Source organism: Humibacter sp. (assembly GCF_051954055.1).
Lineage (GTDB): Bacteria > Actinomycetota > Actinomycetes > Actinomycetales > Microbacteriaceae > Humibacter.
The window spans coordinates 1-43375 of sequence record NZ_JBQCIE010000113.1 but is presented as its reverse complement, the minus strand read 5'-3'; the positions used below and the strand labels follow the sequence as shown (position 1 = coordinate 43375).

Here is a 43375-nt window from a genome sequence, read left to right as displayed (position 1 = left end):
CTGACCGTGCTCGAGTCGATCGCGCTCGCCGTCGTCGGCGCGCTCGGCGGTGTCGTGCTCTACCTGGCGTTGACGCCGCTGGTCGGTCTGATCTCGTTCCGCGGGCATCCGATCGGGGCGGGCGCGCTCCTGCTCAACCCGCTCATCGTCGCGGCGGTCGTGGCGGGCGTCGGCCTGCTCGCCGGCGCCAGCGCCGCCATCGGGCTGCGCGGCGTCATCGTGTCGCCGCTCGGCGTGCGCACCAAGCAGTCGGCGCCTCGTTCGCACTGGATCCGCGTCGTCGTGGGCGTCGCGATCGTCGCGGCCGTCGTGTTCTGCGTCGCGAACCCGAGCCTGCTCGGCGGGGCAGTGACCGTGATCGTCGTGCTGGCCGCAGCGTTCGCGGCGGCGAACGCGGTGCTCGGTCTCGTCGGCCCGTTCGTGATCAAGAGGTTCGCGATGTCGGGACTGCGCAAGGCGAATACTCCGCAACGCCTCATCGCGGCGCGATCCGTGCTCGAGTCGCCGAAGGCAGCCTGGCGTCAGGTGAGCGGAGTGTCGATGACCAGCTTCATCGCGGTCTTCGCGGGCACGGCACTCGCCATGATCGGCGCGGTGAGCGGCGATCGCGCCGACCACGGGCAGGTCGTGCTGCTCGGCGACATCCGCACCGGCGTCTTCATCACGCTCACCATCTCATTCGTCATGGTGGCGTGCTCCGTCGGGGTGAGTCAGGCATCCGCGATCCTCGACCGCCGCGAGCTCTACGTCAGCCTCGACCGACTCGGGATGCCTGTGAAGACGATGAACGCGGCCCGCGTACGCGCCGTGCTCTCCCCGTTGCGCATCGTCACGGTCGGCTCGGCCGTCACCGCGGCGATCATCGTGCTGCCGATGGCCGGCGCGGCGCTCGTGCTGGCGCCGTTGTCACTCCTGACGATCGCGGCGAGCATCGCCGGCGGCATCCTGGTCGTCTGGCTCGGCCTGCTGGCGACGCGGCCGGTTCTGCGGCGGGCGCTCAGCGAACCGATCGCGATGATGGAGTGATCGCAAAGCCTGATGCGCCGATGAGCGGCTACCCTCGACACATGCCCGAGAACGATCAGCAGGATGACCGCACGCGCGCTCTGGAGCAGCTCTACGGCATCCGGGAGAGCATCGACAACATCGATGCAGCGCTGATCCACTTGCTCGCCGAGCGGTTCAAGTTCACGAAGCAGGTCGGATACCTCAAGGCGGAGCACGGCCTGCCCGCCGAGGATCCTGTGCGCGAGCGCGACCACATCAAGCACCTGCGCGAGCTCGCCGTGGAGAGTCACCTCGACCCGGAGTTCGCCGAGAAGTGGTTCAACTTCGTGGTGGCCGAGGTGATCCACCACCACGTTCGGGCCGGCGCGCAGCACCCGGGCGAGTGAGCGACGATCGCAGCGCAGTGGACGACCTGACCGGCCGCACGGCCGTCGTCACGGGCGCCAACAAGGGGATCGGATTCTTCACAGCGGCCGCACTCGCCGGGGCTGGAGCTCACGTCGTGCTCGCGTGTCGGGACGTGGAGCGGGCGGATGCCGCCGCGCGCGCCATCCGCGCACGGTGCGAGCGTGACGGGGTGCGGGCATCCGTCGAGGTGCTCCAACTCGACACGTCGAGCCTCGACAGCGTCGCCGCCGCGGCGAGGGCGCTGGTCGACCGGGAGCGGATCGACCTCGTCGTCGCGAACGCCGGCGTCGTGCATCCGCCGCAAACGCGCCAGACCACGGTCGACGGCAACGAACTCGTGCTCGGCACGAACTTTCTCGGCCACTTCGCGCTGCTGGCCGGTCTGATGCCGGCGCTGCGCCGCTCGTCCGGCGCTCGCGTGGTCAGCCTCGGCAGCATGGCCACGCGTCTGAGCTCGTTGCTGCTCGACGACCTGCAACTCGAGCGGAGCTATGCGCCGTGGCGCGCCTATGCGCAGTCGAAGATCGCGGTCGAATCGTTCGGGTTCGAGCTGGATCGCAGGATGCGCGCGGCCGAACTCGACGCGACCAGCGTCGTCGCGCATCCCGGCTACTCGATCAGTGGTCGCACACCGCGGGTGCCTGGCGTGAACGAGCCGTCGCGGATGACCGTGTTCGCCGACTCGCTGCAGGCTCCGTTCACGCAGGGCAAAGATCGCGGTGCGCGGTCCGTGCTGGCGGCGGCCACGCATCCGCATGCCGTCGGGGGCTCGTACTGGGGGCCGCGATGGCGTGTGAAGGGCGCGCCGGTGAAGCAGGAGCCGGCGTGGGTGTGCGCGGATCCGGCGGTCGCCCAGCGGGTCTGGGAGTTCGCGGAGCAGGCGACCGGCCTGCGCTTCGAGGTGTGATCGACCCGCCGAGGTGATCCGTGCCTCCCTCGTTCGTAACTCCTGCAGAAACGGTGCACGCCCAGCTGGGATCGCCCAAAGCCGCAGGCGGGCAGCGAGCACGTGGGCGGCCAGCAGGAGTTACGAACGGGCGGGCTAGGCGCGCGCCGACCTGCGGCCGTGCCTTGCTGGTCGTAGGCCGTCCGTCACGTACTCGGCGAGCGAGGCGAGCTCCGACCGCGCGGCTTCCGTCGCGCGGTCGGACCCCAGCGCGAGGATGCCGAGCCACGCCAGCGCCGCGCTGCGCAGACGTGACGCGGCGGGTCGCACCGGGGAACTCGCCGCGAGCACCTTCTCGATGAGGCTCTGCAGCCGGTCCCGGTGCTCGAGAAGGGCGGAGAGCACCTCGGGATGCGTGTGCTGCTCGCGCGAGATGATGACGCCGATCACGTGCGAGGCATCCTCGAGCTCGCGGATCTTCGCGGTGAGGTTGAGCAGCGAACGTGCCGGATCGCCGGGCTCGGCGAGCGCGTCCACGTCGACGGGGCCGAGGGACATCCGCTCCGCGACCAGCGCGCGCAGCAACTGGGACTTGGTGGGGAAGTAGTAGAACAGCAGGCCCTTGGGCACACCGGCGGCCTCCGCGATGGCGGAGGTCGGTGTGGCATCGAAGCCGCGCTCGGCGAAGAGGCGCTCGGCGGCATCCAGGATGCCTGCCCGCGTCTCGGCTGCGTCTCGGGTTCTGCGGGGCGGATTCATGGGATTTCTCTTCGAGGAGCTGGGCGGATAAATCAAGGGCGGGGCGGCAGCCCCGCTGCCACCCCGCGCGATTCGGTTCGCCCTCGTCAGGCGTGCGAGTGCGCCGTGTAGTGGTCGCCGCCGGGAATCGGCACCAACTCCCAGGCTGCCACGATGATGGCTACGCCACCGCACACCCACGAGAACCAGGCAGCGCCCATGTGTGTGGCATACATGCCGGCCCAAGGCGAGATGAACAGCAGCACGCCGAGAACGCCGTGCACCCATTCCATCCAGGCGAGGCCCGGCATCGACAGGTTGATGAGACCCGCGATGATGAGCAGAACGCCGAGCACGATCATGAGCACGATCGAAAGTCCGGCTGGGGCCACCCAGATCGTGGAGAGTGCCACGACCAATCCGGCTGCGACCGTCACCCAGTCCTGCCACCTTGTCCACTTCTTCATGAATCACACCTCCTCGATGTAACCCCTCAGGGATGTCTTCCACGTTACGCCTGACTGACCGCCCGGTCAATAACAGCGTGACTCGCTTCGGACGCCGCCCATCGGGCGTGGGCTCGGCCCTAGTCCCAGCGGCGGGGTCCGGTGCCATCGCCCGTGCCGCCGAGCGTGTCGTCGGGGTTCTGCAGCGTGCAGGTGCGCAGGCTCAGGCATCCGCAGCCGATGCAGCCGGTGAGATCGTTACGCAGGTGCTGCAGGGCGGCGATGCGGGCATCCAGAGCCTCACGCCAGTGCGACGAGAGCCTCGCCCAGTCGCGCTTCGTCGGAGTTCGACCCTCGGGGAGTGACTCGAGCGCAGCACGGATCTCGGCAAGCGGGATGCCCACCCGCTGCGACACGCGGATGAACGCCACCCTGCGCAGCGCGTCGCGCCGGTAGCGCCGCTGGTTGCCGCTCGTGCGCTCGCTGGCAAGCAGCCCCTTGCGCTCGTAGAAGTGCAGAGCGGAGACGGCGACGCCGCTCCGTTCGGCCAGCTCGCCCACCGTGAGCATGCGGTGCGCGCCGCCGTCCAGCTGGGGCATCCTGCGTCTCCTCTGTCGCGCTGTCGATCTCGCGAGACTGCACGCCCGCGCCGAAACGGTGGGAAATGCCCGCAGCCTCGGGGTGGGCATGCAGCCTCGCGTTGACCTCAACAATAGTTGAGGTCATAGAGTTGAGCACCATGACCGACGAGACGGATCCCGCATCCCAGACTCCGTCTCCCTCCGCACGATCCGCCTCGTCGTCGGAGCTCCCGCTGGAGGACGGGGCGGCCGCCCGCCGCACGGCCGGCGTCGCGACGGTGGATCCTGCTGCGGAGCCGGCCGGTGGCGTGCTCGGCCCGCACTTCCGTTGGATCACGATCGGGATGTGCGCGCTCGTGCTGTTCGTCGCGTTCGAGGCGATGGCTGTCACGACAGTGATGCCGGTGATCGCACACGAGTTGCACGGGACATCCCTCTACACGCTCGCCTTCTCGGGTTCGACCGCCATCAGTGTCGTCGGCATGGTGGCGGCCGGCGCGTGGTGCGACAGGCGAGGGCCGTCGGCGCCTCTCGTGATAGCCGTCGTGCTGTTCGTGATCGGGCTGGCGATCGCCGGGCTCGCGCCGAACATGGTGGTCTTCGTGCTCGGTCGCCTCGTGCAGGGTCTGGGCGGCGGTGCGCTCACGGTCGCCGTGTACGTGGTCGTCGCGCGGCAGTACCCGGCAAGGCTTCAGCCGCACGTCTTCGTCGGATTCTCGACCGCCTGGGTCGTGCCGTCGCTGATCGGACCGTTCCTGGCCGGCCTGCTCGCCGAGACCGTCGGCTGGCGCTGGATCTTCCTCGGCGTGATCGCCGTCGCGGTCGTCGGGCTGCTCATGATCAGACGGGTGCTCGGCGCATCCGGAGATGTTGCGGGCGACGATGCGCCGTCGTGGCAGCCGGCTCGCATCGTGTGGTCGGTCGTGGCGGCGGTCGCCGTTCTCGCGCTCGGCACGGCGACCGAGCTCGACACGCTCTGGCGGTGGATCGCATTCGTGCTGGCGATGGCGGTGCTCGCGGTCGCCGTGCGCCCGCTGCTTCCCCGCGGAACGCTACGGCTCGCGCCCGGACTGCCGTCCGTGATGAGCACGCGCATCTTCATCACGGGCGCTGAGCTGGCGTGCGAGGTGTACGTCCCGTACCTGCTCATCACCCGCTACGGACTCAATCCCGCGATCGCCGGGCTCGCCCTCACCGGTGGTGCGATCGCCTGGTCGGGCGGGTCGTGGCTGCAGGGCCGACTCGGGCCGCGCATGCGCAACCGCGGGTGGATCGTCCTGGGCGTGGCATCCATCACTCTGGGGCTCGTCGGCACGACCGTGATCTCGGCGTTCGAGCTCTCACCGTTCGCGGTCTTCGGCGTGTGGATCTTCGCCGGCCTCGGCATGGGGCTGGCCACCCCGCGGCTGTCAGTCATGATGATCGGCTACTCGACGCCCAACGATCAGGGTTTCAACAGCTCGGCGCAGGCGATCGCGGATGCCGTCGGCGGGTCATCCGGAGTCGCCGTCGCCGGCCTCGTGTTCGCCTCGCTCACCGCGCTGGGCGGATCGTGGCCGTTCACGGCGTGCTTCCTGCTCGGCACGGTGCTGGCCGTCGCCGCCCTCGCGACGGCCACCCGCGTGGGCCGTACCGCCGCTTGAGTAGCGCCCCTACGCGCCGGGCGTGTAGTACTCCTGCACGGCCGACTGGCCGACGACCGGGCCGAAGTGCTCGGCAAGCGTCGCCTGGTGGGATGCCCGCAACTCCTCGAGTCCGACGGTGAAGAGATCCTGCACCTCGAGTACCGGCTGCTCCCCGACCACCGCATCGGTGACGCCGATCCGCAGTACCGGGTAGTCGCGACCCTCGCACAGGCCCCGGAACTTCACGTCGTCCTCGCGCGGAACGGACACGATCACCCGGCCCGTTGACTCGGAGAACAGCGCGGTCGCGGCATCCACCCCGTCCCGCTCGATGATCTCGGTCAGCCACACCCGGGCGCCGACGCCGAACCGCAGCACGCTCTCGGCCAGCGCCTGTGCGAGGCCGCCGTCGGAGAGGTCGTGCGCCGACGCGAGGAGACTCTCCATCGATGCCGCGTGCAGCAGCTCGGCGAGGCGCTTCTCGGCGTCCAGGTCGACCGTCGGCGGACGCCCCCCGAGGTGCCCGTGCACCGTGCCGGCCCACGCCGACCCGTCGAGCTCCTCGCGGGTGATGCCGAGCAGGTAGATGTTGTCGCCCGCATCCTGCCAGCCGGAGGGGATGCGCCGCGCCACGTCGTCGATCACGCCGAGCACGCCCGCGACCGTGGTCGGGAAGATCGGAGTCGAGCCCGTCTGGTTGTAGAACGAGACGTTGCCGCCGGTGACCGGGATGCCCAGCTCGAGGCAGGCATCCGAGAGCCCTTCGACGGCCTGCGAGAACTGCCACATCACCTCCGGGTTCTCGGGGGAGCCGAAGTTGAGGCAGTCGGTGACGGCCGCGGGGACAGCGCCGGTGACGGCGACGTTGCGGTACGCCTCGGCGAGCGCGAGGCGTGCCGCCTGGCGCGGGTCGAGTTGGCCGTAACGTCCGTTGGCGTCCGTGGCGATCGCGAAGCCGAGGCCGCTGCCTTCGTCGACCCGGATCATCCCGCCGTCGTCGGGGAATGACAGCGCCGTGTTGCCGCCCACGTAGTAGTCGTACTGGTTCGTGATCCAGCTCTTGTCGGCGAGGTTCGGCGAGCCGACCAGCGCGAGGAACTGGTCGCGCAGCTGGGCGCGGCCCTCCGCGTTGGATGCCTCGGGTCGGGCGAGTGCGCTCGCCGAGTCCGCCTGCAGCGCGTCGATCCAGCCCGGGTACTCGACCGGCCGGTCGTACACAGGCCCGTCCACGGCCACGGTGCGCGGATCCACGTCGACGATGCGCTCGCCGTGCCAGTCGATGATGAGCCGCCCGGTGTCGGTGACCTCGCCGAGCACGCTGGTCTCGACATCCCACTTGCCTGTCACGGCGAGGAACGCGTCGAGCTTCGCAGGACTCACGACCGCCATCATGCGCTCCTGCGACTCCGACATGAGGATCTCCTCCGCCGTGAGCGTGGGGTCGCGCAGCAGCACGGCATCGAGCGAGATGTACATGCCGCCGTCGCCGTTGGACGCGAGCTCGCTGGTCGCGCACGAGATACCGGCGGCGCCGAGGTCTTGGATGCCCTCGACGAGCTTCTTCTGGAACAGCTCGAGGCAGCACTCGATGAGCACCTTCTCGGCGAACGGGTCGCCGACCTGCACCGCGGGACGCTTCGTCGGGCCGCCCGAGGCGAACGTGTCGGAAGCGAGAATGGATGCCCCACCGATGCCGTCACCGCCGGTGCGCGCCCCGAAGAGCACCACCTTGTTGCCGACACCTGACGCGTTCGCCAGGTGGAGGTCCTCGTGCCGCAGCACGCCCACCGAGAGCGCGTTGACGAGCGGGTTTCCCTGGTACACCGGGTCGAAGTACGTCTCGCCGCCGATGTTCGGCAGGCCGAGGCAGTTGCCGTAGAACGAGATGCCGCCGACCACGCCGTGCACGACGCGTGCCGTGTCCGCCTCGTCGATCTTGCCGAACCGCAGCTGGTCCATCACCGCAACCGGGCGGGCGCCCATCGAGATGATGTCGCGCACGATGCCGCCGACACCGGTCGCTGCGCCCTGGAACGGCTCGATGTAGCTCGGGTGGTTGTGGGATTCCACCTTGAACGTGACCGCCCAGCCCTCGCCGACATCCACGACGCCGGCGTTCTCGCCGATGCCGACCATGAGGTTCTTCTTCATCTCGGGCGTGACCTTCTGCCCGAACTGACGCAGGTACTTCTTGGAGCTCTTGTACGAACAGTGCTCGCTCCACATCACGGAGTACATCGCGAGCTCGCCGCTGGTGGGCCGGCGGCCGAGGATCTCGCGGATGCGCGCGTACTCGTCATCTTTCAGCCCGAGCGCCGCGTATGGCTGCTCCTTCTCGGGGGTCGCCGCCGCGTTCTCGACCGTGTCGAGCTGGCTGGTGGACGCGGAGACGGAAGGCTCGGACAAGCGGCTGACTCCCTGTGTTTGAGCATGCGCAAACGGTGGCGCAGAACGCCCTCCAGTCTATCGGCGACTGAAGTGAGAGCTGAGAACGCTCGCGTTCTCAGCCGAGCTGATGGAGTCGATGAGCGGCGCCGCCGCGATATCGGCGACTGGCCTACCTCATTCGCCGCGGTCGATGCCGAACGTGTGACGCATGAGCGCCTGGATGTCACGGTCCATTGCATCGAATCGGGCGCCGAACGTGCCTTCCAACCGACGTACTTCGCTGCGAACGATGTGCACGAACAACGTGGAGACGATCGTGAGCGTGCCGAGGAAGGCGGCACCGAGAACGCCGATCACCGTCCACGTCTGCGCATCGCTCATGATCACCCCTTCATTGTCTGCCGTGTGCCCCCCATCGTCCATCGATCCGATGCGACGGCGACGAGCATGTACGCCCTCCGAGGAGAATTCGCACTCGAGACGCGTTGGGGACGGCGAGAGGTCGTCGCTCGAGCGGCCGCCCTACAGCGTTCCGTGGGCCGCCCACAATTCGGCTGCGCGGTCCGCCGCTCGGTGGATCAGCTGCACGAGCTCCGGCCGCTCCGGCACGCGGAACGAGACGTACGCCCCGCGACCCCCGGAGACCGGCCGGCCATAGGCCTTCGCCGCTAGTCCACCGTCCGCCAGTAGCCGCACCGTGATGCTCTCCAGCTCGAACTCCTGGTCGCGACGCGTGTCGCGCCAGCGCAACTCCTGCGGCACCGACACATTGATCGCCAGTGCTCCGACCTCCGGGATACCTACCGCTACGTCCTCGTGTTCGGGCATGGTCCCATCCTCTACCGCTGGCGCAGGGCTGTCCCCTGGGGAAGGCGTTCGCGCGGTGGCGATCCCGTCGATGAGGCGTCGATCGCAAGGCGCGCGGGACTCGCCAGTCGGTAGCCTTTCTGCAACGGACCCGAACGGAGACCCAATGAGCCAGCAGACACCGCAGGGCGGGCCCTACCCGCAACAGCCGTCAGAGCAGCAGGGCGGGTACCAGCAACCCGGGTACCAGCAGCCCTATGGTCAGCCCGTCTATCAGCAGCCCTACGGTCAGCCCGTCTACCAGCAGACCGCCGTGTACGCCGGCTATCAGCCGCAGCCCAAGGGATTCAGCATCACGTCCCTCATCCTTGGCCTCGCCTCGATCCTCTTCGGTTTCACGTTCCTCGTGCCGATCGGTGCCGTGATCTTCGGCGCGATCGGCATCAAGCGCGAGCCGAGCGCCCGGGGCATGTCCATCACCGGACTGATCCTCGGCGGAATCATGCTGCTCGGATGGGCAGCGCTGATCGTGTTCTGGATCGTCTTCGCTGTCGTGTTCGCCTCTGCGGCGTCATCCGTGGGCCCCTACGTCTCCTGAGCTCTGACCCTCGCCGCAGCGCCGGTGGTAGACCTGTCAAGCCCCGCCGCTCGCCTTGCGGCTGCGAGGCGGGCTGACGACCCTGGAACGCATGGCCGATCTGCACGGGTGGCTCCCGTTCGCCGTCGCCTGTCTCATCGCACTCGTCTCCGCGGTCGTCGTCACGGCCGTCATCGGAGCGATCGTGCGCGCACTTGCCAAGCACCGGGAATGGGCACGCATGCTCGCCTCGCATCTGCGCATCCCATTCCGGCTGCTGCTGCTCGACATCCTGGCCTGGATCGCCGTGGCGGCGACGATGCCGCGTGAGGTGCCGCAGCCGACCGTCGAGACCGCGCACCACGTCTTCCTCATCGTCACCATCGCGCTCGGCGCGTGGTTCGCCGCGGCCCTGGTGATCTTCTTCGAAGACCTCGGGCTCGCGCGCTACCGCCTCGATGTTCCCGACAACCGGTACGCGCGACGAGTGCGCACGCAGGTGATGATCATCCGCCGGCTCACGATCGTGGCAGCCGTAGTGGTCGCGCTCGGAGCCATCCTGCTCACGTTCCCCGGCGCTCGGGCCGCGGGTGCGAGCATCCTGGCGTCCGCGGGACTCATCGGGGTCGTTGCCGGTATCGCGGCGCAGTCATCGCTCGGCAACCTGTTCGCCGGCATGCAGCTCGCATTCAGCGGCGCGATCCGCATCGACGACGTGGTCGTGGTGAACAACCAGTGGGGTCGCATCGAGGAGATCACGCTCACGTACGTGGTGGTGCATCTGTGGGACGACCGGCGCATGGTCCTTCCCTCGACCTCCTTCACGACCCAGCCGTTCGAGAACTGGACGAGACGCAACAGCGAGCTTCTGGGTGCCGTCGAGTTCGACCTCGACTGGCGGGTGTCGCCGGCCGGAATGCGCAAGGAGCTGGATCGCATCCTGCGCAAGACCGACCTCTGGGATCACCGCACGTCCGTGCTGCAGGTCACCGACGCCGTCGGCGGTTATGTGCACGTCCGGGTGCTCGTGACCGCGAAGGATGCCCCGACGCTCTTCGACCTGCGCTGTTACGTGCGCGAGAACCTCGTCGCGTGGATCCAGCGCGACGGAACCGCCGGGCTGCCTCGCCAACGTGTCGAACTGGTCGAGGCGGGCGGAATGGATGCGTCGCAACGCTCCCGCGCGGTCTCCGGCGACACGCTGTTCAGCGGCAGCTCCGACGGCGACAAGCGCGCCTCGCAGTTCACCGACTCGATCCCGATGGTGGCGAAGGATGCGGGGCCGGGAGAGCGGCCGCAGCCGAAGCCTGGCGCGCAGCCGCAGTCCCGCGGCCGCTCACGCTGAGCGGCGCGGCCGAGGGAACACCGAGCGCATGTGGTCGGAGTCGAGGTAGTCGGCCACACCGATCAGGATGAGGCTGAACACGATCTGCTCCGTGACCATCCACAGCGGGTACAGCCCCGGAATCGCCGCGAGCACGAGCGTTATGACGGGGAAGATCTTGCTGAACAGGCGCAGTCGCGAGTAGCCCCAGTAGTAGCCGAGGGATGCCCGCCACGCGAAGTAGAACAAGGTCGCGGTCATGCCGAGCACCACCACGGTGCGCATCCACACCGACCATTCGACCGGGATGCCGTCCGCCGCGAGCACCAGTGCCACGACGACCGCGGCGATGCCGATCGCGAACTCGAGCACCAGGAGCCAGGTGATCGCGACGAACGCGCGCCGCGTTCGCGGATGCGTCAGCAGCTCGTGGTCGATGCGCACGCCGGCCTGACGACCACCTGCCACGCGGTCGACGCGACGGAACAGCGGTTCGAAGCGGGCGAGCATCCGCTTCAGCACGTCATGCAGCGGCGGCCAGTGCCGCGATCGCCGAGGTGAAGAACGTGAGGCCGTCCACGCCGGAGCGCATCGCTGCGTGCGTGTCCGGCCCGAAACCGGGCTCGGTCGCGTGCTCCGGGTGCGGCATGAGCCCGACGACGTTGCCGCGCTCGTTGCGAACGCCCGCGATGTCGTTCAGCGATCCGTTCGGGTTCACCTCGAGGTAGCGGAACGCGACGAGGCCCTCGCCCTCGAGCCGCTCGATGGTCTCGACGGAGGCGACGTACTCGCCCTCGCCGTTCTTCAGCGGTATGACGATCTCCTGACCCTGCGTGAAGCCGTTAGTCCAGGCGGTGTCGGTGCTCTCGACCCGCAGCTTCTGATCGCGGCGGATGAACGCGCCGTGGTCGTTGCGGATGAGCCCGCCGGGCAGGAGTCGGGCCTCCGCGAGCATCTGGAAGCCGTTGCAGATGCCGAGCACGGGCATCCCCTTGTTCGCCGCGTCGACGACCTCGCTCATGATCGGTGAGAGGCTCGCGATCGCGCCACAGCGCAGGTAGTCGCCGTAGCTGAACCCGCCGGGCAGCACGAGCGCGTCCACGCCGTTCAGGTCGTGCTCGCCGTGCCACAGCGCGACGGCCTCGGCGCCGGCGGCGCGCACGGCGCGCTGGGCGTCCCGGTCGTCGAGCGACCCGGGGAAGGTGATCACACCGATCCGCATCAGACGACCGCGCTCTCGGCGGGCGCTGCGGTCGAGTCCTCGATCACGTGCACGCCGACGACGTCTTCGATCACACCGTTGGAGAGCACCTCCTCGGCGATCTCGCGAACGGATGCCACCAGCTCGTCGCTTACGTCGGCATCCGTCCTCAGTTCGAAGCGCTTGCCCTGCCGCACGTCGAACGTGCCGCGACCCGTGCGGTTCAAGGCGGCCGCGATGGCCTTGCCCTGTGGGTCGAGCAGCTCCGCCTTCGGCATGACCTCGACAACGATGGTGGGCACGGCGTACTCCCTGCATTCTTCAGCGGTGGATGCCTCGATTCTACCGGCGACTGGGCCCACGGAGCGCGGGGCCCCGCTCGCCGCGGAGCGGCGGGTGGGGGAGCGACGGGGAAGGCGAGAGCAGCGCGAGGTCGCTCGCTCTGCCGAGCCGATCGAGCCGGCCCCGCGCGAAGCGTGAACACCGGACCGCGCCGGGACATCGCCGTGGCGCTCGGTGCAAGCATCCGGCACCCGTTCACCACCCGGCAACCGCCGAATCGGCGGCCGTTCGCCGGCGCCACCTACGGTCGCCATAAGGGTGTACCAAGCACCCGATCGGGAGGGACGGCGATGACCACGCACGACACCATCCACAGCAACAGGCGAATCGCGGAGGAGTTTCGGTTCCGCGACATCGACGATGAGTTCACGATCGACGAGCCCGAAGACTTCGACGCTCTCGATGACGTGGACGATGACGACGAGCTGGACGGATTCGACGAGGTCGATGAGGTCGAGGTCGAACTGGTCGTTCTCGCGCTCGCCGGCACGACAGTGGCCGACGATGGGCTGATCGAGCGAGCGTTCGAACGCGCTCTCGACCGAGCCGGCATCGCGATTGCCGCGCAGGACCGGGTCTCGGCGCTCGGCTACATCCGTCACAACATCGGCCGTGACAAGCGGGAGGTCTTCCACAGACTCCTGGCGGGTCAGCGCGAAGGGTCCGGTGCCGCAGGCTCTTCGGCCTCGCACAACGACGCCGAAGAGGCGAGCCACGCGGCCGCAGAGTTCGAGGCGGCGTTCGCCGAACTGATCGAGCGCGAGGGGATCGATCCGGTGCCTGGCGCAGTCGCGACGATCGGCGCGCTCCGCGCCTCCGGGGTGAACGTCGTAGTCATATCGGGACTCGGTCGCCGGACGACCGACACGATTCTTGACGCGCTCGGCGGTCACGAGGTTGTGGACATCGTTCTCTGCTCGGATGACGTGCGCCGCGGACGGCCCCATCCCGACCTCGCGCTGACTGCTCTGCTGCGCTGCGGGGCCTCGTCGGTCGAGAACATGATCGTGGTCGGCGACACGGTCTCCGACATCGAAGGTGGGATCGCTGCGGGCGCCGGTATCACCATCGGAGTGCTCACCGGTGCCCACAACGAACGCGCGCTCAGGGCGGCCGGAGCGGATGCCGTGGTCGAAAGCGTCGCGGACCTTCCCGCCCTTCTCGGCTTTCCCGCGACGACCGGGCGATGAGCAGACCGGGGTCGCCGTGATCGATCGGACGCCCGGTCGAAGGAAGTGCGGCGGCCAGTCTAGATGTGTATGACAGATAACAAATCTGCCTGCTAGATTGCTTCCATGCCCTACACGCCCGACGCCATTCGCAGCATCACTCTCTCCACACTGCGGCTGCCGCTGCCGACACCCATCTGCGACGCCAAGGTGTTCACCGGCAGGCAGAAGCCGATGACGGAGGTCGTCTTCCTGATCGCCGAGATCGAGACGGAACAGGGATTCTCCGGGCACGGCTTCAGCTACTCGAAGCGGGCCGGCGGTCCTGCGCAGTACGCTCACGCCCGCGAGGTGGCCGGCACGGCGATCGGTGAGGACCCCAATGACATCGCCAAGCTCTACACGAAGCTCTTGTGGGCGGGGGCATCCGTCGGTCGCTCCGGTGTGGCGACGCAGGCGCTCGCCGCGATCGACATCGCGCTGTACGACCTGAAGGCCAAGCGTGCCGGGCTTCCTCTGGCGAAGCTCCTCGGCGCGCACCGCGACTCCGTTCGCACCTACAACACCTCAGGCGGGTTCCTGAACGCATCGATCCAGGACGTGCTCGCCCGAGCTGCGCAGTCCATAGAGGAGGGCATCGGCGGCGTCAAGATCAAGGTCGGGCTGCCCGACGGCGAAGAGGACCTCGGTCGCGTCCGCGCCGTGCGCGAGTACCTGGGCGACGACATCCCGCTCATGGTCGACGCGAATCAGCAGTGGGACCGCACCACGGCGCTGCGCATGGGCCGGCGGCTTGAGGAGTTCGATCTGACCTGGATCGAGGAGCCTCTGGATGCCTACGACGCCGAGGGTCACGCGGACCTGGCTCGCGCGCTGGACACTCCGATCGCGACCGGCGAGATGCTCGCCTCCGTGGCGGAGCACGAGCGGTTGATCGCGGCGCGGGCGTGCGACATCCTGCAGCCGGATGCCCCGCGTATCGGCGGCATCACGCAGTTCCTCCGGCTCATGACCCTCGCCGACCAGGCGGGGCTGGATGTCGCACCGCACTTCGCGATGGAGATCCACCTGCACCTCGCGGCCTGCTACCCGCGCGAGACGTGGGTGGAGCACTTCGACTGGCTCGACCCGCTGTTCGAGGAGCGTCTCGAGACGCGTGACGGACGGATGCTCGTGCCCGACCGGCCGGGGCTCGGCATCACGTTCAGCGGTCAGGCGCGTGCGTGGACCAGCGAGTCCGTGACGATCGACGCGGCGGGAACTCGGTGACCACCACGTCGCGCGCCGAGCAGCTGGCCAGAGCGATCGGCGATCGGATCGTCTCCGGCGACATCGCACCGGGCGAGCGGCTGCCCAGCGAGGGCAGGCTCGTGGCGGAGTTCGGCGCGAGCCGCACGGTCGTGCGCGAGGCGTTGCAGCGGCTGCAGTCCCGGGGCCTGGTGCGCACCCGCGTCGGCTCCGGCAGCTACGCGCTCACACCGCCCGCACCGGTCGCGGGCGACGACTGGCTGGCAGCGCGTGACGAGTCCGAGCGGCGCGAGCTGCACGCGTTCCGCATCGCGATCGAGTCCGAGGCGGCGGCGCTCGCGGCGAGGCAAGCGACCGACGGCGACGTCGCGACGATCGAAGCGGCTCTTGTCTCGCTGGAGCAGGCCGTTCTGCCTGCGCAGACGGTCGACGCCGACTTCGCGTTCCACCGCGCGGTCGCCGCGGCCTCCGGCAACCGGTACCTCTTGGCCACGCTCGACCGTCTCGGTGCCCGTGCCATCGTGCTGCCGCCCGCCCGCATCTCCGACGTTCCGCGCGAGGAAGCGGATGCCGCAGCGGTCCTCGCCGAACACCACGCGGTGGCCGTCGCGATCCGGCTCGGCGACCCTCTCGCCTCCGCTGCGGCGATGCGCGCGCACCTGACGGCATCCGCAGCCCGGCGCGCCGCCGTAGGTTGAGCATTTCTCGACCGACGGCCCTTTGAACTGCAAATGTGGTTCTTAGCGGCACTCTTTGGAGCCACCTTTGCAGCCCAGACTCCTGCGGTGCGCGCGTAGCGTGAGATGGAGTGGACGGAGGTGCGCATGAAGAAGTTCGGGCAGGGGCACAAGTCGGAGGAGTTCGACACGGTCGAGCTGAACCCGCTGTTCAGCAGGGCAGGCGAGGCGACGGAGTTCCCGCGCAATCGCATGCCGAGGTCGGAGTCGCTGCCCGAGACGGTGTACCAGGTGGTGCACGACGAGGCGATGCTCGACGGCAACGCCCGCCTCAACCTCGCGACGTTCGTCGGCACGTGGATGGATGACCACGCATCCCGTCTCTATCTCGAGTCTGCCGACAAGAACATGATCGACAAGGATGAGTACCCGCAGACCGCGGCGATCGAACAGCGCTGCTGGCGGATGCTCGCCGACCTGTGGAACGCGCCGGAACCATCGCGCGCAATCGGCACCTCGACGATCGGCTCGTCCGAGGCGTGCATGCTCGGCGGACTGGCGCTCAAGCGCAGGTGGCAGCACGCCAGGAAAGCGGCCGGGAAGCCCGCCGACAAGCCCAATCTCGTGCTCAGCTCCGCCGTGCAGGTGTGCTGGGAGAAGTTCTGCAACTACTGGGATGTCGAGCCGCGCTTCGTCCCGATCTCGCTCGACCACAAGACGATGGACGGTCACGACCTCGAGAGCTACGTCGACGAGAACACGATCGGCGTCGTCGCGATCATGGGCGTGACGTACACCGGCATGTATGAGCCGGTGAAGCAGATCTCCGACGCGCTCGACGCCATCCAGGCGAAGACGGGACTCGACGTTCCGATCCACGTCGACGGCGCATCCGGAGCCATGATCGCGCCGTTCCTACAGCCCGACCTCGAGTGGGACTTCCGCGTGAAGCGGGTCGCGTCGATCAACACGTCCGGCCACAAGTATGGACTCGTGTACCCGGGGCTCGGCTGGATCGTCTGGCGCGAGGCGTCGCTGCTGCCGGACGACCTCGTGTTCAAGGTGTCGTACCTCGGCGGCGAGATGCCAACGTTCGCCCTCAACTTCTCCCGTCCGGGCGCCCAGGTGCTGCTGCAGTACTACAACTTCCTCCGGCTCGGATACGAGGGATACCGCCGCGTGCAGCGGGCATCCCGCGACGTCGCGCTGTACCTCTCCGAGCAGATCGCGAAGCTCGAGCCGTTCGAGCTGTGGACCGACGGATCGGACATCCCGGTCATGGCGTGGCAGCTGAAGGACGGCTACACCGACAAGTGGACGCTGTACGACCTCACCGACTCTCTTCGCACGAACGGATGGCTCGTGCCGGCCTACCCGATGCCGGAGGCGCTCACCTCGCTCACCGTTGCCCGCGTCGTCGTGCGCAACGGTCTGTCCCGCGACCTGGCAGCCGGCCTGGTCGAAGACGTGAAGACGCACGTGCACGAGCTGGAGCGGCTGGATGCTCCGCTGCCGCGCCGCAAACGCGTCGCGTTCCACCACTGACCCGGCGGCGCGGTCCTTACGCGCCGGTGGGCGCCCGTGCCGGTTCATGCCCGCGCCCGTGCCGGTCTATGCCCGTGCCCGTTCGTAACTCCTGCAATCTGGCGCAACCTTGCGCGCCGCCGGGGCTTTTCCGGGGGTCCTCGTCGTGCTCGCGGCCAGGCTGCAGGAGTTACGAACGAGGACGTGACCGTCTTCGGCCCAGGCTTGCGCATCCGATGCTCCGCGCGTAATATTCCACACGGAATAATCGACACGGACTGATAGGAGGATCGCGGATGTCGTCGCTCACGCCCCTGGGAATCGCGATTCTCGGACTCCTGCTCGAGCGGCCCATGCATCCGTACGAGATGTTCCAGACCTTCATCGCCCGCTCCGAGGACCGCATCGTCAAGGTGCGGCCCGGCTCGCTCTACCACACCGTCGAGCGGCTCGAGCGGGACGGCCTCATCCGGTCGACCGGCACCCAGCGCGCGGGCAACCGGCCCGAGCGCACCAGCTACGAGATCACCGATGCCGGACACGACCGCATGCTCGAGCGCATCACGGAGATGCTCGCGGACTGGAAGTACGAGTATCCGGAGTTCCCGCTGGCCATCGCGGAGGCGCACAACCTTCCCGCCGACACGGTGATCCGACTGCTGCAGAAGCGCGTGCTCGCCCTCCGTGCCCAGCTCGAGCTCGTCGGCCGTGCCGTCGACCAGGTCGAGGGCAAGAACCTCGAGCGCAAGTACTGGCTCGAGGCCTCCTATCTGCGAGCGCTGCTCGAGGCCGAGACCGCGTGGGTCGAAGGACTCATCACCGAACTGAAGAACGGAACCATCGACTGGTAACAGTCGATTCGCTTCATGCCTCGAACGTCGAAATGTCGGAGGCATCGAATAGAACGGACCCCTCATGGAAAAGCAGAGAAGTCCCTGGCCGGCGCTGTGGGCCCTGGTCATCGGATTCTTCATGATCCTGGTCGACACGACCATCGTGTCAGTGGCCAACCCGAAGATCATGGAAGGCCTGAAGACCGACATCAACTCGGTCATCTGGGTGACCAGCGCGTACCTGCTCGCGTACGCCGTGCCGCTGCTCGTCACCGGCCGCCTGGGTGACAGGTTCGGCCCGAAGAACATCTACCTGGCCGGCCTCGTGCTGTTCACAGGCGCGTCGCTGTGGTGCGGCCTCTCCGGCTCGATCGAGCTGCTCATCACCGCCCGTGTCGTACAGGGCCTCGGCGCCGCGCTCATGACGCCGCAGACCATGGCCGTCATCACCCGCACGTTCCCGCCGAACCGCCGCGGTGCTGCCATGGGCCTGTGGGGTGCGACCGCCGGTGTCGCCACGCTGGTCGGACCGATCGTCGGCGGCCTCCTCGTCGACGGGTTCGGCTGGGAGTGGATCTTCTTCATCAACGTGCCCGTCGGCGTCATCGCCTTCGTCATGGCCGTGATCCTGGTGCCGAAGCTGCCGACGCATCCGCACCGGTTCGACATCCTCGGCGTCGTGCTCAGCGCCATCGGCATGTTCCTCGTGGTCTTCGGCATCCAGGAGGGAGAGAAGTACGACTGGGGCACCATCACGGGACCCATCACGGTGTGGGGGATGATCATTGCGGGCATCGTCGTGCTGGCAGGCTTCGTCGCCTGGCAGGCACTCAACAAGGGCGAACCCCTGCTGCCGCTCGGCCTCTTCCGCGACCGCAACTTCTCGCTCGCGAACCTCGCGATCAGCTCGGTCGGGTTCACCGTGACGAGCATGGCCCTGCCGCTGATCTTCTTCGCGCAGCTGGTGTACGGCTTCACGCCGACGCAGTCCGCGCTGCTGATGGTTCCGATGGCCGTGCTGTCCGGTGTGCTGGCGCCCTTCGTCGGCCGCCTGGTCGACCGCGTGCATCCGCGGTACCTGGCCTTCGCCGGCCTCTTCATGATGGCGCTCGGGCTGGCCTGGTACGCGGCCTGGATGGACCCGGACGTCAACCTGTGGCCGCGCCTCCTCCTTCCGAGCGCGCTTCTCGGCCTCGCGAATGCATTCATCTGGTCGCCGCTCTCGGCAACCGCGACGCACAACCTGCCGCCACGCCAGGCGGGAGCAGGCGCCGGTGTCTACAACACCACCCGCCAGATCGGCGGCGTGCTCGGAAGTGCGGCGATCGCAGCGCTCATCGAGAGCCGGCTGGCCGCGAACGGCCTGCACTCCACGTCATCCGGCGCACAGTTCAGCGGCTCGAAGCTGCCGGCGTTCGTACAGCAGCCGTTCACGGATGCGATGGCCCAGTCGATCCTGCTCCCGGCGGTGGTCGCTCTGCTGGGCGCCATCGTCGTACTGTTCTTCGTTCGTCCGAAGGACAACGGCCAGTGGTCGGCCACGCAGGGCACACCGGTCGTGAACCGGGCGCCGGAGCCGGTCGACGGCTAACCGGCGACCTCGGCCGTCGTCAGGCGGATGGCGTTCGCCCAAGGGTCCTCGAAGGCGACCGACTGCCCGTCGTCGCGAACCTGGATGCCGTGGTGAGACATCCGCTCGGCGACCGAGCCGAGTTCGTCGTTCGACGCCAGCACGATGTCGACGCGGCCGAGGCCCAGAGCGGGAGAGCGGCGGCCGGCACCGGCGCTCCGCCAGGTGTTCATCGCCATGTGGTGGTGACAGCCGCCGGCGCTGACGAAAAGCGCCGAGCCGCCGAGTTCGGCGGTCGTCGCGAAGCCGAGCCGTTCGACGTAGAACTCCCGAGCGGATGCCACGTCGCCGACCGAGAGATGCACGTGGCCGACGCTGGCACCGCCGATGACCGGTTCGGCGATGGCCTCCTCGGTGAGGTTCTGCTGCAGGAATAGGTTCGGGTCGAGGAACAGGGTGTCCATCTCGATGCGATCGTGCGTCCAGCTCCACTCGGTACGGTCGCGATCCCAGTACAGCTCGACGCCGTTGCCCTCAGGGTCGTCGAAGTAGAACGCCTGGCTCACCAGGTGGTCTGAGCTGCCGGTGAACGTGCCTGGAGCGTGCGACGCGACGGAGTACACCGCGGCGGCGAGCGCCTCGCGAGACTCGAACAGGATCGCCGTGTGGAACAGGCCGGCAGACCGTGGAGCGGCGTGGCGCAACTCCGGGCTGTACTGCAGAACCATCACCGCGGTCGTCCCGCGCCCAAGAACCACCCGGTCACCGTCGGCAGCGAGCACGCGCAGCGTGACGGCATCCCGGTAGTACGCCGTCATAGCGTCGAGATCGCCGACGAGCAGCGTCACGGCACCCATCGCCGTGTCATCGGCGAGGCGGTCCACGTTGCGGTCGTCGGTCATGCGCACTGAAACGCTCATGCGTATGCATGTATTCCGCGGCCCAGGAGGATGCGCAGCGCGGCCGCCGGCACAGCCCGATACGTCAGCCGCTGATGCGCTCCAGCAGCTCGCGGTAACGGGCGGCCGTGCGCTGCACCACGTCGTCCGGAAGTTCCGGCGGCGTGCCTTGCTTGTCCCAATTCGCGCTCAGCCAGTCGCGCACGATCTGCTTGTCGAAGCTGGCCATGCGCTCCGCCGGAGTGGCGCCGGTGCGCCATGCCTCGGCATCCCAGTACCTGCTCGAGTCGCTGGTGAGCACCTCGTCCGCGAGAGTGAGCTCGCCCGTCTGCTTGTCGGCGCCGAACTCGAACTTCGTGTCGGCGAGGATCAGCCCCCGCTCCTCCGCGATGGCGGATGCCCGCCGATAGACATCGAGGGACGCGTCGCGCAGCTGCGCCGCGGCATCCGCCCCGACGAGCTCTTCCGTGCGCTCGAAGCTGATGTTCTCGTCGTGCTCGCCCTGCGGAGCCTTGAAAGCGGGCGTGTAGATCGGCTCGGGGAGGCGGTCGCCGTTCTGCAGCCCGGCGGGCAGCGACACCCCGCACACGCTCTGCGACTGCTGGTACTCGGCCCATCCGCTGCCGGTGAGGTAGCCGCGAACGACGCACTCGATCGGGTACATGCGCAGCGGTTTCACGAGCATGGCGCGCCCGGCGACCTGGGCCGGGATCCGCTCCACGCCGTCGACCGTATGGTCCGCGACGAGGTGATTCGGCACGTCATCGAGGCGGTCGAACCACCACAGCGACAGCGTCGTCAGCAGCTCTCCCTTTCCGGGGATGCCCGGCTCGAGCACGAAGTCGAACGCGCTCACCCGATCGCTCGCGACGACCAGCAGGGCGGGTGCGGATTCGATGGATGCCGCCCCTTGCGGAACGTAGAGATCGCGCACCTTGCCCGAGTACGCGTGGGTCCAACCGGGGAGTGTCGTCGTCACTCGTCCATGGTATGGGCGATCGACGGGGCCGCTACGCGCGTGGCCGGTCGAGTCGAGCGGTCAAGAATCGGTCATCGCTGAGTTCGAACCAGACTCATCTTGCTAATGCGCATGATCAACCATATGATCGCTGCAGTGGACGTGCTCATGCGCATTAGCAGGGAGGTAGCGGTGGTTCCGCGAGTGACGCAACGGCGCATCGCCGAGTTAGCGGGAGTGAGCCAGACGACCGTGTCGCTGGTGCTCAACGGCAAGGAGGATTCGGCCAGGATCCCCGAGACGACGCGGCAGCGTGTGCTTGATGTCATCAACGAGACGACTTATGTCGCTGATCCGGCGGCGCGGAGGCTCGCCGGCCAGGGAAACAATCTGGTAGGCATCTTCACGTACGAGCACGCGTTCCCGAGCGAGACCTCGGACTTCTATACGCCGCTCCTCACCGGAATCGAGAGCGCAGCCGAGCACTTCGGCCTCGATCTGCTCATGTTCACGAGCGCGCCCGTCGTCGACGGGCGACGTCAGATCCTTCACGAGCGCAGCCGCCTGCGGCTCGCCGATGGATGCCTTCTGCTCGGCCGTGAAATGGACGTCGACGAGCTGCGCCGTCTGCTCGACAGCGGCTATCCCTTCGTTGCCGTCGGTCGTCGTGACGTCGCAGGCGTCCCGTGGGTCGGTTTCGATTACCGGTCTGCCAGCAGTGAGCTCGCAGGCCGCATCAGCGCCGCCGGCCATCGTCGTGCCCTCTACGTCCACCTCTCGTTGAACGCGGAGTCCTCGCGCGACCGCGCCGAGGGCCTGACGCAGGGTCTCATGGCCGGAGGCGTAGAGCTGGAGACCGTCACGCTCGCCGACGACTCTGTGGATACGGTGCTCGACCTGGTCGAGTCCACGCGTGCCACCGTGCTCATTGTCGAGGACCCGACCGAGGCGGAGACGTTGCACGCTGCACTGCGCGCACGGGGGACGGTCGTCCCTGCACAGCTCTCCATGGTCGTGCTCGGAGAACGGAGCCGGCCCCAGGATCGCGCGATCGATTTCACTCGGCTCAGCGCTCCGCGGATCGAGCTCGGCGCGGCTGCGATCGCTCTCCTGCACCAGATCCTGGGCAGCGGCGCGGACGGTATGGACGCGCTCCCGGAACAGCAGCTGCTTTCGTGCGCGCTGATCGACGGCTCGACGCTGGCGGAGGTCGCGACTCGATGAGATCCCTGTCTGCGGACGTCGTCGTCATCGGCGGCGGGCTCGGCGGTGTCGCCGCCGCGCTCTCCGTTCTCCGCGCCGGCAAGAGCGTGATCCTGACAGAGCAGTATGCCTGGCTGGGTGGTCAGCTCACGAGCCAGGCGGTGACTCTCGACGAGCACACGTGGATCGAGCAGTTCGGATGCTCGACGAGTTATCGGGAGTTGCGGGATGGTATCCGCCGGTACTACCGGGAGCACTATCCTCTGTCGGAGCGCGCGCGTTCCCAGCGCTACCTGAATCCCGGCGCCGGCCTCGTCAGCAGGCTGTGCAGCGAGCCACGCGCTGGCGTGGCCGTGATCGACGCACTGCTTGCGCCTCATATCAGTTCCGGGCGCCTGACGCTGTTGCAACCAGCCCTCCCGGTGGCGGCCGAGGTCGACGGAGACCGGGTGACCAGCATCGACGTCGAGACTCAGGACGGTCGGATTCGGCTGAACGGCAGATACGTTCTCGACGCCACAGAGACTGGCGAGCTGCTGCCGCTCACCGGAACCGAGTACGTGATCGGGGCCGAGTCGCGGCACGAGACCGGGGAGGCCAACGCACCGGAAACGGCCGATCCGCAGAACGTGCAAGCGATCTCGTGGTGCTTCGTCGTAGACCATGTCGAAGGTGATCACACGATTCCTCGTCCCGACGACTACGACATGTGGCGGGAATTCGCCCCGGACTTCTGGGGCGCTCCGATGATGAGCCTGACGGCACCCCACCCGCGCACGCTCGAACTCGTCACCCGGGAGTTCACACCGACCATCGACGACGATCCGTTTGCACGGATCGCCGACCAGCGGGAGGACGGGGGTGACCACGAGCTCTGGACCTTTCGTCGCATCCTCTCGCGCAAGATGCTCGCGCCCGGATTTCTCGACAGCGACATCGTGCTCGTGAACTGGCCCATGATCGACTACATCGGCGGAAGCATCATCGATAACCCGGATGCAGAGCATCATCTAGATGCGGCCAAGCGTCAGTCCCGCGCCATGCTGTACTGGCTGCAGACCGAGGCGCCCCGCCCGGACGGTGGCCGCGGATGGCCGGGGCTGAGGCTCCGAGGAGACGTCACGGGAACCGAGGACGGCTTCGCGCAAGCGCCTTACATCCGCGAGTCGAGGCGCATCCGTGCCGAGTACACGGTTGTCGAGCAGGACCTTTCAGTGGAGGCGAGGGGCAACGACCGGCCCGCGACCTTCCCCGACACGGTCGGCGTGGGTATGTACCGCATCGACCTTCACCCCTCCACCGGGGGCGACAACTACATCGATGTCGCGTCGGTGCCCTTCGAGATCCCGCTGGGAGCGCTCATCCCCATTCGGATGCAGAATCTTCTCCCCGCGTCCAAGAACGTCGGAACGACTCATATCACCAACGGAGCTTTTCGGCTCCATCCGGTGGAGTGGTCGATCGGCGAAGCAGCAGGTTGGCTAGCGGCCTTCTGCCTGGACCGCGCGACTGATCCCCGCGCGGTCCGCCACTCTCCTCTTCTGGAGGAGTTCCAATCCCTTCTGGCCGGCAACGGAGTCGAGCTGCATTGGCCCGACGTGTCCGGCTACTGACAAGGAGCACTCATGAGAACAGCAACGAAGCTGGCGGGGGTCGCGGTGATGGCCGTCACCGCGCTAGCGCTCTCCGCCTGCAGTAGCAGCGGATCCCCCCAACCCGCCAAGACCACCGCAGCTCCGGACAGTGTGTCGCTGCGGATGACGACGTGGACGGCGAATCCGGATCAACTCGCCTTGTTCAACAAGATCGCGGATGCCTACAAACAGACGCACCCGGAGATCAAGTCGATCAAGTTCGACTCTCTTCCTTTCGCGGACTACACCTCGACCTTGACGACGCAGATCGCCGGCGGCTCTGCACCCGACCTCGCATGGGTACTCGATACCGACGCGACCGACTTCGTGCAGTCCGGTGCGCTCGCCCCGCTGACCGACTCGCTGAAAGCGACCAAGGGATACGACTACGGCGACATCAGCGCCAGCGCGGCGAAGCTGTGGACCACCGAGGGAAAGCTGTACGCCTATCCGTTCTCGACATCACCGTTCGTCGTGTTCGCGAACGACTCGCTTCTCAAGCAGGCCGGCGAGCCGACCTCCGCGGAGCTGCAGTCGCAGGGCAAGTGGGACCTGAAGGACATCGCGGACGTGGCATCCCAGGTCAACGCCAAGACCGGCCAGGGCGGTCTCATCGTTAACAACTTCAACTACAACGACTGGACATTGCTTTCCACGCTCTGGAACGCGTGGGGCGCCGCGCCATGGAGCGCCGACGGCGCGAAGTGTACGTTCACGTCGTCGAAGATGAATGACGCGTTCACCTTCATCAACAAGGCGATCTTCGACCAGAAGGCGATTCCCGGGCCGGGGACGAACCTCAACTTCTTCTCCGGCGGCTCGGCCTTCGTGATCACCCAGATCTCGAGCGCCAATCTGCTTCCGGCGGCCGGCTTCGAGTGGAACATGCTGCCGCTTCCGGGCCTGAAATCCGGCGCATCGAACCACGTGATCGGTCAGGCCGGGCTCAGCGTGCTCGCCAAGGGCAAGCACGCACAGGAGGCCGAAGACTTCCTCGCGTACTTCACCAACCCGAGCAACGCGAAGAAGCTCGCCGAGTACTTCCCGCCGCCCCGCACGTCACTGTTGAACGCCTCGACGCTCGCCGCGACGAACCCGGTCCTCAGCAAGCAGCAACTGAATGACGTGGTGATCCCCTCGATCAAGGATGCCGTCACCCGGCCCGGCCACGTCAACCAGACCCAGATCGCATCCCAGGTCAAGACGGCGCTGACCCCCATGTGGGAGCCGAATGCCGACGTGTCCTCGATCCTGAAAAAGGTCTGCAGCTCCGTGCAATCGAGCCTGGCGGGCTGACCGGCTCCATCATGCAATCGAACACGATGGTCCGGCCGGCGCGAGTCTCCCCTCGCGCCGGCGGGACCGCCCCTCCTCCTCGCCGCCCCTTCCTCACCGTGAAGCGCCGCGACCAGATCGCCGGCTATCTCTTCATCACCCCGCAACTCGCCGGGATCGTCGCCTTCGTGCTCATCCCGCTCGTGCTCGTCGTCTACTACAGCTTGCAGAAATGGAACGTGCTGAGTGGCTCCATCGAGCCGGCCGGCATGGCCAACTACCAGAAGCTCCTCTCCGACCCGCAGATGCCCGCCGTGCTCGGGGCGACCGCCATCTTCTCCGTCGGGCTGGTTCTCTTCAACATCCCGCTGGCGCTGCTGCTCGCTGTGCTGCTCAACCGTCGAGGACGCGGCATCGCCTTCTTCCGTACCGTGTTCTTCTCCCCCGTCGTGATCGCGATCGTGGCGTGGACCATCGTCTGGCAGTTCCTGCTGCAGGACAACGGCGGAGTGAACGCGTTCCTCAAGCTCTTCGGCATCGCCGGGCCCAACTGGCTGGAAAGCGGTCCGACCGCGATGGCTGCCGTCATCGTCGTGCAGGTGTTCAAGAACGTCGGACTCAACATGGTGCTGTTTCTATCCGGGCTCCAGGGCGTTCCCAGGGAGATCCAGGAGGCGGCCCGCGTCGACGGTGCGTCGGCCGGCGCCGTGTTCGGCCGCATCACGCTTCCGCTGATCTCACCGACGATCCTGCTCACCGTCATCATCACGATCGTCGGCTCGCTGCAGGTGTTCGCCCAAATCGCGGTGCTCACCCAGGGTGGACCGGGCATCTCGACAACGGTGCTCGTCTACTACCTGTTCCAGCAAGCGTTCCAATTCCACAACTTCGGCTACGGCTCGACGCTGGCGATCCTGCTCTTCCTGATAGTGCTGATCCTCACCGTCATCCAGTGGCAGTTGCGCAAGAGGTGGGTGTTCTATGAAAGCTGATCTCAGTGGTGCTGGTCGTCTCGGCGTCGATCGCGGCAGAACCGAGTACACCCGGCGACGGTGGCTGCGCGTGCTGCTCTACATCATGCTCGCCGTGATCGCCATCCCGTTCCTGTTCCCGACGTGGTGGATGATCACCTCATCGTTCAAGACGGTGAACCAGATCTTCGCCTTCCCGCCGTCCCTGTTCCCCACCAGTCCGTCGATGGATGCCTATGTCAAGGCGTTCACGTTCCAGCCGTTCGCGCAGCAGTACTTCAACAGCATGTACATCGCCATCGTGGTGACTGTCGTGACCATGCTCGTGTCGTCGCTCGCGGGATACGCGTTCGCACGCATCCGATTCCCCGGTCAGAACGTGCTGTTCCTGGTGGTGCTGATCGGGTTGCTCATCCCCAGCGAGGTGACGATCGTCCCCCTGTTCCAGGTCTTCAACTCGCTCGGCTTGATCAACACGCACTGGCCGCTGCTGCTGGTGACCTCGTTCGGCGCGCCCAGCGTACTGGCCACCTTCATCATGCGTCAGTTCTTCATCGCGCTTCCGACCGAGCTTGAAGAAGCTGGACGCCTCGACGGACTCGGCCGACCGGGCATCTGGTGGCGCGTCGCGATGCCCCTTGCACGATCTGCACTCGCCGCAGTGGCGATCTTCACGTTCTTGAACGCCTGGAACCTCTACCTCGAGCCGACCGTCTACCTGTCGACTCCCGAGCTCTTCACACTGCCGGAGGCGCTCACGCATTACGTCGACCCATATAGCGGACCGATGTGGAACGTTCAGCTCGCCGCCGCGACGATGACTGCCGTCCCGGTGCTCATCGTGTTCGTGATCGCCCAGCGGCAATTCGTTGAGGGTCTTGCGCAGACCGGTCTGAAGGGCTGACCGGAGCGCGACTCGAGGTGAAGCGAAGCCGAGAGGCGGCAACGACGCGACATAGCGTGTGGCACCTTCGCGATTGGGTCACGCTTGCCCGGCGTCTTGACCAGTCTTGGATTCAAAAGAATAGACACGATTCACGTAAATCCGAATATCGACGTGGAAACCCTGCGTATTACGGCGTCGGTGCTGTATTGCCCGTTGCAGATGTGCGGGAATTACCCATTATTACCAACCTGGTAATAGGAATTACTATTTGACATCGAATCATCTCGTCGCAACTATCAGGAATTACAACGGCCGCCGATTTCTTAAGGCGTCCTAATAACCAACGGAGGTCCGAATGACTCAAGAGGGGGCTATGCCCTTATCCATCTCGCGCCGTACGCTCATGGCCGGCGCGATTGCCGCCGCTACCTTGGCCGCGACCGACACGTTCGTAGCGCCCTGGAGGGCACCGGCCCGTGCCGCCACCGGCGACGACTTCGACAGATTCCGCCTGCAGTGGCTGGCCACCATGGTGACGGACTATGACTCTACGGATGCTGTGCTCGTGAAGTATGTGCAGGACACGGCCGCCGTTGCGAGCGAGTTCTGGCGCGGGGCGACCCCTCTGAACACTTCGGACACGCGTACCTACCTGTGGAAAGATCTCGACATCTCGGTCAGCCGGACGTCGGCCCTGATGACGAGCACCATTGTCCGGCTGCGCCAGCTCGCGCTCGGGCTGAAGACGCCCGGGTCGTCGCTCGCAAACGACTCCCAGCTCAAGGCAGACATCCTCTCGGCGTTCGACTGGTTCCTTGCCAATACTTACAACACGGTGAACTACACCGACAACTGGTGGGACTGGCAGATCGGCACTCCGCAGGCACTCAACGACGTCTGTGTGCTGATGTACGACGACCTGTCCGCCGATCAGATCGCCACGGCCATGGCTGCGATCAAGCACTACGAGCCGGACCCAGCTATAACGGGGGGCGCTACCTCCACAGGGGCGAACCGGAACTGGGCCTGCGCAGTAACGATGCTGCGCGGCGCGCTGAGCCGGGATCAGGCGACGATCGACAGCGCGCGGCTCAAACTCGAGACGATCTTCCCTTACGCAACATCGGGCGACGGCATGTACCCGGATGGCGGCTTCGTCCAACACGTGTACTACGCGTACACAGCCGGCTACGGGGTGTCGCTGCTGCAGGTGCTCAGCTACATGATGGTGTCCGCCGTCGGCACCCCGTGGGCGTTCTCAACCGCGCAGACCGCGGAGGTGTTCGACTGGACGCAGAACAACTTCGCGCCGTGGATCTACGGCGGCGGTTTCATGGACATGTTGCACGGTCGGGGCATCTCGCGCTTCTACGAGACCGATCGCCGGATCGGTCGCCTCGCGCTAGGGGTGCTGTTGCAGCTCGCGGGGGCATTCCCCATCGACAATGCGCGCGTTCTCCGCGCGCAGCTAAAGGGCTGGCTGGCTGCCTACGACTCGTACACGTTCGCTGGCAGCACGCCAGGTGAGAAGCAGCCGAGCTTCTTCACCTACGACCCTGTACCAATTCAGCAGGTGGCGTTGCCCTCGGTCGTGCTCGGACGGCAGCTTATGAACGACGGCAGCATCCCGGCCGCGGCGGAGTCCACGCGCTCGGTGGTCGCGACCTCGATGGCTCGCGCCGTCCACCGTCGCCCTGGCTTTGCGATGGGGTTTGCAATGGAGACCACGGCGATCCGGCCCTATGAGTCCGCCAACGGCGAGAACCGCATGGGGTGGTATCAAGGCGAAGGCGCCGTCTACCTATTCCTGCCGAATCAACTCGGCCACTGGGCGAACGAGTGGTGGCCGACCGCCAACAAGTGCCGAATTCCGGGCACCACCGTGGTTCAGAAGCAGCCGGTGCTCGGCAAACCGCAGCGCTCGACCGTCACGAACACGTGGGCGGGCGGCGCACTCCTCGATGGAAATGCGGCGGTCGGAATGGGGCTGGCCTTCAAGACCCAGCCGCTCAGAGCGCGGAAATCCTGGTTCTGCCTCGACGACGCCATCGTGTGCCTCGGTGCGGACGTCACGAGCACCGATGGGAACACTATTGAGACGATCATCGAGCAGCGCAACATCGGGCCGAACGGTAAGACGATCCCCGTACTAGACGGCGCGCAGTTCACCAGGGTCGGTAGTGCGCCGACGACGTTCACGCCCAACTGGGCATACATCCCGAACACCGGCGGCTACTTGTTCCCGGTCGCGGGCACTCAGATCCAGGCGATCCGCGAAGACCGCACCGGACGCTGGACCGACATGGATAACCGCGGAACCTATGAAGACGAGACGGCATACAGTCGCCGATTCATCACCTTCTGGTTCGATCACGGCGTCGATCCGCAGAACGACAGCTACGCCTACATCCAGCTTCCCGGTGCCACGCAGGCGGAGGTCGAAACTGCGGCGCAGACGATGGCCGACGTCACAATTCTCGCGAACACCGATCTCGTGCAAGCGGCAAGCCGCGACGGAATTACCATGGCCAACTTCTGGGATGCGAGCGCACCCATCACGAACGGCATCTCGGTCGATGCGCCGGTCTCCGTCGTCGTCAGCCGCAAGGCCGGCCAGCTGGCGATTGCGGTAAGCGACCCGACGCAGCGCCTCACCGGCGATGTGACGGTGATGGTGCAGGGCTCGGCGAGCCGCGTCGTCTCAGTCGACCCGGGGGTGAGCGTGCTCCAGACGAAGTCGCGTGTGAGCATTCGAGTCGCGGTCAAGGGAGCCGCGGGGAAGACATTCGTGGCGCGCTTCAGCAGGTCCTGAACGCGCGGACAGGGCGATGTCATGGTGCCCTCGAATAGACGATCCTTCGAGGGCACTATGGCGTCGTCGCCATCCGGAGATGTTGGCCAGCAGGTGAAGGAGCGCGGTGAGGCAGCCGGGCGCAACGGCCCAGAATCAGATGCCGGCGATCGCTCCCGAAGCGACGGGCTCCGGCAGCCCACGATGAGGCCGAGCGATGAGCACAACGCCGGGGGCGGCCAGACCGACTCCCAGCGGAAGCAACTCCAGGAACGTGACGAGCCCGCCGGCGCCGGATACCAGAAGCAGCAACGTCCCGACGCCGAGTGTGACCGGCAGCCACACTGGTAGTCGCCTGGCCAGGATCAGCCCGATGGTCATGAGCACGAGACCGACGGGGAAGAGGTAGAACACCTGCCATTGCCAGGTCGCGGCCGCCGAGTCTCCTGCGACTGCGATGACCTGCTTCGCCAGAGCCGGGTGACTAGGCAATAGCGAACCCAGGACCATGCCGAACATGGCGTTTCCGGCGCCGGCGCCTATGGCCCCGACCGTGGCCAGGGCGGCTCCGATCGTCACCATCGTGCCGCCCCGCGCCGGAGCGAAGCGCATCATCCCGACGAAGGCGACCGGCAGCAGCAGAACGCCGAAGGCGATCATGATCGTCGAGGCGACATACAGGGTGGTCGCGGCACTCACGCCCTGGATGAGCTCGTCGGTTCCGGAATCGGCCGACACGGTCAGCAGGTGCCCGAACAGCAGAAGCACCGGGGCAACGATCATCGTCACGCCCAGCAGTATGCGACGGGTGGTGGAGACGCTCTTGGCGTCGTGGGTCTCATTCATCTCGGATCCTTCCGTTGCGGTCGTCTCGGAAATCCGGTTGACGACGCTGACGATCCTGCGATCTCCGGGCGTTTGGAGCCACGGCCCAAGGTCTCTTCTCGGTCCGCCGACGGGAGGTGGGCGGCAAGGCGAAACAACGGCTTCGGATCCGACTCGTGGCGGAGAACGTCCCCTCCCCATGGGGGATCCACGGCCGGAATGGTGCCGCTTACACTGGTGCCGTGTCCGCCCAGGAAGCGGTCGCGCGGCGGGCGTCGCAGCTCGTGCGGCCAGGCGAGATTGCCATCGACGGTTCGCTGGCTGCCTTGCTGGCGGCTGGGTCGACCTTCGAGGTTCTGGCCCTTCCGGATAGCGTCTACGAATCCCGCGCGAGCGTTCCCGTCCAGGTGGCCGCGGTCATCGCAGCAGCCCTCCCGATCGCGTTCCGTCGCATTCGGCCGTTCACGGCGCTCATCGTGACCATCTCCATGATGGCGGGATTCCGCGTGCTGCTCGATGCTCCGGTCGTGTTGTGGAGTCTCGGTGTGATCCTCGTGGTCGTGTACAGCGCCGCGCGGCACGCGCAACACCCGCTGCAGTGGTGGAGCATCGCACCGCCGCTCGCTCTGGTCGGCGTGTACTCACTCGTGATTCCCGGCTTCTTCAACCTCAATGACCTCGAGATCGATCTCACTGTCATGATCGCGGCCTGGGGCATCGGGCTCGTGCTGCGCTCGTGGGCGACCACGCGGCGCGCGCTTCGTGAGAGTCTCGCCGAAGTCGAGGCGGCGGAATCCTTTCGAACGGCCAATGCGATCAGGGAGGAACGCGATCGCATCGCTCGTGAGCTTCACGATGTCGTCGCGCACTGCGTCACCGTCATGGTGGTGCAGTCCGGATCGGCGCGACTGACGCTGCGCAGCGATCCCGCCTCTAGTGAGCGTGCACTGAACTCGGTGGAGAGCACGGGTCGTGAAGCGCTCGCCGAGATGCGGCGGATGCTCGGGCTCCTTCGGGACGAAGAGCGCAAGGAGCTGGATCCCCAGCCCTCGCTGGCCGGAGCATTTCGTTTGGTGGCTCAGCTGTCGGACGCGGGCATGAGCATCGATTACGCCGTGGAGGGTGCACCTCGGCAACTTCCGCTGGGCGTCGATGTCTCTGCCTATCGCATCCTGCAGGAGAGCCTGACCAACGCGGCAGCACACGCGGTTGCCGCACCCGTCAGAGCGCGCGTGAGATACCTCGCCGGCGCGGTCGAGGTCGAGGTGCGGAACGGACCAGGCGCAGAGTCCGGCCGCGGAAGCGGTCATCACGGTCTGGTCGGAATGCGCGAGCGCACTCGGCTGTTCGGCGGCCGGCTCGACGCGGGACGCACGGTCGACGGCGGCTTCCGCGTGGTAGCAACGCTTCCTATCGAGGCGGGATCGTGAGCGGCGTGGCCAGCAGCAGCGGATCGCTCTCCGATGAGGCACAGGGCGCATCCAATGCTGCGGTTTCACGCCCGATCAGGGTTCTCGTCGTCGACGACCAAGGACTCGTGCGCGGTGGTCTGCGCTCGATCCTGCAGACTCAGTGCGATATCGAAGTCGTGGGTGAAGCTGCGGATGGCGACGAGGCCATCGCGCAAGTACGACTGCATGATCCCGATGTCGTGCTGATGGACCTACGCATGCCCGTCCTGGACGGGATCGAGGCGACGCGTCGCATCGTGTCGTCGAGTTCCGCGAAGGTGATCGCTCTGACGACCTTCGAGACCGACGAGTACGTGTACGGAGCCCTTCGCGCAGGCGCGGCCGGATTCCTTCTCAAGGACGGTCCCGCGGAGGGGCTCGCCGAGGCGGTGCGTATGGTGCACAGCGGGCAGGCTCTGCTGTCGCCGGCCGTCACGCGCAAGTTGATGGATGCCTTTGCCGCGGCGCCGTCACCTGACCGCATCACCGAACTGGACGTTCTCACGCCTCGAGAACGAGAGGTGCTCGTCGCGATCGCGCAGGGAATGTCCAACGCCGAGACCGCAGGATTGCTCTTTCTCGGCGAGGCCACCGTGAAGTCGCACGTGACGAGCATTCTTGCCAAACTCGGTCTCCGGGATCGGGTACAGGCCGTCGTGTTCGCCTATGAGTCGGGGCTTGTGCGGCCGGGGCGCAGTGCGGAGCCTGGCGTCGGTCCCACGGCTACTGCATAATTGTTTTTGCTCGCTACAAATCGCCGTCTGATGCCGGCCGCTGTCAGCGAGGGACCGCATACGCTTGCACTCGGTGCACGGAAAGCGATGCATCGATGGCATGGGAGCATCGCGCGAGCGATGCGGCAAGGAGAGGCGACGTGGCCGAATCGGTAGGCACGAACTGGGCGGGCAACTACGCGTATCGGGCGAGCGGGGTGGTGCATCCGGCATCCGTCGAGGCGGTGCAGCGCGCCGTTCGCGACGCGGCGGCATCCGGTGGACGCGTACGCGCACTCGGCACCCGGCACTGCTTCAACGACATCGCGGACACCTCGGGTGACCTGATCGCGATGACCGCGCTCCCACCGCGGTACGAGCTCGACGAGGCCGAGCGCACCGTGACGGTGTCGGGCGGCACGCGGTACGGCGACGTGGCCGAGCAGCTGGATGCCAGTGGCTGGTCCCTTCCGAACCTCGCCTCCCTGCCGCACATCTCGGTCGCCGGGGCGATCGCGACGGCGACACATGGGTCGGGTGACCGCAACCAGAACCTGGCCGCGGTCGTGCGCGCGATCGAGTTCGTCGACGGAACCGGCGAGCTCCGTGTGCTGCGCCGCGGGGACGAGGACTTCGCCGGCGCCGTGGTCGGACTCGGTGCGCTCGGCCTCGTGACCGCCGTCACGCTCGATGTCGTGCCGACGTTCGAGGTCGCGCAGACCGTGTACGACGGGCTCGACTGGCCCACCGTTCTCGAGAACCTCGACGCCATCACGTCCGCGTCGTACAGCGTGAGCATGTTCACCGGCTGGGTCGGCGGCGTGCAGCAGGTGTGGCTGAAGCGGGCCGTGCGGGATGACGCGCCCGAAGCACCCGAGACGTTCTTCGGGTCCGCGCGCGCGACCGAGAAGCGGCATCCACTGCCCGGCGTCGACGCCACAGCGTGCACCGACCAGTTCGGCGTCGCCGGGCCCTGGTACGACCGGCTCCCGCACTTCAAACTGGCGTTCACGCCCTCGAACGGCGAGGAGATCCAGAGCGAATACCTCGTGCCGCGCGAGCGGGCCGTCGAGGCGCTTCGGGCACTGCTTCCGCTCGCGGAACGGATCGCCCCGGTGCTGCAGGTGACCGAGCTGCGCACGGTCGCCGCCGACGACCTGTGGCTCAGCTCCACATACGAGCGCGACGTGCTGGGCATCCACTTCACCTGGAAGCGCGATCAGGCCGGCGTCGAGGCGGTTCTGCCTTTGATCGAGGATGCCCTGCTCCCGCTGGGTGCGCGCCCCCACTGGGGCAAGCTGTTCCTCGACGTGAACGGCGTGGTGCCGTCGCAGTATCCGCGGTTCGACGACTTCCGCGCACTTGTCGCGAAGTACGATCCGCAGGGCGTCTTCCGCAACGCCTACCTCGACCGCCTCCTGGGCTGAGGCGGCGGCATCGCATCGTGAGGGTCACCATGTCGGCGGCCGACGAGGCGGCCATCGCGCGGGTGCGCGTCGCGCTCACGGATGCTGCCGCACGCCTCGCTGCCGCCGGAGCACGCACTGAGGCCCTCGCGGAATACGTGCCGCCGACACGTGTGCTGCTCGTGCCGCGTCCCGAGCGGTTGCGCCCGCTGGGCACCGTGTGGCGACTGGGAGTGCTGCTGCTCATGGCCGAGGGGGCGGATGAGACGGCGTCGACCACAGGAGACGCAGCGGCCGACATACAAGCGCCTTCACCCGCTCTCTTCGCGACCGGATCCCTCACTCGCGCCCACGAGCCCGGACGAACCACCTTCATCGCGGCATCCGCAGAGCGACGGCGGCAGCTGCGCGTCGCCGCGTTCCGCGGTCACTACCCACCGGGCACGAGCGTGAACTTCGACGCGGCGCCCATTCCGCTCGATGCGAGCCTGGCCGGGGCATCCGGCCCTGTCACCGTGCACGACGGCGAAGCCCTCGTGCGCTGGATGCCGTCGAGCCCGGATGCCCTCACCGGCTTCGACGCATACCTCACCGAGCGCGTCGCACTGCTCGTCGACCCGCCGATCGGGGCCTGAGCGTCCCGCCCTCCAACTTCAAGTCGCAGTTTCTGTCGTTCTGAGCGGCCTGAGACGACAGAAACTGCGACCTGAACCGGGCGCGATGTGGGATGGAGCGTCAGTGCGCCGCGGGCGCGACGGCGGCAGCGATGTCGGTGCGGAACTGTCCGCCCTCGATCGTGAGCTTTCCGATCGCCTCGTAGGCGCGCTCGCGCGCCTCGTCGAAAGTGGAGCCGAGCGCCACGACGGTGAGCACCCGTCCGCCGGACGTGACGAGCGTCTCCGTTGACCAGCTCGAGGTCGCATCCGTCGCGATCGCAGCGATGTCGGTCGCCGCGTGCAGGAGCTGTACCTCGGGAACGGCGGATGCCGCATCCATCCCGAGGATCGCCCGCCCGGTCACCGGCGCTTCCGGGTACCCCTCGCTCGCCAGCACGACGCCGACGGCGACATCCAGGGCGAACTCCGGCCGCGGGACCCCGCCGAGCTCGCCCGTTGCCGCCGCGTACAGCAGGCCGGAGAGGGGGGTCACGAGCCGCGGCAGCACCACCTGCGTCTCGGGATCTCCGAAGCGCGCGTTGAACTCGATGACGCGAGGGCCGGCATCCGTCACGATGAGGCCGCAGTAGAGGAGCCCGATGAACGGCGTCTGCTCCTCGGCCATCGCGCGAATGGTCGGCAGGGCGATCGTTTTGATCACCTCGTCGACGAAGTTCTCCTCGAGCCACGGCACCGGGGAGTACGCGCCCATGCCTCCCGTGTTCGGGCCCTCGTCGCCGTCGAGTAGTCGCTTGTAGTCCTGCGCCGGCGAGAGCGGGAGCACGTGCTCACCGTCGCTGAGCAGGAAGAGCGACACCTCACGGCCGGCGAGGAACTCCTCGATCAGCACGGTTCCGTGCTCCAGCCACTGCCTCGCGTGCTCAAGTGCGGCATCCCGATCGTCGGTGACGAGCACTCCTTTGCCGGCGGCAAGGCCGTTCGCCTTCACGACGTACGGTGCGCCGAAGCGGTCGATCGTCTCGCGCGCCTCGTCGAGGGTTCCGGCGACCTCGGCCCTGCCGGTCGGTACGCCGGCGGCTTCCATGATGCGCTTCGCGAACGCCTTCGAGCCCTCGAGCTTGGCGGCCGCCTTGCTCGGACCGAACACCGGGATGCCCCGCTCCCGCACCGCGTCGCTCACACCCGCGACGAGCGGCGCCTCCGGTCCGACCACGACGAGTTCGACACCGTGCGCCTCCGCGTATCCGGCCACCGCGACACCGTCGTTCGGGTCGATGCCGATCGTGCGCACATCGTCGGCGATGCCCGCGTTGCCGGGAGCCGCCGTGATGTCGTGGTCGGCATCCTCGGCCAGCAACGCGCGGATGATGGCGTGCTCACGCGCGCCCGAGCCCAGTACGAGAATCCTCACGCTGCCCATGCTAGGGCGTGGCTGGGGGCGCACGTCTGGCTGCGACCGGGCAGGATGGACGCATGGCCGACGAGAAAGTCACCGGGCCGGCGTCATACTTCCCCTCCATCGAGAAGAAGTACGGGCAGCCCATCGAGCACTGGATGCGCGAACTCGAGAAGGTCGCCGACCGTAAGCACATGGAGCAGGTCGCATACCTGAAGAACGAGTTCGGCATCGGCCACGGGCACGCCAACGCGCTCGTCGGATGGTTCCGCGAGCACAATTCGTAAACGGCATGGCCAGGGTACGCATCAGCGAAGTGGACGGCATGGCGGCCGTGACGGAGGCGCTGCAGGCATCCGCATCGCGCGACGCCACGGCGACGGCGGTGCGCTACCTGCTGCAGGCACTGGCCGACAAGGTGCCGGGAAACTCGGTCGAGGTGCGGGTGCCACCGTTCGGCGCCGTGCAGTGCGTCGAGGGTCCCCGGCACACGCGCGGAACACCCCCGAACGTGGTCGAGATGGATGCGGCAACCTGGCTCGCACTGGCCACCGGGCGCTCCTCGTGGGTCGAGGCGCAGGCATCCGGTGCGGTCCACGCCTCCGGTACTCGCGCCACCCTCGAGCCGTACCTGCCGGTGTATCGACCGCGCTGAGCGGCCGAGCGCACGTCGAAGGCGCCGATCTGTGGCACAGGTGGCATGCGTGAGAATGGATGAGTGCCTCGCGACCCCCGCAATCCTTCCGATGACGACGCCACCGCCTCGGCCGAAGGCGTGAGCGCTTCGGCGAGCGATGCTCGGATGGGCGATGCAGCGGAGAGTGGTGCCCACGAGGGTGCGCCGACCGACGACGCCGCCGACGGGGCCGCCGAGGGCGAGACATCCGCCGATGAAACCGCCCGCGAGCCGGTCCGTGAGGAGGCGGTCGTGGCGTCCGAGCACGAGGTGCGCGTGCGCCGCACGCCGCGGTACGGCCGATTCATGGTGCTCGGCGGAGCGGTCTTCGCCGTCGCCGCGTTCATCGCGACGTACTCGTTCCCGCAGGGCGAGGGCTACGACCGCAACACGGTGTTCGGATTCGTACTGCTGGGTGCCGTGGCCGTTGGCGTCGGCCTGGGGGCGATCGCCGCGATCATCGCATCCGCCGTCACGAAGCACACCGAGCGCACCGTGGTCGCCGACCGCATCGACGTTCGCACGACGGATGCCTCCGACGACACCCCGGAGCTCCCCGACTTGGGCGAGCTTCCGGCCGAGGCCGAGCACGCCGAGAACGCGGTCTCTCGCCCGGAACAAGCGGCCGACGACCGCCCGCGCGACGGCGAGTAGCGCTCAGCTGAGCTGCGTGCGCTCCACCCACTCGAGGTATTCGGGCGTGACCGTTCCGGTGACGTAGTCGCCGGTGAAGCAGCTCATCTCGAGGTCGGTGACGACGTCCTGACCCTCGAGGATGGCATCCTTCATGTCGCCCACCTCTTGGTAGATGAGGCTGTCGGCGCCGAGTTCGAGCGCGATCTCGGGGATCTTGCGTCCGGCAGCGATGAGCTCGCCACGGCTCGGCATGTTGATGCCGTAGACGTGCGGGTACCGCACCGGCGGCGCCGCCGAGGTGAACGTCACCTGGTTCGCGCCCGCCGCCCGCGCCATGTCCACGATCTCCTTCGACGTGGTGCCACGAACGATCGAGTCGTCGACGATGAGCACGTTCTTGCCCTTGAACTCGCTCGACATGGCGTTCAGCTTCTGCCGAACGCTCTTCTTGCGCTGTGCCTGTCCCGGCATGATGAACGTGCGGCCGACGTAGCGGTTCTTGTAGAAGCCCTCGCGGTACTCGATGCCGAGTTTCTGGGCCACCTGGGACGCCGCTGGTCGTGACGAGTCCGGGATCGGCATGACGACGTCGATGTCGCCGAGCGGTGCGTACCTGGCGATCGTGTCGGCGAGCCGATTACCCAGCCGCAGCCGCGCCTCGTACACCGAGATGCCGTTCATCACGGAGTCCGGACGGGCCAGGTACACGTACTCGAACGAGCACGGGATCAGCACCGGGTTCTTCGCGCACTGACGCGAGTACAACTCGCCGGAGAGCGTGATGAACACGGCCTCGCCCGGTGCGACATCCCGCACGACCTCGTAGCCGAGCGCCTCGAGCACCACCGACTCCGACGCGACGATCCACTCGTCGCCCACCAGCCCGGCGGGCTTGCGCCCCAGGATGAGCGGACGGATGCCGAACGGGTCGCGGAACGCGAGCAGCCCCTGGCCGGCGATCATGGCAATCGCCGCGTAGGCGCCCTCGACGCGTTCGTGAACCTGCTCAACGGCGTTGAACACCTGGTCGGGATCGAACTCGAGGCCGCTGACCTGACCCTGCAGCTCGGTAGCGAGCACGTTCAGCAGCAGCTCCGTGTCGCTCGTGGAGTTCACGTGGCGACGGTCGATGTGGAACAGGTCGTTCGCCAGCTCCCGCGTGTTCGTGAGGTTGCCGTTGTGCACCAGGATGATGCCGTACGGTGCGTTCACATAGAACGGCTGCGCCTCCTGCTCGTTGGCCGCGTCGCCCTTCGTGGTGTAGCGAGCGTGGCCCAGTCCCATCGTGCCGAGCAGCGAGCGCATGTCGCGCGTACGGAAGGCCTCACGCACCTGCCCGCGCGCCTTGTGGATGTGGAATGTGCTCCCCTCCGCCGTGGCGATTCCGGTGGAGTCCTGCCCGCGATGCTGCAGTAGAAGGAGGCTGTCGTAGACCAGTTGGTTGACCGGCTCGGTAGAAACGATGCCGACGATGCCGCACATGCTGGAAGTGTGCTCCTGAGAGTGGGGACGCGCCCGCGAACTCGGGCGGGTCCAGTCTCTCATGCGCGGTGGAGCTAAAAGTGAGAGCCCGGTGGGCTCTCACCGCGACCCCAGCGCCGCGCGGGCTGTGCTCGCGCGGCTCCCCGTTCCGCTGGCCGCGAGCCCCGTCGCAGCCCAGCGTCGTCAGCGGTCGCCGAGCAGGTCGCCCGGTAGCAGCGCGGCCAACCGCTCCGGATCGGCGAGCACCTGGATCTCGACGATGACACTGTCGACGACCGTGAAGGCCATCACCGAGATCGGCCCGTGCGGGCCCACGATCGCGACGCCCGCGGCGCCGTTGATCCAGGCATCCTTGCGGTACGGCGAGAACGACGTGAACATCATGGCCTGGCTCGCGATGGCGCGAGGTCCACGGATGATCGCGGTCGCGGATGCCCGCAGCTCGCCGCCGTCCGACCGCAGCATCACCTGCGGATGCAACACCTTCAGCAGCGCGTCGAAGTCGCCGTCGCGGGCGGCCGCGAAGAACGCGTCGACTGCGGCTCTTTGCCGACGCCGGTCGGGATCGGGTGCCGGCGCGGTGCGCACCTTCGCCCTTGCGCGACTCGCGAGCTGCCGAGCGGACGCGGGCGTGACCTCGAGGATCTGCGCGATGTCGTCGAACGGCAGCGCGAACGTGTCGTGCAGCACGAACGCGAGCCGCTCGTCGGGCTTCAGCGCCTGGAGCACGATCAGCATGGCGAGACCGACCGACTCGGAGGCAGCCGCGGCGGCGTCGGGCGAGGAGTGCAGGGACGCGTCGGAGACGATCGCGGCGTCCGGAACGCGTATGCCGTCGGTCGCTCCGAGCTCGGCATCCAGCGAGACGGCATCGCGGGTGCGTCGCGACCGCAGCATCATGAGGCACACGCGACCGGCGACGGTAGTGAGCCAGGCATCCAGGTTGCGCACGTCGGAGACATCCGCGCGGGATGCGCTCAGCCAGGTCTCCTGCACGGCGTCGTCGGCGTCGCTGAACGAGCCGAGCATGCGGTAGGCGAGCGAGCGAAGTAGCGGCTGCAGCGCGGTGAAAGCGTGCTCGAGCTCCGTGGTCGCGGTCATCTGTCACATTCTGTCGGCTTCGCGCATCGAAGGGGTGTACGCGAAATCCGCGGCGGCCGCAAGGCTCGTCGCACGACGAAAGGCAGCTCATGACCGCATCCAGTTCAGACAGCCGCGGCTCAGACATCGACGGCCCAATCATTCACAGCTCGGACGGCGACCGCCGGAGCGGAACGGTGCTCGTCACGGGCGGCGCCGGCACACTCGGCTCGCTCGTGGTCAACCGCCTGCGCGACCACGGACACGCCGTGCGGGTGGCCAGCCGGCGGGGGTCAGGGCCGCGCGACGACGTCGAGTATGTCTCGGGCGACCTGGACACGGGAGAGGGCGTGGCGGATGCCGTTGCCGGTGTCGGCCTCATCGTGCACTGCGCCGGAGCCCAGAAGGGCGACGGCGAGAAGGCACGACAGCTCGTGGATGCCGCGCGGCGCGAAGGCGTCCGCCACCTGGTCTACATCTCCGTCGCGGGCGCCGGCCGGGTGCCCGTGCGCTCCAAGACGGACCACGCCATGTTCGAGTACTTCGCGCAGAAGCGCGAGGGCGAGCTCGTGATCGAGCGGTCGGGCATCCCGTTCACGACACTGCGCGCGACGCAGTTCTTCACGCTCGTGTACCCGGTCGCGCAGTCCGTGGCGAAGCTTCCGATCGTGCCGTTGCCGAAGCGGATGCACGTGCAACCGGTCGCCGCAGAAGAGGTCGCGGATCGGCTGGTCGCGCTCGCCGAAGGGGAGCCCGCCGGCTACGTGCCCGAGTTCGGTGGCCCACGGGTGTATGACTCGCACGAACTGATCCGCGCCTACCTGCGCTCGGTCGGGCGTCGGCGCTGGATCGTGTCGGTCGGCCTGCCCGGCAGGGCGGCGAAGGCGGTGCTGCACGATGCCATCGTGTCGACCGGCTCCGAGCGTGGAACGGCGACGTGGGAGGACTACCTTGCGGCGCGTGCGCTGGAGCCGACGGCCGGCTGACGTCAGCCGCCTCGCCCTCCACATGGCGGGCTCTCGCTGGCTCTCCACAGTGGGCGCCGCTCGCCGCGCGCGGTCCTCGCGGAGTCGTACTGTCGCTGGTGTGCCCGCGGTCGGACGGGCAGAATGGGAGGGTGTTCGTGTCCGCCGACGTGATCGGAATGATCATCGCCCTGTTCGCCTTCGCCGTGTCGGTGCTGGGCGGGGTCGGGGGCATGCTCGCGCACCAGACGAAGCGCATGGACGCACGATTCGACAAGGTAGACGAGCGGTTCGAGAAGGTGGATGCCCGGTTCGAGAAAGTCGAAGCAGAGATCGCAGACGTAAGGCGCGAGGTGGCAGGCGTGAAGGACGAACTCGTCGAGGTCAAGGTCGCGATCGCTCGCCTCGAGGGGCCGCGACCGCATCTTCAGCGAATCTGAGCCGACCGGTCCTCGTTCAACCCTCGACCCGAGCCCGCCAGCATCGCGCCGTCACGCCGATCTCGTTCCAAGCGTTGATCGACACGATCAGCGCCAGCAGAGCGGACACCTCCTTCTCGGAGAACACCGCAAGTGCGTGGGCGACGACGCTGTCCGGAACGTGGGTCTCGGAGACGCGCGTGACGGCATCCGTCAGCTCGAACGCGGCGCGCTCACGCGCGGTGAAGAAGTGCGCTTCCTCCCAGACGGCGACCGCGGCGATGCGCTGGAACGACTCGCCGGAGTCGCGGGCGTCTCGCGAGTGCATGTCGACGCAGTACGAGCATCCATTCAGCTGCGACGCCCGCAGCTTCACCAGGTGCCTCAAGCCGGTGGGGATGCCCGCAGCGTCGAGCTCGACGACGGCTGCGTGATCGAGGTGCGCGAGTGCGCGCGAGAAGCCGGGCGCCAGCTCGTCGAAGTCGAAGCGTACGGCGGGAAGGACGATCTCGTCGGTGGTGCCGGTCGCGCCGGCGGGGGTGATGGTCTCGGTCTCGCTCATGTCTTCACCGTACGACGCAAGTGGCGCGCTGCTACAGTCCATTCCTATGACGGATGCCTGGGCCAATTCGCCCACCGAGGTCTCGTCCGTCGCCGGCATCGACCTGCACCTCGCGGTCGATCCGCGACGCAAGACGGACTCGCTCGAGGCTGCGATGCGGGACATGATCCGCGACGGACGCCTCGCCTCCGGCACACGGATGCCTGCCACGCGCAGCCTCGCCCGCGACCTCGGTATCGCCCGCAACAGCGTCGCCGAGGTGTACGGCCGGCTGGTGGGCGAGGGGTGGCTCGAGGCGCGCACCGGGGCGGGCACGTGGGTGGCGCACGGGGCAGGCTCATCCGCCCGCATTGCCGCGGCAGACGATGCCGGACCGCCGGTCCAGCACGCCGGCGCAGGCATCCGACTCGACCTGCGCGCCGGCATCCCCGACACCTCCGCGTTTCCGCGATCCGCGTGGGGCTCGGCGATGCGGCGTGCCGTCTCCGCGGCGCCGGTCTCCGCGTTCGGCTACGGCGATCCCGCGGGCGTCGAGCCTCTTCGGCGGGCGCTCGCGACCTATCTCGGACGCGCCCGAGGCGTCGTGGCCGACCCTGCGGCGGTGCACGTCACGCACGGGGCAGGGCACGCGGTGCGGCTCGTCGGACGCGCGCTCGTGGCAGCCGGCGCTCGCCGCGTCGCCGTCGAGGAGTACGGGCATCAGCCCCATCGGCACATCCTCGCCGCACTCGGACTGGAGGTCGTGCCGCTGCCCGTCGACGACTCCGGAGCCGATGTCGAGAGACTCGGTGACTTGAACGCGGATGCCGTGTTGCTCACCCCGGCGCACCAGTTCCCGATCGGCGTCGCCCTGAGTCCCGCCCGCCGCGCGGCCGTCGTTCAGTGGACGGAGCGCACGGGCGGCCTCGTGATCGAGGACGACTACGACGGCGAGTTCCGCTTCGATCGGCGCGCCATCGGGGCGCTGCAGTCGCTGTCGCCGGATCGGGTCGTCTACGTCGGAACGGCCAGCAAGGCGCTGGGGCCGGGCATCGGCCTCGGCTGGTGCGTTCTTCCAAGGGCGCTCGTCGCGGCGGTGGCCGAGGAGCGGCGCCTCGACGGCGCCCAACCGGGGGCGCGCCCACCACACACGCACCCCGCATTACAAAACAATGGCGACAACAAACCGGCAGGTAAGA

Annotated in this window: 44 protein-coding genes; 28 read left to right on the top strand and 16 right to left on the bottom strand. The window is 67.6% G+C overall.

All coding sequences use genetic code 11. The features are described 5' to 3' along the window. The 3 genes from ACTHNC_RS15335 to ACTHNC_RS15325 form a co-directional block, all read left to right on the top strand. Nucleotides 1-1026 (top strand): permease (locus ACTHNC_RS15335; RefSeq protein WP_440295487.1); only part of this gene is annotated, 1026 nt, incomplete at its 5' end. A gap of 41 nt (nt 1027-1067) precedes the next feature. Then, a complete protein-coding gene (locus tag ACTHNC_RS15330; protein ID WP_440295486.1) occupies nt 1068-1394 on the top strand; it encodes a chorismate mutase in 327 nt (108 codons plus the stop codon). Next, complete coding sequence (locus ACTHNC_RS15325) at nt 1391-2323, top strand: SDR family NAD(P)-dependent oxidoreductase (RefSeq protein ID WP_440295485.1); 933 nt, start codon at nt 1391-1393, stop codon at nt 2321-2323. Before ACTHNC_RS15330 ends, ACTHNC_RS15325 begins: the two co-directional genes overlap by 4 nt. Nucleotides 2324-2458: 135 nt before the next feature. Here the strand turns inward: ACTHNC_RS15325 and ACTHNC_RS15320 are convergent, their stop codons facing one another. From ACTHNC_RS15320 to soxR, 3 genes are all read right to left on the bottom strand, one after another. After that, nucleotides 2459-3061 carry a TetR/AcrR family transcriptional regulator gene (locus tag ACTHNC_RS15320; protein ID WP_440295484.1) on the bottom strand — a complete coding sequence of 201 codons (603 nt, stop codon included), beginning with the start codon at nt 3059-3061 and terminating at the stop codon, nt 2459-2461. A gap of 86 nt (nt 3062-3147) precedes the next feature. After that, a complete protein-coding gene (locus ACTHNC_RS15315) occupies nt 3148-3507 on the bottom strand; it encodes an SPW repeat protein (RefSeq protein WP_440295483.1) in 360 nt (119 codons plus the stop codon). A gap of 119 nt (nt 3508-3626) precedes the next feature. Then, nucleotides 3627-4085 carry a redox-sensitive transcriptional activator SoxR gene (gene soxR, locus ACTHNC_RS15310; RefSeq protein ID WP_440295482.1) on the bottom strand — a complete coding sequence of 153 codons (459 nt, stop codon included), beginning with the start codon at nt 4083-4085 and terminating at the stop codon, nt 3627-3629. 140 nt (nt 4086-4225) lie between these two features. On the opposite strand from soxR, the gene ACTHNC_RS15305 reads away from it, so the two are divergent. Beyond that, on the top strand, nt 4226-5710 hold the full coding sequence (locus ACTHNC_RS15305) for an MFS transporter (RefSeq protein WP_440295481.1): 1485 nt from the start codon (nt 4226-4228) through the stop codon (nt 5708-5710). A gap of 9 nt (nt 5711-5719) precedes the next feature. Here the strand turns inward: ACTHNC_RS15305 and purL are convergent, their stop codons facing one another. The 3 genes from purL to ACTHNC_RS15290 all read right to left on the bottom strand — a co-directional run bounded on the left by purL (nt 5720) and on the right by ACTHNC_RS15290 (nt 8908). Next, nucleotides 5720-8098: a phosphoribosylformylglycinamidine synthase subunit PurL gene (gene purL, locus ACTHNC_RS15300; protein ID WP_440295480.1), complete on the bottom strand. Its 2379-nt coding sequence runs from the start codon at nt 8096-8098 to the stop codon at nt 5720-5722. A gap of 156 nt (nt 8099-8254) precedes the next feature. Next, nucleotides 8255-8461 carry a hypothetical protein gene (locus ACTHNC_RS15295; protein ID WP_440295479.1) on the bottom strand — a complete coding sequence of 69 codons (207 nt, stop codon included), beginning with the start codon at nt 8459-8461 and terminating at the stop codon, nt 8255-8257. 141 nt (nt 8462-8602) lie between these two features. Then, nucleotides 8603-8908, bottom strand: a complete 306-nt coding sequence (locus ACTHNC_RS15290; RefSeq protein ID WP_440295478.1) for a hypothetical protein — start codon at nt 8906-8908, stop codon at nt 8603-8605. Nucleotides 8909-9053: 145 nt separating this feature from the next. On the opposite strand from ACTHNC_RS15290, the gene ACTHNC_RS15285 reads away from it, so the two are divergent. Both ACTHNC_RS15285 and ACTHNC_RS15280 read left to right on the top strand, forming a co-directional pair. Further along, nucleotides 9054-9485 carry a DUF4190 domain-containing protein gene (locus ACTHNC_RS15285; RefSeq protein WP_440295477.1) on the top strand — a complete coding sequence of 144 codons (432 nt, stop codon included), beginning with the start codon at nt 9054-9056 and terminating at the stop codon, nt 9483-9485. Nucleotides 9486-9576: 91 nt separating this feature from the next. Continuing rightward, on the top strand, nt 9577-10809 hold the full coding sequence (locus ACTHNC_RS15280) for a mechanosensitive ion channel family protein (protein ID WP_440295476.1): 1233 nt from the start codon (nt 9577-9579) through the stop codon (nt 10807-10809). On the opposite strand, the gene ACTHNC_RS15275 is transcribed toward ACTHNC_RS15280, so the two are convergent. The 3 genes from ACTHNC_RS15275 to ACTHNC_RS15265 are packed head-to-tail and all read right to left on the bottom strand — an operon-like array spanning nt 10801 to nt 12291. Next, nucleotides 10801-11310, bottom strand: a complete 510-nt coding sequence (locus ACTHNC_RS15275) for a hypothetical protein (RefSeq protein ID WP_440295475.1) — start codon at nt 11308-11310, stop codon at nt 10801-10803. The genes ACTHNC_RS15280 and ACTHNC_RS15275 overlap by 9 nt on opposite strands. 1 nt (nt 11311) lies before the next feature. Beyond that, nucleotides 11312-12010: a phosphoribosylformylglycinamidine synthase subunit PurQ gene (gene purQ / locus ACTHNC_RS15270; RefSeq protein ID WP_440295474.1), complete on the bottom strand. Its 699-nt coding sequence runs from the start codon at nt 12008-12010 to the stop codon at nt 11312-11314. Next, nucleotides 12010-12291: a phosphoribosylformylglycinamidine synthase subunit PurS gene (locus ACTHNC_RS15265; protein ID WP_440295473.1), complete on the bottom strand. Its 282-nt coding sequence runs from the start codon at nt 12289-12291 to the stop codon at nt 12010-12012. The genes purQ and ACTHNC_RS15265 overlap by 1 nt, the downstream gene beginning before the upstream one ends. Before the next feature lie 330 nt (nt 12292-12621). Here ACTHNC_RS15265 and ACTHNC_RS15260 point away from each other — a divergent pair, with 330 nt between their 5' ends. The 6 genes from ACTHNC_RS15260 to ACTHNC_RS15235 all read left to right on the top strand — a co-directional run bounded on the left by ACTHNC_RS15260 (nt 12622) and on the right by ACTHNC_RS15235 (nt 19373). Next, a complete protein-coding gene (locus tag ACTHNC_RS15260; RefSeq protein ID WP_440295472.1) occupies nt 12622-13521 on the top strand; it encodes an HAD-IA family hydrolase in 900 nt (299 codons plus the stop codon). Nucleotides 13522-13626: 105 nt separating this feature from the next. Then, the gene (locus tag ACTHNC_RS15255; RefSeq protein ID WP_440295471.1) at nt 13627-14769 is read left to right on the top strand and encodes an L-talarate/galactarate dehydratase; all 1143 of its coding nucleotides are present in this window, start codon (nt 13627-13629) and stop codon (nt 14767-14769) included. After that, on the top strand, nt 14766-15446 hold the full coding sequence (locus tag ACTHNC_RS15250) for a FadR/GntR family transcriptional regulator (protein ID WP_440295470.1): 681 nt from the start codon (nt 14766-14768) through the stop codon (nt 15444-15446). Before ACTHNC_RS15255 ends, ACTHNC_RS15250 begins: the two co-directional genes overlap by 4 nt. 126 nt (nt 15447-15572) lie before the next feature. After that, nucleotides 15573-16970, top strand: a complete 1398-nt coding sequence (locus ACTHNC_RS15245) for a glutamate decarboxylase (protein ID WP_440295469.1) — start codon at nt 15573-15575, stop codon at nt 16968-16970. Between the two features lie 275 nt (nt 16971-17245). Continuing rightward, nucleotides 17246-17800 carry a helix-turn-helix transcriptional regulator gene (locus tag ACTHNC_RS15240; RefSeq protein ID WP_440295468.1) on the top strand — a complete coding sequence of 185 codons (555 nt, stop codon included), beginning with the start codon at nt 17246-17248 and terminating at the stop codon, nt 17798-17800. A 64-nt stretch (nt 17801-17864) separates the two neighbouring features. Continuing rightward, nucleotides 17865-19373 carry a DHA2 family efflux MFS transporter permease subunit gene (locus ACTHNC_RS15235; RefSeq protein ID WP_440295467.1) on the top strand — a complete coding sequence of 503 codons (1509 nt, stop codon included), beginning with the start codon at nt 17865-17867 and terminating at the stop codon, nt 19371-19373. On the opposite strand, the gene ACTHNC_RS15230 is transcribed toward ACTHNC_RS15235, so the two are convergent. Beyond that, nucleotides 19370-20272, bottom strand: coding sequence for a VOC family protein (locus ACTHNC_RS15230; RefSeq protein ID WP_440295466.1), 903 nt, complete (start codon nt 20270-20272; stop codon nt 19370-19372). The two genes, ACTHNC_RS15235 and ACTHNC_RS15230, sit on opposite strands and share 4 nt — an antisense overlap. A 64-nt stretch (nt 20273-20336) precedes the next feature. Beyond that, a complete protein-coding gene (locus tag ACTHNC_RS15225; protein WP_440295465.1) occupies nt 20337-21230 on the bottom strand; it encodes a phosphoribosylaminoimidazolesuccinocarboxamide synthase in 894 nt (297 codons plus the stop codon). Between the two features lie 123 nt (nt 21231-21353). Here ACTHNC_RS15225 and ACTHNC_RS15220 point away from each other — a divergent pair, with 123 nt between their 5' ends. The 6 genes from ACTHNC_RS15220 to ACTHNC_RS15195 all read left to right on the top strand — a co-directional run bounded on the left by ACTHNC_RS15220 (nt 21354) and on the right by ACTHNC_RS15195 (nt 29990). Then, nucleotides 21354-22433, top strand: coding sequence for a LacI family DNA-binding transcriptional regulator (locus tag ACTHNC_RS15220; protein ID WP_440295464.1), 1080 nt, complete (start codon nt 21354-21356; stop codon nt 22431-22433). After that, complete coding sequence (locus ACTHNC_RS15215) at nt 22430-24025, top strand: FAD-dependent oxidoreductase (protein WP_440295463.1); 1596 nt, start codon at nt 22430-22432, stop codon at nt 24023-24025. Before ACTHNC_RS15220 ends, ACTHNC_RS15215 begins: the two co-directional genes overlap by 4 nt. Nucleotides 24026-24037: 12 nt before the next feature. Further along, nucleotides 24038-25342 carry an ABC transporter substrate-binding protein gene (locus tag ACTHNC_RS15210; protein ID WP_440295462.1) on the top strand — a complete coding sequence of 435 codons (1305 nt, stop codon included), beginning with the start codon at nt 24038-24040 and terminating at the stop codon, nt 25340-25342. Nucleotides 25343-25440: 98 nt separating this feature from the next. Next, the gene (locus tag ACTHNC_RS15205) at nt 25441-26313 is read left to right on the top strand and encodes a carbohydrate ABC transporter permease (protein ID WP_440295461.1); all 873 of its coding nucleotides are present in this window, start codon (nt 25441-25443) and stop codon (nt 26311-26313) included. Beyond that, nucleotides 26303-27196 (top strand): carbohydrate ABC transporter permease, encoded by an 894-nt coding sequence (locus tag ACTHNC_RS15200; RefSeq protein WP_440295460.1) that lies wholly within the window; start codon nt 26303-26305, stop codon nt 27194-27196. The genes ACTHNC_RS15205 and ACTHNC_RS15200 overlap by 11 nt, the downstream gene beginning before the upstream one ends. 355 nt (nt 27197-27551) lie before the next feature. Next, nucleotides 27552-29990: a polysaccharide lyase 8 family protein gene (locus ACTHNC_RS15195; protein ID WP_440295459.1), complete on the top strand. Its 2439-nt coding sequence runs from the start codon at nt 27552-27554 to the stop codon at nt 29988-29990. A gap of 135 nt (nt 29991-30125) precedes the next feature. Here the strand turns inward: ACTHNC_RS15195 and ACTHNC_RS15190 are convergent, their stop codons facing one another. Next, nucleotides 30126-30815, bottom strand: coding sequence for a hypothetical protein (locus ACTHNC_RS15190; protein ID WP_440295458.1), 690 nt, complete (start codon nt 30813-30815; stop codon nt 30126-30128). Between the two features lie 221 nt (nt 30816-31036). On the opposite strand from ACTHNC_RS15190, the gene ACTHNC_RS15185 reads away from it, so the two are divergent. From ACTHNC_RS15185 to ACTHNC_RS15170, 4 genes are all read left to right on the top strand, one after another. Next, a complete protein-coding gene (locus tag ACTHNC_RS15185; RefSeq protein ID WP_440295457.1) occupies nt 31037-32224 on the top strand; it encodes a sensor histidine kinase in 1188 nt (395 codons plus the stop codon). Nucleotides 32225-32298: 74 nt separating this feature from the next. Continuing rightward, entirely contained in the window at nt 32299-32979 is a 681-nt protein-coding gene (locus tag ACTHNC_RS15180; RefSeq protein ID WP_440295488.1) for a response regulator, read from the top strand. A gap of 140 nt (nt 32980-33119) precedes the next feature. Next, nucleotides 33120-34385 (top strand): D-arabinono-1,4-lactone oxidase, encoded by a 1266-nt coding sequence (locus ACTHNC_RS15175; RefSeq protein WP_440295456.1) that lies wholly within the window; start codon nt 33120-33122, stop codon nt 34383-34385. Nucleotides 34386-34414: 29 nt separating this feature from the next. Continuing rightward, entirely contained in the window at nt 34415-34999 is a 585-nt protein-coding gene (locus tag ACTHNC_RS15170; protein WP_440295455.1) for a hypothetical protein, read from the top strand. 100 nt (nt 35000-35099) lie between these two features. On the opposite strand, the gene purD is transcribed toward ACTHNC_RS15170, so the two are convergent. Next, nucleotides 35100-36392: a phosphoribosylamine--glycine ligase gene (gene purD / locus ACTHNC_RS15165; RefSeq protein WP_440295454.1), complete on the bottom strand. Its 1293-nt coding sequence runs from the start codon at nt 36390-36392 to the stop codon at nt 35100-35102. A gap of 62 nt (nt 36393-36454) precedes the next feature. Here purD and ACTHNC_RS15160 point away from each other — a divergent pair, with 62 nt between their 5' ends. The 3 genes from ACTHNC_RS15160 (at nt 36455) to ACTHNC_RS15150 (ending at nt 37707) form a co-directional block, all read left to right on the top strand. Next, nucleotides 36455-36664 carry a DUF4287 domain-containing protein gene (locus tag ACTHNC_RS15160; protein ID WP_440295453.1) on the top strand — a complete coding sequence of 70 codons (210 nt, stop codon included), beginning with the start codon at nt 36455-36457 and terminating at the stop codon, nt 36662-36664. A gap of 5 nt (nt 36665-36669) precedes the next feature. After that, nucleotides 36670-37032 (top strand): sterol carrier family protein, encoded by a 363-nt coding sequence (locus ACTHNC_RS15155; RefSeq protein ID WP_440295452.1) that lies wholly within the window; start codon nt 36670-36672, stop codon nt 37030-37032. A gap of 63 nt (nt 37033-37095) precedes the next feature. Continuing rightward, a complete protein-coding gene (locus tag ACTHNC_RS15150) occupies nt 37096-37707 on the top strand; it encodes a hypothetical protein (protein ID WP_440295451.1) in 612 nt (203 codons plus the stop codon). Nucleotides 37708-37710: 3 nt separating this feature from the next. Here the strand turns inward: ACTHNC_RS15150 and purF are convergent, their stop codons facing one another. Together purF and ACTHNC_RS15140 are read right to left on the bottom strand one after the other, a co-directional pair. Then, entirely contained in the window at nt 37711-39171 is a 1461-nt protein-coding gene (gene purF, locus ACTHNC_RS15145; RefSeq protein WP_440295450.1) for an amidophosphoribosyltransferase, read from the bottom strand. Nucleotides 39172-39354: 183 nt separating this feature from the next. Continuing rightward, a complete protein-coding gene (locus ACTHNC_RS15140) occupies nt 39355-40272 on the bottom strand; it encodes a sigma-70 family RNA polymerase sigma factor (protein ID WP_440295449.1) in 918 nt (305 codons plus the stop codon). 89 nt (nt 40273-40361) lie between these two features. Between ACTHNC_RS15140 and ACTHNC_RS15135 the strand changes: the two genes are divergently transcribed. Continuing rightward, nucleotides 40362-41237, top strand: a complete 876-nt coding sequence (locus tag ACTHNC_RS15135; RefSeq protein WP_440295448.1) for an SDR family oxidoreductase — start codon at nt 40362-40364, stop codon at nt 41235-41237. Between the two features lie 131 nt (nt 41238-41368). Next, a complete protein-coding gene (locus tag ACTHNC_RS15130; protein ID WP_440295447.1) occupies nt 41369-41656 on the top strand; it encodes a response regulator in 288 nt (95 codons plus the stop codon). 16 nt (nt 41657-41672) lie between these two features. On the opposite strand, the gene ACTHNC_RS15125 is transcribed toward ACTHNC_RS15130, so the two are convergent. After that, entirely contained in the window at nt 41673-42197 is a 525-nt protein-coding gene (locus tag ACTHNC_RS15125) for a carboxymuconolactone decarboxylase family protein (protein ID WP_440295446.1), read from the bottom strand. 46 nt (nt 42198-42243) lie between these two features. Here ACTHNC_RS15125 and ACTHNC_RS15120 point away from each other — a divergent pair. Further along, a partial coding sequence (locus ACTHNC_RS15120; protein WP_440295445.1) for a PLP-dependent aminotransferase family protein occupies nt 42244-43375 on the top strand: 1132 nt, incomplete at its 3' end.

Bases quoted from the DNA above. Each gene is read 5' to 3' on its own strand.
- ACTHNC_RS15330 (WP_440295486.1), top strand. From the start codon at position 1,068: ATGCCCGAGAACGATCAGCAGGATGACCGCACGCGCGCTCTGGAGCAG.
- ACTHNC_RS15320 (WP_440295484.1), bottom strand. From the start codon at position 3,061: ATGAATCCGCCCCGCAGAACCCGAGACGCAGCCGAGACGCGGGCAGGC.
- ACTHNC_RS15315 (WP_440295483.1), bottom strand. From the start codon at position 3,507: ATGAAGAAGTGGACAAGGTGGCAGGACTGGGTGACGGTCGCAGCCGGA.
- soxR (WP_440295482.1), bottom strand. From the start codon at position 4,085: ATGCCCCAGCTGGACGGCGGCGCGCACCGCATGCTCACGGTGGGCGAG.
- ACTHNC_RS15305 (WP_440295481.1), top strand. From the start codon at position 4,226: ATGACCGACGAGACGGATCCCGCATCCCAGACTCCGTCTCCCTCCGCA.
- ACTHNC_RS15295 (WP_440295479.1), bottom strand. From the start codon at position 8,461: ATGAGCGATGCGCAGACGTGGACGGTGATCGGCGTTCTCGGTGCCGCC.
- ACTHNC_RS15290 (WP_440295478.1), bottom strand. From the start codon at position 8,908: ATGCCCGAACACGAGGACGTAGCGGTAGGTATCCCGGAGGTCGGAGCA.
- ACTHNC_RS15285 (WP_440295477.1), top strand. From the start codon at position 9,054: ATGAGCCAGCAGACACCGCAGGGCGGGCCCTACCCGCAACAGCCGTCA.
- ACTHNC_RS15280 (WP_440295476.1), top strand. From the start codon at position 9,577: ATGGCCGATCTGCACGGGTGGCTCCCGTTCGCCGTCGCCTGTCTCATC.
- purQ (WP_440295474.1), bottom strand. From the start codon at position 12,010: ATGCGGATCGGTGTGATCACCTTCCCCGGGTCGCTCGACGACCGGGAC.
- ACTHNC_RS15260 (WP_440295472.1), top strand. From the start codon at position 12,622: ATGACCACGCACGACACCATCCACAGCAACAGGCGAATCGCGGAGGAG.
- ACTHNC_RS15255 (WP_440295471.1), top strand. From the start codon at position 13,627: ATGCCCTACACGCCCGACGCCATTCGCAGCATCACTCTCTCCACACTG.
- ACTHNC_RS15245 (WP_440295469.1), top strand. From the start codon at position 15,573: ATGAAGAAGTTCGGGCAGGGGCACAAGTCGGAGGAGTTCGACACGGTC.
- ACTHNC_RS15240 (WP_440295468.1), top strand. From the start codon at position 17,246: ATGTCGTCGCTCACGCCCCTGGGAATCGCGATTCTCGGACTCCTGCTC.
- ACTHNC_RS15235 (WP_440295467.1), top strand. From the start codon at position 17,865: ATGGAAAAGCAGAGAAGTCCCTGGCCGGCGCTGTGGGCCCTGGTCATC.
- ACTHNC_RS15230 (WP_440295466.1), bottom strand. From the start codon at position 20,272: ATGAGCGTTTCAGTGCGCATGACCGACGACCGCAACGTGGACCGCCTC.
- ACTHNC_RS15220 (WP_440295464.1), top strand. From the start codon at position 21,354: ATGATCGCTGCAGTGGACGTGCTCATGCGCATTAGCAGGGAGGTAGCG.
- ACTHNC_RS15215 (WP_440295463.1), top strand. From the start codon at position 22,430: ATGAGATCCCTGTCTGCGGACGTCGTCGTCATCGGCGGCGGGCTCGGC.
- ACTHNC_RS15210 (WP_440295462.1), top strand. From the start codon at position 24,038: ATGAGAACAGCAACGAAGCTGGCGGGGGTCGCGGTGATGGCCGTCACC.
- ACTHNC_RS15200 (WP_440295460.1), top strand. From the start codon at position 26,303: ATGAAAGCTGATCTCAGTGGTGCTGGTCGTCTCGGCGTCGATCGCGGC.
- ACTHNC_RS15195 (WP_440295459.1), top strand. From the start codon at position 27,552: ATGCCCTTATCCATCTCGCGCCGTACGCTCATGGCCGGCGCGATTGCC.
- ACTHNC_RS15190 (WP_440295458.1), bottom strand. From the start codon at position 30,815: ATGAATGAGACCCACGACGCCAAGAGCGTCTCCACCACCCGTCGCATA.
- ACTHNC_RS15170 (WP_440295455.1), top strand. From the start codon at position 34,415: ATGTCGGCGGCCGACGAGGCGGCCATCGCGCGGGTGCGCGTCGCGCTC.
- ACTHNC_RS15160 (WP_440295453.1), top strand. From the start codon at position 36,455: ATGGCCGACGAGAAAGTCACCGGGCCGGCGTCATACTTCCCCTCCATC.
- ACTHNC_RS15155 (WP_440295452.1), top strand. From the start codon at position 36,670: ATGGCCAGGGTACGCATCAGCGAAGTGGACGGCATGGCGGCCGTGACG.
- purF (WP_440295450.1), bottom strand. From the start codon at position 39,171: ATGTGCGGCATCGTCGGCATCGTTTCTACCGAGCCGGTCAACCAACTG.
- ACTHNC_RS15140 (WP_440295449.1), bottom strand. From the start codon at position 40,272: ATGACCGCGACCACGGAGCTCGAGCACGCTTTCACCGCGCTGCAGCCG.
- ACTHNC_RS15135 (WP_440295448.1), top strand. From the start codon at position 40,362: ATGACCGCATCCAGTTCAGACAGCCGCGGCTCAGACATCGACGGCCCA.
- ACTHNC_RS15125 (WP_440295446.1), bottom strand. From the start codon at position 42,197: ATGAGCGAGACCGAGACCATCACCCCCGCCGGCGCGACCGGCACCACC.